44 protein-coding genes and 1 tRNA gene (2 of these 45 cut by a window edge) are annotated in these 57,671 nt (G+C 61.9%); 19 read left to right on the top strand and 26 right to left on the bottom strand.

The genetic code is table 11. The features are described 5' to 3' along the window. Both RHE_RS18410 and RHE_RS18405 read left to right on the top strand, forming a co-directional pair. Positions 1 to 1,503, top strand: partial view of a sarcosine oxidase subunit alpha gene (locus RHE_RS18410; protein WP_011426816.1) — the 3' portion only. The gene continues 1,491 nt to the left of window position 1, outside the view; the window shows 1,503 of its 2,994 coding nt (coding positions 1,492-2,994); the start codon falls outside the window, past its left edge; its stop codon occupies positions 1,501 to 1,503. After that, the gene (locus RHE_RS18405; protein WP_011426815.1) at positions 1,496 to 2,044 is read left to right on the top strand and encodes a sarcosine oxidase subunit gamma; all 549 of its coding nucleotides are present in this window, start codon (positions 1,496 to 1,498) and stop codon (positions 2,042 to 2,044) included. The genes RHE_RS18410 and RHE_RS18405 overlap by 8 nt, the downstream gene beginning before the upstream one ends. 146 nt (positions 2,045 to 2,190) lie before the next feature. On the opposite strand, the gene RHE_RS18400 is transcribed toward RHE_RS18405, so the two are convergent. The 14 genes from RHE_RS18400 to RHE_RS18335 all read right to left on the bottom strand — a co-directional run bounded on the left by RHE_RS18400 (position 2,191) and on the right by RHE_RS18335 (position 26,204). Continuing rightward, complete coding sequence (locus RHE_RS18400; protein WP_011426814.1) at positions 2,191 to 2,679, bottom strand: MaoC family dehydratase; 489 nt, start codon at positions 2,677 to 2,679, stop codon at positions 2,191 to 2,193. Between the two features lie 88 nt (positions 2,680 to 2,767). Continuing rightward, positions 2,768 to 4,744 carry a glycogen debranching protein GlgX gene (gene glgX, locus RHE_RS18395; protein ID WP_011426813.1) on the bottom strand — a complete coding sequence of 659 codons (1,977 nt, stop codon included), beginning with the start codon at positions 4,742 to 4,744 and terminating at the stop codon, positions 2,768 to 2,770. 12 nt (positions 4,745 to 4,756) lie between these two features. Further along, a complete protein-coding gene (locus tag RHE_RS18390; protein ID WP_011426812.1) occupies positions 4,757 to 6,388 on the bottom strand; it encodes an alpha-D-glucose phosphate-specific phosphoglucomutase in 1,632 nt (543 codons plus the stop codon). 6 nt (positions 6,389 to 6,394) lie between these two features. Next, positions 6,395 to 7,837 (bottom strand): glycogen synthase GlgA, encoded by a 1,443-nt coding sequence (glgA, locus tag RHE_RS18385; protein WP_042119019.1) that lies wholly within the window; start codon positions 7,835 to 7,837, stop codon positions 6,395 to 6,397. Positions 7,838 to 7,840: 3 nt separating this feature from the next. Beyond that, positions 7,841 to 9,103, bottom strand: coding sequence for a glucose-1-phosphate adenylyltransferase (gene glgC / locus RHE_RS18380; RefSeq protein WP_011426810.1), 1,263 nt, complete (start codon positions 9,101 to 9,103; stop codon positions 7,841 to 7,843). Positions 9,104 to 9,121: 18 nt separating this feature from the next. Next, positions 9,122 to 11,329, bottom strand: coding sequence for a 1,4-alpha-glucan branching protein GlgB (glgB, locus tag RHE_RS18375; RefSeq protein ID WP_011426809.1), 2,208 nt, complete (start codon positions 11,327 to 11,329; stop codon positions 9,122 to 9,124). Beyond that, positions 11,326 to 13,788: a glycogen/starch/alpha-glucan phosphorylase gene (locus RHE_RS18370; RefSeq protein ID WP_011426808.1), complete on the bottom strand. Its 2,463-nt coding sequence runs from the start codon at positions 13,786 to 13,788 to the stop codon at positions 11,326 to 11,328. The genes glgB and RHE_RS18370 overlap by 4 nt, the downstream gene beginning before the upstream one ends. A 272-nt stretch (positions 13,789 to 14,060) precedes the next feature. Beyond that, entirely contained in the window at positions 14,061 to 15,296 is a 1,236-nt protein-coding gene (locus RHE_RS18365) for a TadE/TadG family type IV pilus assembly protein (RefSeq protein WP_011426807.1), read from the bottom strand. Between the two features lie 114 nt (positions 15,297 to 15,410). Then, complete coding sequence (locus RHE_RS18360) at positions 15,411 to 16,298, bottom strand: transglutaminase family protein (RefSeq protein WP_042119017.1); 888 nt, start codon at positions 16,296 to 16,298, stop codon at positions 15,411 to 15,413. Further along, entirely contained in the window at positions 16,295 to 18,712 is a 2,418-nt protein-coding gene (locus RHE_RS18355) for a circularly permuted type 2 ATP-grasp protein (protein ID WP_011426805.1), read from the bottom strand. Before RHE_RS18355 ends, RHE_RS18360 begins: the two co-directional genes overlap by 4 nt. 39 nt (positions 18,713 to 18,751) lie before the next feature. Further along, positions 18,752 to 22,075 (bottom strand): transglutaminase family protein, encoded by a 3,324-nt coding sequence (locus RHE_RS18350; protein ID WP_011426804.1) that lies wholly within the window; start codon positions 22,073 to 22,075, stop codon positions 18,752 to 18,754. Between the two features lie 110 nt (positions 22,076 to 22,185). Beyond that, positions 22,186 to 23,568, bottom strand: coding sequence for a sensor histidine kinase (locus tag RHE_RS18345; protein WP_011426803.1), 1,383 nt, complete (start codon positions 23,566 to 23,568; stop codon positions 22,186 to 22,188). Beyond that, positions 23,565 to 24,242, bottom strand: a complete 678-nt coding sequence (locus tag RHE_RS18340; RefSeq protein ID WP_011426802.1) for a response regulator — start codon at positions 24,240 to 24,242, stop codon at positions 23,565 to 23,567. Before RHE_RS18340 ends, RHE_RS18345 begins: the two co-directional genes overlap by 4 nt. A gap of 93 nt (positions 24,243 to 24,335) precedes the next feature. After that, entirely contained in the window at positions 24,336 to 26,204 is a 1,869-nt protein-coding gene (locus RHE_RS18335; RefSeq protein ID WP_011426801.1) for an adenylate/guanylate cyclase domain-containing protein, read from the bottom strand. Positions 26,205 to 26,503: 299 nt separating this feature from the next. Here RHE_RS18335 and RHE_RS18330 point away from each other — a divergent pair, with 299 nt between their 5' ends. The 5 genes from RHE_RS18330 (at position 26,504) to RHE_RS33275 (ending at position 31,206) form a co-directional block, all read left to right on the top strand. Next, entirely contained in the window at positions 26,504 to 27,550 is a 1,047-nt protein-coding gene (locus RHE_RS18330; protein WP_042119015.1) for an ABC transporter substrate-binding protein, read from the top strand. 292 nt (positions 27,551 to 27,842) lie between these two features. Further along, a complete protein-coding gene (locus RHE_RS18325; protein WP_042119013.1) occupies positions 27,843 to 28,787 on the top strand; it encodes a Bug family tripartite tricarboxylate transporter substrate binding protein in 945 nt (314 codons plus the stop codon). Next, the gene (locus RHE_RS18320) at positions 28,784 to 29,275 is read left to right on the top strand and encodes a tripartite tricarboxylate transporter TctB family protein (protein WP_011426798.1); all 492 of its coding nucleotides are present in this window, start codon (positions 28,784 to 28,786) and stop codon (positions 29,273 to 29,275) included. The genes RHE_RS18325 and RHE_RS18320 overlap by 4 nt, the downstream gene beginning before the upstream one ends. A gap of 86 nt (positions 29,276 to 29,361) precedes the next feature. Next, positions 29,362 to 30,879 carry a tripartite tricarboxylate transporter permease gene (locus RHE_RS18315; protein WP_011426797.1) on the top strand — a complete coding sequence of 506 codons (1,518 nt, stop codon included), beginning with the start codon at positions 29,362 to 29,364 and terminating at the stop codon, positions 30,877 to 30,879. Positions 30,880 to 31,035: 156 nt separating this feature from the next. Next, on the top strand, positions 31,036 to 31,206 hold the full coding sequence (locus RHE_RS33275; RefSeq protein ID WP_020922262.1) for a hypothetical protein: 171 nt from the start codon (positions 31,036 to 31,038) through the stop codon (positions 31,204 to 31,206). 115 nt (positions 31,207 to 31,321) lie between these two features. On the opposite strand, the gene RHE_RS18310 is transcribed toward RHE_RS33275, so the two are convergent. Next, complete coding sequence (locus RHE_RS18310) at positions 31,322 to 32,413, bottom strand: DUF475 domain-containing protein (RefSeq protein ID WP_042119012.1); 1,092 nt, start codon at positions 32,411 to 32,413, stop codon at positions 31,322 to 31,324. Positions 32,414 to 32,759: 346 nt separating this feature from the next. Here RHE_RS18310 and RHE_RS18305 point away from each other — a divergent pair, with 346 nt between their 5' ends. The 3 genes from RHE_RS18305 (at position 32,760) to RHE_RS18295 (ending at position 34,087) form a co-directional block, all read left to right on the top strand. Next, complete coding sequence (locus RHE_RS18305) at positions 32,760 to 32,990, top strand: hypothetical protein (RefSeq protein WP_042119335.1); 231 nt, start codon at positions 32,760 to 32,762, stop codon at positions 32,988 to 32,990. Between the two features lie 61 nt (positions 32,991 to 33,051). Then, the gene (locus RHE_RS18300; protein WP_041678755.1) at positions 33,052 to 33,231 is read left to right on the top strand and encodes a hypothetical protein; all 180 of its coding nucleotides are present in this window, start codon (positions 33,052 to 33,054) and stop codon (positions 33,229 to 33,231) included. A gap of 148 nt (positions 33,232 to 33,379) precedes the next feature. Continuing rightward, the gene (locus tag RHE_RS18295; RefSeq protein ID WP_011426795.1) at positions 33,380 to 34,087 is read left to right on the top strand and encodes a hypothetical protein; all 708 of its coding nucleotides are present in this window, start codon (positions 33,380 to 33,382) and stop codon (positions 34,085 to 34,087) included. Positions 34,088 to 34,093: 6 nt separating this feature from the next. On the opposite strand, the gene RHE_RS18290 is transcribed toward RHE_RS18295, so the two are convergent. The 5 genes from RHE_RS18290 to cpdR1 form a co-directional block, all read right to left on the bottom strand. Beyond that, positions 34,094 to 34,588, bottom strand: coding sequence for a hypothetical protein (locus RHE_RS18290; protein ID WP_011426794.1), 495 nt, complete (start codon positions 34,586 to 34,588; stop codon positions 34,094 to 34,096). Between the two features lie 377 nt (positions 34,589 to 34,965). Next, positions 34,966 to 36,009 carry a porin gene (locus tag RHE_RS18285; protein WP_011426793.1) on the bottom strand — a complete coding sequence of 348 codons (1,044 nt, stop codon included), beginning with the start codon at positions 36,007 to 36,009 and terminating at the stop codon, positions 34,966 to 34,968. A 717-nt stretch (positions 36,010 to 36,726) separates the two neighbouring features. Further along, on the bottom strand, positions 36,727 to 37,008 hold the full coding sequence (locus tag RHE_RS18280; RefSeq protein WP_020922257.1) for a hypothetical protein: 282 nt from the start codon (positions 37,006 to 37,008) through the stop codon (positions 36,727 to 36,729). A 99-nt stretch (positions 37,009 to 37,107) separates the two neighbouring features. Next, positions 37,108 to 37,182, bottom strand: a tRNA-Val gene (locus tag RHE_RS18275). Positions 37,183 to 37,266: 84 nt separating this feature from the next. Further along, positions 37,267 to 37,629, bottom strand: a complete 363-nt coding sequence (cpdR1, locus tag RHE_RS18270) for a response regulator CpdR1 (RefSeq protein ID WP_003542883.1) — start codon at positions 37,627 to 37,629, stop codon at positions 37,267 to 37,269. 188 nt (positions 37,630 to 37,817) lie between these two features. On the opposite strand from cpdR1, the gene RHE_RS18265 reads away from it, so the two are divergent. Next, positions 37,818 to 38,699 (top strand): N-formylglutamate amidohydrolase, encoded by an 882-nt coding sequence (locus tag RHE_RS18265; protein WP_011426791.1) that lies wholly within the window; start codon positions 37,818 to 37,820, stop codon positions 38,697 to 38,699. Between the two features lie 280 nt (positions 38,700 to 38,979). Continuing rightward, on the top strand, positions 38,980 to 39,753 hold the full coding sequence (gene hisN, locus RHE_RS18255) for a histidinol-phosphatase (RefSeq protein WP_020922256.1): 774 nt from the start codon (positions 38,980 to 38,982) through the stop codon (positions 39,751 to 39,753). 70 nt (positions 39,754 to 39,823) lie between these two features. Here the strand turns inward: hisN and RHE_RS18250 are convergent, their stop codons facing one another. Then, positions 39,824 to 40,798 (bottom strand): alpha/beta fold hydrolase, encoded by a 975-nt coding sequence (locus tag RHE_RS18250; protein WP_011426789.1) that lies wholly within the window; start codon positions 40,796 to 40,798, stop codon positions 39,824 to 39,826. 400 nt (positions 40,799 to 41,198) lie between these two features. Here RHE_RS18250 and RHE_RS18245 point away from each other — a divergent pair, with 400 nt between their 5' ends. Next, entirely contained in the window at positions 41,199 to 41,669 is a 471-nt protein-coding gene (locus tag RHE_RS18245; protein WP_011426788.1) for an Hsp20 family protein, read from the top strand. Between the two features lie 76 nt (positions 41,670 to 41,745). Here the strand turns inward: RHE_RS18245 and RHE_RS18240 are convergent, their stop codons facing one another. Beyond that, positions 41,746 to 42,750 (bottom strand): bile acid:sodium symporter family protein, encoded by a 1,005-nt coding sequence (locus tag RHE_RS18240; RefSeq protein WP_011426787.1) that lies wholly within the window; start codon positions 42,748 to 42,750, stop codon positions 41,746 to 41,748. Positions 42,751 to 42,837: 87 nt separating this feature from the next. Between RHE_RS18240 and RHE_RS18235 the strand changes: the two genes are divergently transcribed. Next, positions 42,838 to 43,692, top strand: coding sequence for a LysR family transcriptional regulator (locus RHE_RS18235; protein ID WP_042119009.1), 855 nt, complete (start codon positions 42,838 to 42,840; stop codon positions 43,690 to 43,692). Between the two features lie 47 nt (positions 43,693 to 43,739). Here the strand turns inward: RHE_RS18235 and RHE_RS18230 are convergent, their stop codons facing one another. Then, positions 43,740 to 44,792: a threonine aldolase family protein gene (locus RHE_RS18230; protein ID WP_011426785.1), complete on the bottom strand. Its 1,053-nt coding sequence runs from the start codon at positions 44,790 to 44,792 to the stop codon at positions 43,740 to 43,742. A 126-nt stretch (positions 44,793 to 44,918) separates the two neighbouring features. Here RHE_RS18230 and RHE_RS33695 point away from each other — a divergent pair, with 126 nt between their 5' ends. From RHE_RS33695 to RHE_RS18215, 4 genes are all read left to right on the top strand, one after another. Beyond that, positions 44,919 to 45,362, top strand: a complete 444-nt coding sequence (locus RHE_RS33695; protein ID WP_011426784.1) for a hypothetical protein — start codon at positions 44,919 to 44,921, stop codon at positions 45,360 to 45,362. Next, positions 45,334 to 50,055 (top strand): glutamate synthase large subunit, encoded by a 4,722-nt coding sequence (gene gltB / locus RHE_RS18225; protein WP_011426783.1) that lies wholly within the window; start codon positions 45,334 to 45,336, stop codon positions 50,053 to 50,055. Before RHE_RS33695 ends, gltB begins: the two co-directional genes overlap by 29 nt. Positions 50,056 to 50,279: 224 nt before the next feature. Then, on the top strand, positions 50,280 to 51,734 hold the full coding sequence (locus RHE_RS18220; RefSeq protein ID WP_004677801.1) for a glutamate synthase subunit beta: 1,455 nt from the start codon (positions 50,280 to 50,282) through the stop codon (positions 51,732 to 51,734). A gap of 212 nt (positions 51,735 to 51,946) precedes the next feature. Further along, positions 51,947 to 52,573, top strand: a complete 627-nt coding sequence (locus tag RHE_RS18215) for a hypothetical protein (protein ID WP_011426782.1) — start codon at positions 51,947 to 51,949, stop codon at positions 52,571 to 52,573. Positions 52,574 to 52,598: 25 nt separating this feature from the next. Here RHE_RS18215 and RHE_RS18210 read toward each other — a convergent pair whose 3' ends face one another. Together RHE_RS18210 and RHE_RS18205 are read right to left on the bottom strand one after the other, a co-directional pair. Further along, on the bottom strand, positions 52,599 to 53,831 hold the full coding sequence (locus tag RHE_RS18210; RefSeq protein WP_011426781.1) for an SGNH/GDSL hydrolase family protein: 1,233 nt from the start codon (positions 53,829 to 53,831) through the stop codon (positions 52,599 to 52,601). 91 nt (positions 53,832 to 53,922) lie between these two features. After that, the gene (locus RHE_RS18205) at positions 53,923 to 55,146 is read right to left on the bottom strand and encodes a lytic murein transglycosylase (RefSeq protein ID WP_011426780.1); all 1,224 of its coding nucleotides are present in this window, start codon (positions 55,144 to 55,146) and stop codon (positions 53,923 to 53,925) included. Positions 55,147 to 55,349: 203 nt separating this feature from the next. Between RHE_RS18205 and galU the strand changes: the two genes are divergently transcribed. Further along, positions 55,350 to 56,237 (top strand): UTP--glucose-1-phosphate uridylyltransferase GalU, encoded by an 888-nt coding sequence (galU, locus tag RHE_RS18200; protein WP_011426779.1) that lies wholly within the window; start codon positions 55,350 to 55,352, stop codon positions 56,235 to 56,237. 56 nt (positions 56,238 to 56,293) lie between these two features. Here galU and RHE_RS18195 read toward each other — a convergent pair whose 3' ends face one another. Further along, a protein-coding gene (locus tag RHE_RS18195; protein ID WP_011426778.1) for an outer membrane beta-barrel protein crosses the window boundary here: on the bottom strand, positions 56,294 to 57,671 show its 3' portion. 158 nt of this gene lie beyond the right edge of the window; the window shows 1,378 of its 1,536 coding nt (coding positions 159-1,536); the start codon falls outside the window, past its right edge; its stop codon occupies positions 56,294 to 56,296.

Genomic DNA, 57,671 nt, shown 5'->3' with positions numbered 1-57,671 from the left:
TGGACGGGCGGGATGATCGGCGCTGCCGAAGGCGCCGGGCCGAAGACGAACGCCAAAGCCTTCATCGATTTCCAGCACGATGTCTGCGCCAAGGATATCCGCCTTGCCGTGCGCGAAGGCATGCACTCGATCGAGCATATCAAGCGGTTCACGACCAATGGCATGGCCTCGGACCAGGGGAAGCTTTCCAACATGCATGGCCTGGCGATTGCCGCGGAAATGCTTGGCAAGGAAATCCCGCGTGTCGGTCTCACCACCTTCCGCGCGCCCTACACGCCGGTGACCTATGGTACGTTGATCGGCCATTCGCGCGGAAAGCTGTTCGATCCGACGCGCAAGACGCCGCTGCATGGCTGGGAAGAGGCCCATGGCGCCGTTTTCGAAGACGTCGGCAACTGGAAACGCGCCTGGTTCTATCCGCGTGCCGGCGAGAACATGCATCAGGCGGTTGCGCGCGAGTGCCGCACGGCCCGCGAGTCGGCAGGGATCTTCGATGCGTCGACGCTCGGCAAGATCGAGGTTGTAGGCCCGGATGCGGCGAAATTCCTCAACCTTATCTACACCAATGCCTGGGACACGCTGAAGCCCGGCAAGGCGCGCTACGGCATCATGACGCGTGAGGACGGCTTCGTTTATGACGATGGCGTCGTCGGCCGCCTGGCGGAGGACCGTTTCCATGTGACGACGACAACAGGCGGAGCGCCGCGTGTTCTCCATCACATGGAAGATTACCTGCAGACGGAATTCCCGGATCTGAAGGTGTGGCTGACCTCGGTGACCGAACAATGGGCTGTCATCGCCGTACAGGGACCGAAGGCGCGCGAGATCGTCGAGCCTCTCGTCGAAGGGCTCGATCTTTCGAACGAGGCCTTCCCGCATATGAGCGTTGCCGAGTGCACGGTCTGCGGCGTACCGGCGCGGCTCTTCCGCGTTTCCTTCACCGGTGAAATCGGTTTCGAAATCAACGTGCCGGCCGATTACGGCCAGTCGGTGCTCGAAGCGGTCTGGGCCAATGCCGAACCGCTCGGCGCCTGCGTCTACGGTACGGAGACGATGCACGTTCTTCGCGCCGAGAAGGGCTATATCATCGTCGGCCAGGATACGGACGGGACCGTGACCCCCGACGACGCAGGCGTCGCCTGGGCCGTTTCGAAGAAGAAGAAGGACTTCGTCGGCATTCGCGGGCTGCAGCGGCCGGACCTCGTCAAGGAGGGGCGCAAGCAACTCGTCGGCCTCGTCACCAAGGACCAGAAGCTGGTGCTCGAAGAAGGCGCGCAGGTCGTCGCGAGCCCGAACGAGCCGAAGCCGATGACGATGCTCGGCCACGTCACATCGGCCTATTGGTCGGAAAATTGCGGCAGGTCGATCGCCTTCGCGCTGGTCGCCGGCGGCCGGGCGCGAATGGGCGAGACGCTTTATGTGCCGATGCCGGACCGGACAATCGCTGTCGAAGTGACGGACCTGGTGTTCTTTGACAAGGAAGGAGGCCGCATTCATGGCTGATGTCGCAATTCGCAAACCGGCGTTGGCCGGCCGTCTCGGCGGCTCCGCCACCGTGCGCCTGGCCGTCGCACCGCCCGCGAGCCGCGTGGCGCTGCGCGCGCCGGCAGGGTCGCTTAAAGCAATTTCTTTGGCTCTCGGCCTGTCTGTGCCGACCACTCCGAAAACGTCCGGCCGCGCCGGTGCGCGCTCGGCGCTCTGGATCGGGCCGGACGAGTGGCTGTTGATCGACGAAGCGGGCGGCGATCTGATGGCGGCATGTTCCAGCGCCGGCGCGCTGCATTCCGCGACAGACGTCTCCCACCGCAACGTGGCGGTTATCGTTTCCGGGCCGGGTGCGGAGGCCACGCTCGCGGCCGGCTGCCCGCAGGATCTGTCGCTGTCTTCCTTTCCGGTCGGCGCCGCCTCGCGGACCGTTTTCGGCAAGGCAGAGATCGTGCTTTTTCGCACGGAAGAGGACACGTTCCGCGTGGAGTGCTGGCGGTCGTTTTCCGATTACGTCTTCGGGCTCTTGGCCGAGGCGGCGGAAGATGCCGGGCTTTGAGGCTTTGAAGGCCGGTTGCTTAAGAACCAGATGAGATTTTCAGGGCCGCAAATGACAGTTGCGGCCCATTTCGTACCAATGTGTGGCATCCGTGATGGATGCGGGAAGCCGTCGTCAATCGAGCTGGGTAGGAAAGCGGCTCTTGCCTACGCGTCTTCTGGGCGGTCCTTCGGATCAAATTGGATGATGGTGATCCATTTTGCCATCAGCGCCGGCTTCTTCTCGTTTTCGATTTCGATCGTCACGTCATAGGTGGTCATCAGCATGCCGCCGCCGCGGAAGCGGGCGTCGCAGAGCAGGAAGCGGCCGCGCACGCGGGCGCCGCTCCTGACCGGCGTCATGAAGCGGACGCGGTCGAAACCGTAGTTGATGCCCATTGTCTGCTCGCGCACTTTCGGCAGGCAATTGTAGTTCATCGCCGACAATAGGGACAGCGTCAGGAAACCATGGGCGATGGTGCCGCCGAAGGGGCTTTCGGCTGCCGCACGCTCGGGATCGACATGAATGAACTGATGGTCGTCGGTCGCCCCCGCAAAGGCGTCGATCATTGTCTGGTCAACGGTGATCCAATCCGAAAGACCCGTTTCCATGCCGATCAATCCCCGCACGTCGGAGAGTGAAATTTCCGTGACCATGAATTCCTCGTGAGAAAAGCCGCCGGGCAAGCCTTATCGTGCATTTATGACAATTGCGACAAGGATTTGCGTGCGTGGGGGGAGGCGGTCATTTTTCTACGAAAAAGGCAACGGAGCGTGGCTTGACGGTCACGCGGGCGTCGGCCCTCTTTGCTCCCTCCGGCGTCAGTTGGCGCCAGTCCGGCTCGTTTCCCGACGGGAGCGTAAAGAGCTGGCGGCTCTCCGAGCGATTGAAAAGCACGGCAAGCCGGGTGTTCCTGCCGCGCGAGGAGCGGTCGCCGGTGGCGAGCAGCATGCCAAGCGTCGAAAGCGACGGCGTCTCCCATTCGGCAACGGTCATCGGTTCGCCGGAGAGTGAGATCCATTCGACATCGCCATTGCCGGAGAGGAAGCCTGTTTCGGAAAAAACAGTGAAGCGGCGGCGCAGTCCTGCGACGAAAGCGGTATGGGCGATAAGATCCTGATTGAGCGCCTTCCAGTCCAGCCAGGTGATCTCATTGTCCTGGCAATAGGCGTTGTTGTTGCCGCGCTGGCTGCGGCCGCCCTCGTCACCCGCCGTCAGCATGATGCTGCCGCGACTGGCAAAGAGCGTCGATATCAGCGCCATCACGTCACTGATCCGGCGCTTACGGATTGTGGGATAGAGGGTCTCACCCTCGACGCCATTGTTCCAGGAATGGTTCTCGTTGTGGCCGTCCCGATTGTGCTCGCCGTTGGCGTCATTGTGTTTGCCGGCATAGGAGACGAGGTCCATCAGCGTGAAGCCGTCATGGGCGGCGAGGAAATTGACGCTGCGTGTGCCTTTGCCATCGTTTCGAGAGAAGATGTCGGAGGAACCGGCAAGCGCCGTCGCGAGCGAGCCGGTCTTCCATTGGTCGCCACGCCAGTAGCAGCGCAGATCGTCGCGCACCCTATCGTTCCATTCGAGGAAGGGCGGCGGGAAGTTGCCGAGTTGGTAACCACCCGGGCCGATATCCCAGGGTTCGGCAATCATGATGCGGTCGGCGAGCAGATCATCGGCGAGGATCGCAGCGAGCGTCCCGCCGTCGCGCTCAAAGCCGCTTGCGGTGCGGCCCAGCACCGGGGCGAGGTCGAAGCGGAAACCATCGACACCGGCGTTGAGTACGAAATGGCGCAGGCTGTCGATGACGAGGCGCCTGACCTCGGTATGATCGCAGGCGATCGTGTTGCCGGTGCCGGTGTCGTTGACGAGTTCGCCGGGGCTGTTTTGGGCGTGGCGGTAATAATGCAAGTTGTCGAGGCCGCGCAGCGACAGCGTCGTGCCATAGCGGTCGCTCTCGCCGGTATGGTTGAAGACCAGATCGAGGATGACGGCGATGCCTTCGGCATGGAGGGCGGCAACGGTCTTGCGCAGCTCCGCCATGCCGCCGGGGACAATTCGCGGATCAAGCGCCATCAAGCCGACGGGATTGTAGCCCCAGCCGTTGGTCAGGCCGAGCGGCGGCAGGTGGCGCTCATCGATCCACGCCGAAATCGGCATCAGTTCGACGGCATCGACACCGATCCGCTTCAGATGCGCGATGACGGAGGGATGAGCAAGGGCTGCGACGGTGCCGCGTTCGGCTTCCGGCACATCGGGGTGAAGGATAGTGAAGGGCCGCACCGCCACTTCATAGATAAAACCGCCCGCTTTGAAGAGCGGCTTGTCGATTGCGGCTGGGGTATCGGTGGTGACGATCGCCTTCGGCATCAGATCCTGGCTGTCTTCTCCGTAGAGCCCGAGGCGGGGGTCGTAACGGAACGGCCGGTCGATTTCCTTGGCGTAGGGATCGATCAGCAGTTTGGACGGATCGAACCAGAGGCCGTTGTCGGGCGCATAGATGCCGTCGGCGCGATAGCCGTAGCGGGCGCCTTGCCCGAGGCCGCCGACGAAGAGGCGATGGATGTGGTTGCCATCGCGGGCCATCGGCAGGCGCGCGAATTCCCTGTTGCCGTCATCTTCGAAGAGGCAGAGTTCGATCTGCGCGGCATGATGCGACCACACGGCAAATTCGACGCCGGTCTCGAAGACGATCGCGCCCCGCGCCGAATTGCTGTCCCGCATGTTCCCCCCGGATCAGGTGATCACGGTTGGCTCATCGCGTCCCGTGCGCTCACGAATGCTGGCAATGCTCTCGGCGGCCGCAATCAGATCGGCGAGCGCTTCTTGCGTTTCGATGTTGTGACGAGTCGAATCCGGCTCGTAGCGCTCGATATAGACACGCAAGGTTGCGCCAGACGTGCCGGTGCCCGACAGGCGAAAGACGACGCGGGAGCCGCCCTCGAAGAGCACACGGATGCCCTGATGTTCGCTGACGGACTTGTCGATCGGATCATGATAGGCAAAATCGTCGGCCTCCTCGACCCTCAGGCTGCCGAAGCTCTTGCCGGGCAGGGTAGAGAGCTGGCTGCGGAGATTGTCCATCAGGTCGTTCGCCGCGCCGGTGTCCAAGCCTTCATAGTCGTGGCGCGAGTAATAGTTGCGGCCGTAGGTCTGCCAGTGCTGGGTGACGATGTCGGCGACGCTCTCGCCGCGTACGGCAAGGATGTTCAGCCACAGCAGCACAGCCCAGAGGCCATCCTTCTCACGGACATGACTGGAGCCGGTGCCGGAGCTTTCCTCACCGCAGATCGTCGCCATGCCGGCGTCGAGCAGGTTGCCGAAGAACTTCCAGCCGGTCGGCGTCTCATACATGCCGATGCCGCGTTTTTCGGCAACGCGGTCGGCCGCGCCCGATGTCGGCATCGACCGGGCGATGCCGGCGAGGCCGCCGGAATAGCCGGGGGCGAGGTTGGCATTTGCGGCAAGGATCGCCAGACTGTCGGAAGGGGTGACGAAGATGCCGCGGCCGATGATGAGGTTGCGGTCGCCGTCGCCATCGGAAGCCGCGCCGAAATCGGGCGCGTCCTCGCCCATCATCTCGTCGAAGAGTTCCTTGCAGTGAACAGGGTTCGGATCGGGATGATGGCCGCCGAAATCCGGCAGAGGCATGAAGTTGCGCACCGAACCCAGGGGCGCGCCGAGGCGATTTTCGAAGATTTCCTTGGCATAGGGGCCGGTGACGGCGCTCATGCCGTCGAAAGCGATGCGGAAGCCGAGGCTGATCAGGTTGCGAATGGCGCCGAAATCGAACAGCTCTTCCATCAGCGCGGCATAGTCCTCGACGGGGTCGATGACCGAGAGGATCATGCCGCCGGGAAGCTCGTCCTTGCCGATGCGGTCGAGATTGACGTCGGCGAAATCGGCGATCTTGTAGCTGTCGATCGTCCTGGAGCGCGCATAGATCGCGTCGGTGATCTTTTCCGGCGCCGGGCCGCCATTGTTGATATTGTATTTGATGCCGAAGTCTTCGGTCGGGCCGCCGGGATTGTGGCTGGCGGAGAGAATGATGCCGCCGAAGGCCTTGTACTTGCGAATGATGTGGGACGCGGCCGGCGTCGACAGAATGCCGCCCTTGCCGACCATGACCTTGCCGAAGCCGTTGGCGGCGGCCATCTTGATCGCTTTCTGGATGACTTCGCGATTGTAGTAACGTCCGTCGCCGCCGATGACGAGGCACTTGCCCTGATAGCCTTCCAGCGAATCGAAGATCGACTGAATGAAATTCTCCGCATAATTCGGCTGCTGGAAGACCGGAACCTTCTTGCGCAGACCCGATGTGCCGGGTTTCTGGTCCAGATAGGGCGTGGTGGGTACGGACTTGATCATTTTAGGTCACATGCCTTTCGAGACGAGGCTTGAATAGAGGGCAGCGTAGCGTTCGGCGCTCTTCTCCCAGGAGACATCCGATTTCATGCCTTGCTTTTGCAGTTGGGTCCAGAGTTTTCGGTCCGCGTAAAAATGCATCGCACGGCGGATTGCCTGTAGCATGCCCGTTTCGGTCACGGGCGAGAATTGTATGCCGGTTGCCACTTTCGCCGCAAGTGCGGCGTGATTGGCGTCGATCACGGTGTCGTTCAATCCGCCGGTGCGGGCGACGATCGGCACGCAGCCATAACGCAGGGCGTAAAGCTGGGTCAGGCCGCAGGGCTCGAAGCGCGAGGGGATGATGATCGCGTCGCAGCCGGCCTGCATCAGATGCGACATCGGCTCGTTATAGCCGATCGAAACGCCGATGCGGCCAGGATTCCGGCTGGCCGATGCCAGCAGCGCGCCTTCCAGCGCAGCCTCACCTGAACCGAGCACGACGAGCTTGCCGCCCATGGCGACGATCCGGTCGGCAACGTTGGCGACGATATCCATGCCCTTCTGCCAGGTAAGACGGCTGATGACGCAGAAAATCGGAGCATCGTCATTGTCGAGATGGAAGAACTCGGCGATCGAGCGGCGGTTTTCCTCGCGGTTCTTCAGCGTCGTCGGTCCGTAATGGGTGTGGACAACGGGATCGGTTGCCGGATTCCAGACATCGGTGTCGATGCCGTTGACGATGCCATGCAGATCATCGATGCGGGTGGCGATGACGCCTTCGAGGCCCATGCCGAATTCCGGCGTCAGGATCTCATCGGCATAGGTCGGGCTGACCGTCGTGATCGCATGTGCGGTTTGCAGGCCGCCCTTGAGAAAGCCGGTCGTGCCGTAATATTCGACGCCGTCGATGGCGAAGGCATGATCGGGCAGGCGCAGGCCGGGAAAAATCTCGGAACCGAACTGGCCCTGGAAAGCAATGTTGTGAATGGTCAGCACGCTCGGCAGTTCCGGCGTTGGATAATAGCGCATGTAGACGGACGTCAGCGCCGCCTGCCAGTCGTGGGTGTGGACCAGATCCGGCCGCCAGCCGGGCAGCAGACCGGCGCCGATCTCGGAAGCGGCAAGCGACAGGGCGGCGAAACGGCGCCAATTGTCGGGATAATCCTTGCCAAGCGGATCAAGATAGGGACCGCCCGGCCGGTCGTAATAAGCGGGCGCGTCGAGGACGAGCAGATCGAGGCCCTCGTGGTCAACCTCGAGCACGGTCGCTCGCTCACCGAGCAGGTCCGGGAATTCGAGCCTAACGACAGGGTCGCGAATGACCTTCATAACGGCGGGGTAGCCGGGCAGGAGGGTCTTGGTCTCGACCCCGAAGGCTTTCAGAGCAATGGGCAGGGCGCCGGACACATCGGCCAGGCCCCCTGTCTTGATCAGAGGGAAGACTTCGGACGAAACCGAAAGAACTTTCATAAGTCAGATATCCAGCTTGTCGATCATCGGCTGCGTGATCAGGCAGATGCCGCTTTCCGTCCGCCGGAAGCGCTTGGCGTCGAGATCGGGATCCTCGCCGACGACAAGACCCTCCGGAATGACGACGCCATGGTCGATCACCACGTTCTTGAGCTGGGCGCGCCGTCCGATCTTCACGTTCGGCAGGATGACCGCTCCCTCTAGCTTGGAAAAGGAATTGGCCCTGACGCCGGTGAAAAGCAGGCTCTTGTTGAGGCTGGCGCCTGAGATGATGCAGTCGCCCGAGACGACGGAGGACGTCGCCGATCCGCGGCGGTCGTCATCGTCATGGACGAATTTCGCCGGCGGGGTGATTTCGGCATACGTCCAGATCGGCCACGACTTGTCGTAGATATCGAGCTCCGGGACAATGGCTGTCAGATCGATATTGGCTTGCCAGTACGCGTCGATCGTGCCGACGTCGCGCCAGTAGGGCTCGTGCTCGAAATCGGAACGGACGCAGGATTTGGCGAAGCGGTGGGCGACCGCCTTTCCGTTTTTGACGATATAGGGGATGATATCCTTGCCGAAATCGCGGCTCGAGGTCGGGTCGGCGGCGTCGCGGCGCAGCGCATCGAGCAGGAACTTGGTGTGGAAGACGTAGATGCCCATCGAGGCGAGCGCGAAATCCGGCTTGTCGGGAATTCCGGGCGGGTCGGCCGGCTTTTCGATGAAAGCGAAGATCTCATCTTTTTCGTTGACATGCATGACGCCGAAGCCGGTCGCTTCCATGCGCGGCACTTCCAGGCAGCCAATCGTCACGTCCGCACCGGAATCGACATGCTGCTGGAGCATGTATTCATAGTCCATCTTGTAGACGTGGTCGCCGGCGAGAATGACCATGTATTCGACGCCGTAATCCTCGATAATATCGATGTTCTGATAAACGGCGTCGGCGGTGCCTTCATACCACTGCGTTTCGGAAACGCGCTGTGAGGCCGGCAGGATGTCGAAGCTTTCGTTTCGTTCCGGGCGGAAGAAGTTCCAGCCGCGCTGCATGTGGCGGATCAGCGAATGCGCTTTGTACTGCGTCGCGACGCCGATGCGGCGAATGCCCGAATTCAGCGCGTTCGACAGCGCGAAATCGATGATGCGGGCCTTGCCGCCGAAATAGACGGCGGGCTTGGCACGCCGGTCGGTGAGTTCCTTGAGGCGGCTCCCCCTGCCGCCGGCCAGAACATAGGCCATTGCATCACGGGCAAGTGGCTGAATACGCTTCTCTACCATTTTCTCCTCCCACCAGTCTTAATTTTCAGGTTCAAGCATGATTGTCGCCAGGGGCGGCAGCGTGATCGAGCAGGTGATGTCGCCGCCGGCATCGACGGCCTGCACGCGCCCGCCATTGCCCTTGCCGCTGCCGCCGTAAATGTCGGCATCGGTGTTCAGGATCTCCCGCCAGCGGCCTGCTGACGGCAGGCGGATCGTGTAGTTCTCGCGGTAGACGGGGGTGAAATTGGTGATGACGGCGACCGGCTTCTGGCCCGGCGCCTTGCGCAGCCAGGCAAAGACGGAATTCTGGTGGTCGTCGGCAACCAGCCATTCAAAACCCTCGCCCTCGCAGTCACGCTCATGCAGCGCCGGCTTGCTGCGATAGGTGAAGTTGAGGTCGCGCACCAGGCGCCGCATGCCCTCGTGCATGCGGTATTGCAACAGGTTCCAGTCGAGCGACTTCGCCTCGCTCCACTCGCTCCACTGGGCGAATTCCTGCCCCATGAACAACAACTTCTTACCGGGATAGCCCCACATATAAGCGTAGTAGGCGCGCAGATTGGCGAACTTCTGCCAGTCGTCGCCCGGCATCTTGGCGATCAGCGAGCCCTTTCCGTGAACGACCTCGTCGTGCGACAGCGGCAGGACGAAATTTTCTGAATAGGCGTAGAGGAGGCCGAAGGTGAGTTCATTATGGTGGTGCTTGCGGTGCACCGGGTCGCGCTTCATGTAGCTCAGCGTGTCATGCATGAAGCCCATGTTCCATTTGAAGCCGAAGCCGAGGCCGCCTTCATGCACAGGTTGCGAGACTTTCGGCCAGGAGGTCGATTCCTCGGCGATGGTCATGACGTTGGAATGCTGGCCATAGATGCGGATGTTGAGGTCCTGCAGAAAGCGGACAGCTTCGAGGTTCTCGTTGCCGCCATATTCGTTCGGGATCCATTCGCCATGCTTGCGGGAATAATCGAGATAGAGCATCGAGGCGACGGCATCGACGCGCAGGCCGTCAAGATGGAACTTCTCGGCCCAATAGAGGGCGTTGTTGACCAGATAGGAAACCACCTCGGTGCGGCCGAAGTTATAGATCGCCGTGTTCCAGTCGGGATGGAAGCCCTTGCGCGGGTCTTCGTGCTCGTAGAGCGCGGTGCCATCAAACCAGCCGAGGCCGTGTTCGTCGGTCGGGAAATGTGCCGGTACCCAGTCGAGAATGACGCCGATACCGACCTTGTGACAGCCGTTGACGAAACGGGCGAAGCCTTCCGGCTCGCCGAAGCGGGCGGTCGGCGCGTAAAGACCTGTCGTCTGGTAGCCCCAAGAGGGGTCGTAGGGATGCTCTGTAATCGGCAGGAATTCGATATGGGTGAAACCCATGTCGACGCAATAGGGGATGAGACTGGAGGCGAGCTCGTCCCAGGACAGCATGGTGCCGTCCTGCCGGCGCTGCCAGGAGCCGGCATGCACTTCATAGATCGAGATCGGCTGACGGCGCTTGTCGGTTTCGCGCCAGTGCTTCAGATGGGCCTCATCCTCCCAGACCTGCTCCAGCTCGGCAGCGGCGATCGAGGCGGTCTTCGGTCTGAGCTCGCTGCGGCGGGCGAAGGGATCAGCCTTCAGCGGCAGCAACACGCCGTCGTGGCCGCGGATCTCGAATTTGTAGGCGACGCCGAGCGGCACATCGGGAGCGAAAATTTCCCAGATGCCGCTGTCGGCGCGGAAGCGCATGACATGGCGGCGGCCGTCCCAGCCGTTGAAATCGCCGACCACGGAGACGCGCTGGGCGTTCGGCGCCCAGACCGCGAAGTGGATGCCCTGGGCGCCTTCGTGCTTGATGAGATGAGCACCCATCTTATCGAACAAGCGCAGATGCGAACCTTCGCGGGCGAAATAATCGTCCATCGGCCCGAGCACCGGCCCGAAGCTGTAGGGATCGGTGACCGCCCATTCGGCGTCGCCGCGCCGGGCGCGGTAGCGCACCGGCTGCAGTTTGGCGAGCGAAACCGGCCCGGCGAAGACGCCATCGGCATGGAGTTGCTTCAGTTCGCCGATAAAACCGCCATCGAGCGTCATGGCGGTCACTTCCTCCGCACCCGGGATGAAGCACCGGGCAACGAAAGCGTCGCCGCCTTGGTGCACCCCTAGGACGGCAAAGGGATTGGAATGCGAGCCGGCAAGGATCGCCGTGATTTCATCTGCCGAAATTTCCCAGGAAAGTGTTACTTCAGGGAGGGTTTTCGGCGTTTTCATCCGGCTCTCCAAATTTCGTCGGCATATTGCCTGATCGTGCGATCGGAGGAGAACCAGCCCATCCGTGCCGTATTGTTGATCGTCTTGGTGTACCAGTCGGACTGGTTGGTCCAGATCTGATCGACGTCGCGCTGGGCCTGGGCGTAAGCGTCGAAATCGGCAGCGACCATGAACCAGTCATGCGAATAGATGCCATCGATCAGCGCCGTGTAACGATTGCGGTCGTCAGGCGAGAAGACGCCGGAACCGATGGCTGAAAGCGCCTGGGAGAGTTCGCGGGATCCTTCGATGATGGCGCGGGGATTGTGGCCATCGCTGCGGACCTTGGCGACCTCATCGGCCCTGAGGCCGAAGATGACGATGTTATCTTCGCCGACATTGTCGCGCATTTCGACATTGGCGCCGTCGAGCGTGCCGATCGTCAGCGCTCCATTGAGACCGAACTTCATGTTGCCGGTGCCTGAGGCTTCCATGCCGGCGGTCGATATCTGCTCGGAAAGGTCGGCGGCGGGAACCATGACCTCGGCGAGCGAGACATTGTAGTTGGGCACGAAGACGACCTTCAGCAGCCCGCGCACCGCCGGATCGTTGTTGATCGTGCGGGCGACGTCGTTGATCAGCTTGATGATCAGCTTGGCATTGTAATAGCTCGGCGCCGCCTTGCCGGCGAAGAGTTTCACGCGCGGCACCCAGTCCAGCTCCGGATGCGAGCGGATCTGGTCGTAGAGGGCAACGGCTTCGATGATGTTCAGAAGCTGGCGCTTGTATTCATGGATGCGCTTGATTTGGATGTCGAACATCGCCGACGGGTCGAGCTTCACGCCCATGCGGCTGGCGACGAGATTGGAAAGGGCCACCTTGTTGGCCCGCTTCACTGCGGCGAACCTCTGCTGGAAGCTCGGATCGGAAGCATGCGCCTCGAGCGGGCGCAGCTTCTCGGTATCATCAAGGAACGCATCGCCGATCGCCTCGCGGATCAGACCGGTAAGCCCGGGATTGCACTGCTGCAGCCAGCGGCGCGGCGTGATGCCGTTGGTTTTGTTGTTGATGCGGTCGGGATAGAGCTTGTGCAGGTCGGCGAAGACCGTGACCTTCATCAGGTCGGTGTGCAGTGCCGAGACGCCGTTGATCGAGTGCGAGCCGATGAAGGCGAGATTGCCCATGCGCACGCGGCGTTCGCCGCTTTCCTCGATCAGCGAAATCGAGCGGATTTCGCTGTCGGAGAAATTCTTGCCTTTGCGGGCTTCGAGCAGGATCTTGGCATTGATCGCGTAGACGATCTGCATGTGGCGCGGCAGCAGGCGCTCGAACAGCGGAACGGGCCAACTTTCCAACGCTTCGGGCAGAAGCGTGTGGTTGGTGTAGGAAAAGGTGCGGCGGGTGATATCCCAGGCCTGATCGAAATCCATGCCGTGCACGTCGCAGAGCAGACGCACGAGCTCAGCGACCGAGACGGCCGGATGGGTGTCGTTCAGCTGGATGGCCACCTTGTCAGGCAGCGAGGTAAAGTCGTCATATTGTTGCAGGTGGCGGCGCAGAATGTCCTGCAGCGAGGCCGACGAGAAGAAGAATTCCTGGCGCAGCCGCAATTCCTGACCGGCAGGCGTAGCGTCGGCCGGATAGAGGACGCGGGTCAGGCTTTCAGCCTTGTTGCTTTCGCGCAGCGCGCCGATGTGGTCGCCGGCGTTGAAGGCATCGAGCAGGATCGGGTCGATCGGCTGCGCCGACCAGAGGCGCAGCGTATTGACGCGTTTTCCCCGCCAGCCGACGACCGGCGTGTCGAAGGCGGCGGCGATGACGCGCTCGGCCGGCTTCCAGACATAGCGCGGCTGGTCGTCATGGGTGGTGATGAATTCGACGGCGCCGCCGAAACCGATCTCATAGGCGCTCTCGCGGCGCTCGAATTCCCAGGGATTGCCGTGGGCGAGCCAGTTTTCCGGCAGTTCCACCTGCCAGCCGTCGGCCATCTGCTGGCGGAAGAGGCCATGGACGTAGCGGATGCCGTAGCCGTAGGCCGGAACATTGACCGTCGCCATGCTTTCCATGAAACAGGCGGCCAGACGGCCGAGGCCGCCATTGCCGAGGGCGGCGTCCGGCTCCAGGCCGGCGATGACGTTGACGTCGACACCGAGGGAGCTAAGCGCATCGCGCACCTCTTCCATCAGGCCCAGGTTAGAGACGGCGTCGCGCATCAGGCGGCCGATCAGGAACTCGAGAGAAAGATAATAGACGCGCTTGGCGCCGGTCGCATAGACCTCACGCGTGGAGGCCATCCACTTGTCGATGATGCGGTCGCGCACCACCAGGATCGTCGCCGTCAGCCAGTCATGCGGCTTTGCCACCTTGGCATCCTTGCCGATGCGGTAGGTCAGGCGTTCGATGATTTCTTCAGCGAGAATTTCCGGCCTTGAGCTGCGGGGAGCGGGAGAGGGGATAACCGGCTTGGAAACGGTATTCATGGTCAGATCTCGCCAATTTTAATTTTGGATCAGGGTGTTATGCCTGATTTAATCGATTTGTCGCCTGCGCTTGCGACAGTTTATGCATCGTTAGGAAGCACTTGCAACAAGGGATTTGGACAAACGAAAAATTTGCGAGACCTTCATATTCCCATCGCCAGGGGGATTGATTTCAATCACCTTTCCCGATCCGTTGGCCGGCAGCAATAACGAAAAGCCGCGCTGGTTTGTTCCAACGCGGCTTTATCTTCGGCTTTCGCAGGCAGGCGCCGTCAGTTCGTCAGACGTGTCAGCTGAGCGGAGGCCTTCGCACCGATCGCCTGAAAGGCGGCGAGGAGGTCTTCCATTTTTTCAGCCTGGAAATAATGGGAGTCGTCGGAGGCGCAATAATGCAGCAGCGCCTGCCCGCCTGCGGGTGCCATAAAGGCAATCGTATAGATTTCGATGCCCTTCGATTTCGCGTCGTCGCATGTCTTCTTTGTTGCAGTGTCGTAGGACCGGCCGCCGCTGGGATCATTGTTGTTGTCGCCGTCCGTCATGAAGACGATGTACTTCTTGGGCACTTGCCCGGTTTTCTGCTGATGGGCGGAGTTTTCGACGTCATTCCCGGCAGCGTTCTTAGCGGTCAATGACGTGTAAGCCGTGTTCATTGCGCCGCTTGAATTCGTGCCGCCATTGGCCTGAAGTGCGTTTACATAGCTGCTGACGCCGGTAATTCCCCAAGCGAGACTGCTCGGAGCATACTGGTTGATATCATAGGACACGGCGCCAGTGCGTACATATTGCGCATTGGGATCGGCGCTGTTCAACTGACTGAAGAGATTGCCGGCGGCCATCTTCAGCGCCTCAATCTTGGTATAATAATTGGTGCGGCTGCCGGTGCATTTGTCATAAACCCACTTATTGTTTTTGGTGTTGTAGTGGAGGTTGCAGTCGTAGGTGTACGATTCGGTGGGACTCTCCTCGTTGACGGTCGCCGTGTCTTCTCCCATCGATCCCGATTTATCGAGCGCGAGGAACATGGAGATCGAGCCTTGGGTCTGCGAGTGGCCGCCGATCGTCGTGCCGGATGTCGAAAGGTGCTGCGTGGTGAAGCCGACCGCCTGCATCAGCGGATTGACCGTTAGGACATAGGCCGGCGAAACCGTTACTTGGTAGGATGTCGATTTGCCCGATGTCGTTGTTTGGACATTGACGCTGGTCGTGCTCTTGATGTCGGTGCCGCTCTGCAGATAATTCGCCATCTGCCCCGCGACGAAATTGCGGGCAAAGGCTTCGGCCTCGGTGGTTTGGATCGTGCCATTCGCCAGTGCGGTGGCGGTCGCAAGCGCCGCCGAATCGGCTGCTTCCTGCAATTGCTGTTTCGAGAGCAGCATATCACCGACCTGGATCGCCATACCGGCAGCGCCGAGAAGAACCGGCGCCAAGATCGCCGTCATGATACCGAAGTTACCGCCTCGATCGCTGAACATACGACGCAGGCAGGGACGCAAAAAGGAGGTGCTCATCATGTTCACCCAACTGGAAACCCTGTGAGGTGATTTACGCACGCTGCCTCTTTACGCAGTCCTTACGGCATCAATAGAATTTTAACGAATCGGCTAATTTTTCCAGTTTTGGGATTATTTCAGCGGGATGACATCGACCGCCTGAACGGCGCGCTGGCCGCCATAGCTTTTCAATACGCCGATAACGGGGACGACATCGGAATAGTCCCGGCCATAGGCGACGACAATGTGGTCCATGCCGGCGGGGATGTCATTGGTCGGGTCGAGCTCGATCCAGCCGATCGTCTCGCCGCACCAGACCCGCACCCAGGCATGCATGGCGTCTGCCCCTTCCAGTCGTTCCTTGCCGGGGGGCGGGATGGTGCGCAGGAAACCGGAGACGTAACCGGCCGGAATGCCGAGGCTTCTCAGCGCCAGGATCATGATGTGGGTGAAATCCTGGCAGACGCCGCGTTTCAGCCTGAACGCCTCGAGCGGGGTCGTGTCCACTGTCGTCGCGTCGGAATCGTAGGTGAAATCCTTATGGATGCGGGCGCAGAGCGCATGGGCGATCTGCATGGCTGTCAGCTGGGGCGTGACGCAGCCTCGTGCATAATCGCCAATCTCGCGCGCCTGCGTCAGACGCGGGCTGTCGCCGAGGAAGTGATGCGGTGAATCCGGCGCCAGTGACCAGACGCCTGATATTTCCTCCGGCAGGTCGGCAAGCAGCGGCGAGAAATCGGCGGCAATCGGCTGGCTTTCGACCTGCACACGGGCCTGCATGCGAATGTCGAGCATCTCGTGCGGCGTTCGCAGCATGAAGGAGGTGGCGGGATGTTGAAAGAAATCGACGAAATGCGACTGCTCGTCCGGCGTCGGCGAGACGGTGATCGAGCCGGCGACCAGACGTTGCCGGTTGCTCAGCGACAGCGGCATCAGTCGCATGACGTGGCGAGAGCCGGAGGCCGGCACGTCGTAGCTGTAACTCATGCGGAGCGAGAGATCGTAAAGCACCGCCGTCACCCGAGATAGGTCTGGGCGAGCAGATCGGAGAGCTGCTCCAATTCGCGTTCGAGCCGCTGGTAGACCTCGACGCCCATGCCCTCCGGCGTCATCACCGCCAGACCGGAATGAAGCCGCATCGCCTCGCGGTAGAAGGGTGACATCTGGCCATTGATCAGGGCATTCGGCAGTTGCTCGACCTCGTGGTGGATCTCGTTCACCTGGAAGAGGACCGAACGCGGGTTGAGAGGGTCGAGCGCCAAGAGGTCAGTGACGGTCAGGCGTGCGGTGTTGACGTTATAGCGGCGGCGGTGGGTCATGACGCTGTCGCCGATCTCGAGCAGCATGTCGAGCGCGCCGTCGGGCGCTTCCGGGCCGGACATGTGGCCGAGCAGGCGGGTCATGTGCAGGCCGCGCTCGATATAGCGGCCGAGCGAGAGGAAACGCCAGCCCATGAAGCGGTACATGTTCTCGTGCACGAGGCCGGCAAAGCCGGCAAGCTTGCGCAGAAGAATGGTCATCGCATGGCTGGCGTCATCACCGGCAGTGACGGTGGCGTGAAAGCGACGGGCGGTCTTGGCGAGATCGTTAAGGGCGAGCCAACCATCCGGCGAGAAGCGGTCGCGGATATTGCTCGCCGAATAGACGGCGCTGTCGATGTTGCGCAGGAGCCTTTCGGGCACGGGCTCGGCGGTATCGATATCGACGGCCGCGAGATAGGAGGAGACGTCGGCGAGCAGCGGCTGGCTCGGATCGGCGGCTTCGGCAAAACGCGCATGCCAGGCGCGCAGGATGCGTAGCGCCCCTTCTGCGCGTTCGATGTAGCGGCCGAGCCAGAACAGGTTGTCGGCCGCCCGGCTCGGCAGGCTGCCAGGCATGTTGCGGGTGAAGCTGCCTTCGGCCGGCAGCAGCGTGTGGCGCTCGACCGGCTTGTCGCTGACGATCCAGACGTCGGCAGCTGCTCCGCCAGACTGCATGGCTATCGCCGAGACGTCGGCGCCGGAGCCGATGCGGGCAAAACCGCCGGGCATGATCTGCCAGCCGTCTGCCGTACGGGCAGCGAAAACGCGCAGCGACATCGGCCGCGGCACGAGTTTGCCGTTCACCCAGGCGGGCGTCGTCGATAGCGTGACGACTTCCTGGCCGACCAGTTTCGGACCGTCCGAATTCAGCCAATCGGCAATTGAGTCCTTGGCGGTCGCCCGCAGCGACGAGCCGAGGACGGATTCGCCGTTGTCATCGAAGAAGGGGGCACGGGAGTAGGCCGGGCCGATCACCATTTTCTCGATATTCTTGGCGACCTGCTCGCGCTCTTCTTTCTGGCCGCACCACCAGGTGGCGATCGAGGGCAGTTTCAGATCCTGGCCAAGCAGATGCCGGCAGATGGTCGGCATGAAGGCCAGGAGCGCCCGGGTCTCGAGAATGCCGGTGCCGAGCGCGTTGACGATGGTGACGCTTTCGGCGCGCAGCGCCTCCACCAGACCGGGCGTGCCGATATGCGAATTCTGGTTCAGCTCCAGCGGGTCGGCAAAGGCCGAATCGAGGCGGCGCCAGAGCACGCCGATCGGCTTCAGGCCGGCGACGGTGCGCACCATGACGCGGCCCTTGACGACGGCGAGATCCTCGCCCTCGAGCAGCATGAAGCCGAGATAGCGCGCGATGTAGGCGTGTTCGTAATAGGTCTCGTTGGCAGGGCCTGGCGTCAGGACGGCGATGCGGTCGTCGCCCGAATGTTTCATGTCCTGCAGCGCATCGCGGAAGGCGCCGAAGAAGGAGGCGAGGCGGTGGACGGGCGTTTCGGCGTAGATATCCGAGAAAGCCCGGGTCGTCGCGACGCGGTTTTCAAGCGCGAAGCCGGCGCCGGAGGGAGCCTGGGTGCGGTCTGCCAGCACCCACCAATTGCCGTCAGGTCCGCGGCCGATCTCGAAGGCGCAGAAGTGCAGATAATGGCCGGATGCCGGCCGGATGCCGGACAGCGGGCGCTGAAATTCGGGATTGGCGGCTATCAGCGCCGGCGGCAGGAATCCTTCCTCCACCAGCCGGTTCTCGCCGTAGATATCGGCAATGATCGCCTCCAGGAGGTCGGCGCGCTGGACGAGGCCCGCCGACAGCGCCTGCCATTCGCGCTCGTCGATCAGCACCGGGATATGCGAGATCGGCCAGGCGCGTTCGCCGGTGCCCTTGCTGCCATAGGCACGATAGAAGACGCCGGCGTCTCTGAGATAGCGATCGGCGCGGGCAAAGCGCTCCGCGAGATCCTTTTCCGGCATTGCGCCGAGATGCGAGAGGAAACGCTGCCAGACGGGGCGGACCACGCCTTTGTTGTCGACCATCTCGTCGGCGGTGCCGGGAAGCGGCGCATAATCGAAGGCCGCATCCTTGCCGATGCGATCGCCAGCCTCTTCCCTGCGCTCCACTGCCGGTCTCTTACCCATCAAACCCCAACTTCAACGCTCGGCCTCTACCCCCGGGCCTCAAATGCCGGCGGGCCGCCTCAGATCCAGCGTCAGCGGGAATTCCGGCGAACCCGTCTCGGCGCGCGGGATAAAACCGCCCGCCGTATGCCCCCACGGCTCGAAGCGGGCGAGCCGCCTTGCTTCCGCCTCGTTGCCGTTGACCGGGAAGGTGTCATAGGTCCGGCCGCCCGGATGGGCAACATGATAGATGCATCCGCCAATCGAACGTTTCGACCATGTATCATAAATGTCAAAAGTCAAAGGTGTGTTGATCGGCAGCACCGGATGCAGGCCGGAGGCCGGCTGCCACGCCTTGTATCGGACGCCGGCGACCGATACGCCTGACGTGCCGGTCGGCGTCAGCGGCAGGACGCGGCCGTTGCAGGTGACGGTGTAGCGCGCGGTATTGCTGGTTTCGAAGCGTACCTGCAGGCGTTCGACGGACGAGTCCACATAACGCACCGTGCCGCCGATCGCGCCTTGCTCACCCATGACATGCCAGGGTTCCAGCGCCTGGCGCAGCTCCAGCTTCGATCCTTCATATTCGACCTCGCCGCAGAAGGGGAAGCGGAATTCGAGCTGAGCCTTGAACCATTCAGGGCTGAGATCGAAGCCGTTTTGACGCAAGTCCGCCAACACATCGAGGAAGTCGGCCCAGACATAATGCGGCAGCATGAAGCGGTCGTGCAGCGAGGTTCCCCAGCGCACGAACTTGCCGTCGGCCGGATTCATCCAGAAGCGGGCGATCAGCGCACGCACCAGCAGCTGCTGGGCCAGCGACATGCGGGCATTCGGCGGCATCTCGAAGCCCCGGAATTCCACGAGACCGAGGCGACCCGTCGGGCCATCGGGCGAGAAGAGTTTGTCGATGCAGATTTCGGCGCGGTGGGTATTGCCGGTCACGTCGATCAGCAGGTTGCGGAACAGGCGATCTACGAGCCAGGGCAGCGGCGGTTGGCCGCGGCCGGGCGCGGGGATCTGCGCCAGTGCGATTTCCAGCTCGTAGAGGCTGTCGTGACGGGCTTCATCGATGCGCGGCGCCTGGCTGGTCGGGCCGATGAACAGGCCGGAGAAGAGGTAGGACAGTGAAGGATGGCGCTGCCAGTGCAGCACGAGGCTCTTCAGCAGATCCGGACGGCGCAGGAAAGGGCTGTTGTTCGGGTTGCTGCCGCCGACGACCACATGGTTGCCGCCGCCGGTGCCGGTATGGCGGCCGTCGATCATGAACTTGTCGGCGCCGAGACGGCTCTGGCGGGCCTCCTCGTAGATGGCAGTGGTGATGTCGACCGTCTCTTTCCATGTCGAGGACGGATGAATGTTGACCTCGATGACGCCGGGATCCGGGGCGACGCGGATGACGTTGATGCGTTCGTCCTGCGGCGGCGGATAACCTTCGATGTGAACGGCGAGGCCGAGGGCGGCGGCCGCTCGTTCGGTCGAGGCGATGAGATCGAGATAATCTTCGAGCGTTTCCGTCGGCGGCATGAAGACGCAGAGGCGGCCGTCGCGCGGCTCGACGGAAAGCGCAGTGCGGACGTGGCCGCCGATCTCGTTCAACGATTGGGATGCCGCCGGCTGCTGGCCGGTGAAGGGCTGGAAGTGCGCGGCCTGCAGCGGACGCCCGCTATCCTCGCCGAAATCCGGCAGTTCGGAGCGCTGCACAAAGGGATCGAGCGGGTTGATATAGGGATATTGCGACGGCGGGATATAGGCGAGCGAATTGAGCGGCAGACGATAGCCGACCGGACTGTCGCCCGGCACGAGGAAGATGCGGCCGCGCCGCGTCGACCATTTCTCGCTCGTCCAGGTACGGCCACTGGCGCGCGCATTCCAGGCCTGAACAGGCAGGACATAACCGGTCGGGCGGGTCAGTCCGCGATCGAAGACACGGGCGATACGGCTGCGCTCCTCGGCGTCCTTGAGCTTGGAATTCGCCGGATCGACATTCTCCGGCAGGTTCGCTTCCTTTGTGAGCCATTCGGCGGGATCCTCGAAGGCCGGCGCGACGTATTCCGGGGAAACGTCCAGCTCGCCGGCAATCGCCGTCAGCAGCCGGCCGGCGTCATCCTCCATGACCTCATAATTGCGGCCCTCGGTGGCGATAAGATTGTCATCGGACCAGATCGGCAGGCCGTCCTTGCGCCAGTAGAGCGAGAAGGTCCAGCGCGGCAGGCTTTCGCCCGGATACCATTTGCCCTGGCCGTAATGCAGGAAGCCGTTCGGGGCGAAGCGGGTGCGAAGCCGCCGGATGAGCGCGTCCGCCTTTTCGCGCTTGGTCGGGCCGACGGCCTCGGTATTCCATTCGGCCGATTGGAAATCGTCGATCGAGACGAAGGTCGGCTCGCCGCCCATGGTGAGGCGCACATCCTCGGCTTCGAGGATGCGATCGACCTTCTCGCCGAGTTCGTTGAGTTCGTTCCAGCTGTCATCGGAGAAGGGCTTGGTGATGCGCGGATGCTCGGCAACGCGCGAGACCTTCATATCGAAGGCGAATTCGGTTTCGGCCTCGCCGAAATAGCCGCCGGAAATCGGAGCGGCGTTGCGATAATGCGGCGTTGCTGCAAGCGGGATATGGCTTTCGCCGGTCAGGAGGCCGGAGGTCGGATCGAGGCCGACCCAGCCGGCACCGGGCAGATAGACCTCGGCCCAGGCATGCAGGTCGGTGAAATCAACTTCAGTGCCGGAGGGGCCGTCAAGCGCCTTCAGATCAGGCGTCAGCTGGATGAGGTAGCCAGAGACGAAGCGGGCGGCGAGGCCGAGATGGCGCAGGATCTGGACGAGCAGCCAGCTGGTGTCGCGGCAGGAGCCCTTGGCGATTTCCAGGGTCTCTTCCGGCGTCTGCACGCCGGCTTCCATACGGATGACATAGCCGATCTGCCGCTGCAGGCGGGCGTTCAGACCGACGATCATATCGATCGTCGGCTGGCCCGGCGACCAATCGAGCGTCGGCAGCAGCGCCTTGAGGCGCGGGCCGGCCGGTTCCGGCGTCATGTAGATCGACAGATCCTCGCGGATGGTTTCAGGATAGTCGAACGGCCACTTGGTCGCCTCCTCCTCGACGAAGAAGTCGAAGGGATTATAGACCGTCATGTCGGCGACGAGGTCGACCTCGATCTTGAACTCCGTTACCGGGTCGGGGAAGACATAGCGGGCGAGGTAGTTGCCGTAAGGGTCCTGCTGCAGGTTGACGAAGTGGTTGGAGGGCGTGACCTTCAGCGAGTGACTGAGCACCCTTGTCTTCGAATGCGAGGCCGGTTTCAACCGGATGATCTGTGGGCCGAGCCGGACCGGTTTGTCATAGATATAATGCGTCAGGTGATAGATGCTGGCTTTGATCGACATATTTCTCTTTTTATCCGGCGCGCATCGTTGTGCGGTTTGCTGTTCCCGAAGCCAGTGTGTGCAATGCAGCGAAAGAAAGCAAGGGCGGAACGCCGAAGACCCGGCGGCTTTTACGCCGCCTTGGTGAAGGTGACCGCCGCCTTCAGGCCCTTGCCGCCCGCGCCCGGCTCCAGCGTCAGGGCGGCGTTGAAAAGATTGGCGATTTCTTCGACGATCGGCAGGCCGAGGCCGGCGCCGGGCGCGCCGGAATCGTTGCCGCGCGAAAAGCGCCTGCGGACCGCCTCCAGTTTCTCGCGCGGAATGCCGGGACCATTGTCCTCGACTTCGAGACGAACCGCGTCGGCGGCTGCGATGATGCGGACGGTGACCTCAGCCCCCTTGCCGGCATAGGCGATGGCGTTGCCGGCGAGGTTGCGCAGCATCTCGCCGATCAGCAGCGGCTCGGCGCGGATCATGGCCGGACCTTCGCCCTCGAAGCCGAGATCGATGCCGGCGACGGCGGCCGCCGGGATCTGCTCGCCGGTGATTTCCTGAGCGATTGCCGCAAGGTCGATGGCGGAGGCGGTCAGCGCCTCCTTGGCCGTGGCGGCATCGATCTTCGCCATCAGCAGAAGCTGGGCGAGGATGCGTTCGGCATGTGCCACGGCCTGATCGCCCTTCATCGCCGCCGCCTGAGCTTCACCAAGCGTGCCGGCGCGGGCGGAAAGGGCAAGCTGGGTGCGGATGATTGCCAGCGGCGTGCGCAGCTGATGGCTGGCATTGCCGGTGAAATGGCGCAGCGCATCGAGGGCCGACTCCAGGCGAACCATGAAAGAGTTCACCGTGCCGACCAGCGGCTCGACCTCGCTCGGCACGGTTTGTTCGATCGGATGCAGATCGTCAGGACTGCGCTCGCCGATGGCGTCGCCGAGCTTGTAGAGTGGGCGGAGCGCCACTGTGACCGATATCCAGACGATGACCGCCGCGCCCAAGATCATAAAGGCGAGACGCAGCGCCGAGCGTACGAGAATCGCCTGCGTCAATTGCCGGCGGGCGATGGTGGTTTCCGCCACCGTCACGACGAAGGGCACGGAGCGGATGCCCGTCGAGGCCGAGCGCTCAAGGGTGGCGATGCGGATCGGCTCGCCGCGGAAGCTGTCGTCGGCAAAGGCTGCGGCATTGCCGGGCGTCTTCTTCAGGACCGGCAGGGACTGATAGCCGGTGATGAATTGACCCGGAGGGCCGTCAACGCGGTAGAAGACCCGGTCTTGCGCCGCCGAGGTCAGCATTTCAAGGGCGACATAAGGAATGTCGACCTGCAATGTCCCATCTTCGGCGACGACGACGCGTTCGGCAATTGCCAGAGCGGAGCCGGCGAGCACGCGGTCGGAGACGATATTCGAGGTCTGGACTGCCTCGCGATAGGTATCGCCGAGCGCCAGCGTGCCGATGACGGCGGTCGAGATGAACAGCCAGAAGAGCAGCCGGCGCCTGAGGGAGTAGGCGGCTTTCATGAGGCCTCGGGCAACTTGTCAAGATAGTAGCCGATGCCGCGGGCAGTCTTGACCGTCAGGCCGTGCGGCGAGAGGCGCTTTCTCAGCCGGCTGACATATTGCTCGATCGCGTTTGCGGAAATATCATCGTCGAAGGCCGTCAGCGACTGGATGATCGCCTCCTTGGCCACGACCTTGCCGGCTCGCATGAAGAGGATTTCGAGCAAGCCGAGTTCGCGGGCGGGAATATCAAGCGGCGTGTCGCCTGATGAAAAGGTGCGGGAGTTGAGGTCGAAGGAAATGCCGCCGAATCCGACGGTCGCCGAACGCAGCCCGGCCTGGCGGCGCAGCAGCACGCGTACGCGGGCCTCGAACTCGGCAATATCGAAGGGTTTGATCAGATAATCGTCAGCGCCGAGATCGAGACCCTTCACCCGTTCTTCGGGGGTGCCGCGCGCCGTCAGGATCAGGACGGCTGCCTGGTTCTGCCGGGCGCGCATGGCGCGCAGCACGTCGAGCCAGTCCATTTCGGGCAGGTTGAGGTCGAGAATGACAAGATCGAAATTTTCCGCCGCGATAACCGCATTGGCGGATGCGCCGTCATGGACAACGTCGACGGCATGCCCCGTGCCGCGCAGGATTGCCGACAGACCATCGGCCAGCGCGATATTGTCTTCTGTGAGCAGGATGCGCACGGATGTTCCCTCTGTTTTCAAAGGAGATTACAGAGGTGGCGGAGCGATGTCATAGCGATTTTCAAAATTCGGTGAATGGCTGGGGACGAGACTTCAGCTCGCGGTCCTCTCGATCCGCTCACGTTCCGTCATCGCGGCGGCGAGCAGCTTCCGGAAGCGCGGATCGTCGCGGATGTTGTCGAGGTCGGAATCATTGTTGAACCATTTGATATGGTAGACCGAGCTGTGCGGCAGCAGCTTCTCCAAGAGGTCGATCGCCTGATCGACGTCGCCGAGCACGGAATAGACGCAGGCGAGATTATACTGGGCGACAATATCGTCGGGATCGATGGCGATTGCGCGGGCGGCCCAGTCGCGTGCGCGCGCCGCATCGCCGAGATGGGCAAGTGCCAGCGCACCGCGATGGGCCGGGCCGGAATTTTCCGGATTGAGGTTCAGGGCGCGTTCGGCGCGCAGCAGACCGAGGCGCGCCCAGTTTTCCGTATCCACCGGACGGCCGAGCGAGCTGTAGGCGGCCATCAGATGGATCGGCGAAACGTAGTCGTCAGGGCGGATTTCGGCGGCGCGGGTGAAATATTGAACGGATTCGGCAAAGTTGCCGCGCATGAAGAAGAACCGGGCGTAATGGAAATTCGCCTCGAACAGGTTCGGGTCAAGGGTCAGGGCGCGCTCGAAAGCCGCCGCCGCCCGGTCATCGTAGCCGCTTTGATGCAGAGCCAAGCCGTGCGAGGCATGGGCTTCGGGAAGATCGGGATCCAGCGCGAGCGCGCGGGTGCTCATGTCGAGGATACGCCTCAGCGGCACGTCGTCGGGCGCCCAGTCGCGGATCGCAGCGTCGCAATCGGCGATGCCGGCATAGGCGCGGGCATAATCGGGATCCAGCTCGACCGCTTTGCAGAACATGCGCCTGGCGAGCTGCAGGTATGACTTCGTCCAGGTGTGTGAGAGCTGGCGGCCCCTGAGATAATAAGTATAGGCTTCGACATTGGCAGTCGGTTCGTTGGCAATCGCCTTCTTTTCCTCCGGCAGCAGCCGCACCTTCAACTGGCCGACGATCGCATGGGTAATCTCGTCCTGGATGGCGAAGATGTCGGTGAGGTCGCGGTCGTAACGCTCGGCCCAGAGATGATCGCCGTTAGCGGTGTCGATAAGCTGGCCGGAGATGCGCACGCGCTTGTCGAAGATGCGCACGCTGCCTTCGAGCACATAGCGTACGCCGAGTTCCTGGGCGAGCCGCTTCAACTTCACCGACATGCCCTTGTAGGTAAAGATCGTATTGCGCGGCACGACGTGCAGGCTGGAGATCTTCGAGAGATCGGTGATGATGTCTTCGGTGATGCCGTCGGAGAAATAGTCCTGGTCGGCGTCGCCGCTCATATTGGTGAAAGGCAGCACCGCGATGAAGCAGGTATTGCGGTTCTGCGCGACCAGCCTGGCGGAGGACGGCGGCGCCAAGGTGACGGTGTAGACCTGAACCGGCTGCCTGATGTTCTTCAGCATATGCTCGCCGATGAACTCGAAGCCGAGATTGAGGCGAGACCCGACCTGATCGCGCACCGAGGCGGAAACTGCGATGCCGCCCGGCGCGGCGATACGCTCGAGTCTGGCGGCAAGATTGACGCCGTCGCCGAAGATATCGCCATTTTCGACGACGACGTCGCCGAGATTGATGCCCATGCGGAATTCGACGCGCTCATCCTTTGGAACGTTCTCGTTGCGGGCCGACATGCTGCGCTGGATTTCGGCGGCGCAGGCGACCGCATTCACCACGCTCTGGAATTCGGCAAGAATGCCGTCGCCGGTGAGTTTGACGATCCGGCCCTTGTAATCCGAGATACGAATATCGACCAGCTCGCAGCGATGGCGGTTCAGCGCCTGCAGCGTGCCTGATTCATCGAGGCCCATCAGTCGGCTGTAGCCGACGACATCCGCAGCGAGAATAGCGCTCAGTCGTCGTTCCATGACCCCTCCCATGGATCTTCCAGAAACAACCTAGCTTTTTTAGAGTTTTTGTCGCACAGGGTCGTCGGCCGAATAGAAATTCGGTCGGTTCCGACATTGTGATGCGGCAGCGCGAACATATAACGTCACCAATCTTCATCAATACTCTAAACGGGCGAAGGATGACGCTCATCGCTAATCCTTTGTGGTGAAATGCCGGATTTCTGACCAGCAAAGTCCGATTGTTCTGCTTCGTTCGATGCTCCCTTGCTCCAGCCGGCATGGTCAGGCATTGTCGGGGCATGAGGAGAATTTTCATCTTGCTGCTGGCGTTGTCGCCGGGCTTTGCGCAGGCCGACCCAGTCTTTTATCCCGCGAAATCGGGCAAGACCGATGCGCCGGTGCTGACGGTCTATTCCTCCCTCGACGAGCCGTTGGCGCAGCCGATGATCCGGGGTTTCCAGGAGGCCAATCCCGACGTCGCGGTCAAATACGAGGACATGCTGACGGGCGAGATCTACGACCGGATCGTCAGGGAGACGGACGCCGGCAAGAAGACGGCGGATTTTGCCTTTTCGTCGGCGATGGATCTGCAGGTGAAGCTTTCCAACGACGGCTATGCGCAGGTGAGCAACCTGCCGATGAGCGCAGCCTGGCCGAAATGGGCGAACTGGCGCAATACTGCCTATGCACTGACCTTCGAGCCGGCGGTGTTCGTCTATCACAAGCCGAGCTTCGCGCATGAGCCAGTGCCGAGCTCGCGAGCGGAGTTCGTGGATTATCTGAAGCGCAAGGGCAACGCGGTCCATGGCCGGATCAGCACCTACGATATTGAGCGGTCCGGCGTCGGCTTTCTCTTCATGGCGCGCGATCAGGAGCAGTTCGGCGACATCTGGTCGGTGATCGGCGCGATGGGCGCGGCCGGCGTCAAACTTTACTCGACGAGCTCGGCGATTCTCGAACGCGTCGCCGACGGGCGCTTCGTGCTCGGCTATAATATTCTCGGTTCCTACGCCGCCGATTGGGCGTCGCGGCACCCCGATGTCGGAATCGTGCTGCCGAAGGACTATACGGTGGTGATGTCGCGGATCGGGCTGGTGCCGCAGGCGGCCGCCGAGCCGGAGCTTGGGCGCCGCTACCTTGCCTTTTTCATGTCGAAGGAAGGGCAGACGATCATGGCGCGCGAACTGCAGATCCCGGCTGTCAGTCCTGAAGTGGCGGGCGAGAATACGGCCAATACGCTGCAGGAACTGCTCGGCGCCCAACTTCGGCCGGTGCCCGTTAGTCCCGGGTTGATGGTCTATCTCGACCAGGTAAAGCGTGCGGGGCTGATCGCGCACTGGAACGAGGTTCTGCGGGCGCAGTGAAGAAGGCCAGCTTTCGGCCGGTTCATGACCTCAATATCCGTCATACCTCTGCGGGCTGCTGGCCCAATTACGGCAAAAAAGCGGCTTCTCCTCCTGGATATCTTGCCGATGTCAGCTAGATGACAGCTTGTTGTGGTGGCTTTTGGCTACTTCTTCTCCGTGGAGGCGGGGAACTGAAGTCTTGGGAGGTCTTCCGCTCGTCATTGGACAACTGTGTCCGCCGGCCGGCTATCCCTCCCGATTCACTGGAGAATAATAGGCGGTGCGCTCGACCGCCCACGGAGGACACATCGTGAAGCATACGTTCATCGCAACCATTCTCGCAGCCGCCATCGCGCTGCCGGCCCATGCGGCCGATTACACCATCATCGCGCCGGCCGCGCCTGGCGGCGGCTGGGACCAGACGGCCCGTTCGCTGCAGGCTGCGCTGCAGCAGGAGAAGATCGCCGGCAACGTACAGGTCCAGAACGTTCCCGGCGCCGGCGGCACCATCGGCCTTGCGCAGTTTGCCAGCCAGGCTGCCGGCAATCCGAATTCGCTCATTGTTGGCGGCTATGTCATGGTCGGCGCCATCCTCACCAACAAGTCGCCCGTGACGCTCAAGGACGTGACGCCGATCGCCCGCCTGACCGGCGAATATGAGGCCGTTGTCGTTCCCGCCTCGTCCGATATCAAGACCATGGCCGATCTGGTCGCTGCATTGAAGAAAGATCCGGGCTCCGTTTCCTGGGGTGGCGGCTCGGCCGGCGGCACAGACCACATCACCGCAGGCCTGATCGCCAAGGCTTCTGGCGTCGATCCGACGAAGATCAACTATGTCGCCTTCTCCGGCGGCGGTGAAGCGCTCGCAGCCATTCTCGGCAACCAGGTCACAGCCGGCGTTTCGAGCTACAGCGAGTTCGAATCGCAGGTGAAAGCAGGCATGCTGCGTCTTCTCGCCGTCTCCAGCGACAAGCGTATCGACGGCGTCGATGCGCCGACGCTGAAGGAAGCCGGCACCGATGTCAGCATCCAGAACTGGCGCATGGTCGCCGCAGCCCCCGGCCTGTCGGACGACGAGGTCGCTAAGATCACGGCCGATTTCGAGAAGCTGCACAGCTCTGCCACCTGGCAGGAAACGCTCAAGACCAAGGGGTGGGCCGACACCTATCTTTCCGGCGATGCCTTCAAAGCGCAGCTCGAAAAGGACGTCTCCGCCACTGAAGGCATTCTTAAAGAGATCGGACTTGTTCAATGAGCGAGGACAACACCTCCTCGGCAACCGAGCGCCGCCCTGATCGGGCGGCGTTCATCATTGCCGTTTTCCTCTTCGTCATCGCGGGTGTGATGGCCTGGGATGCAACGCATCTGAATACGATCGCACAGTATGCCCGCATCGGTCCGGCAACGGTTCCTGAGGTGGTGGCGTTCGGGCTTTTCTGTCTTGGCATCTGGACCGTTGCCGAAGCCTGGCGCGGCGAGTTTCCGGAACGAGACAAGCAAGAAGTGGCGCCCGTCATCTGGATCGTCGCCGGTCTTGTCTGCCAGATGCTGCTTCTGCGCGTTGCCGGCTTCTCGATTGCGACCGGTATACTGTTTGCGTTGACGGCACGCGGCTTCGGTAAACGCAGGCTCTGGATCTCGCTGCCGATCGGCATCGTTTTCAGCTTCGTCGTCTGGGCGATCTTCTCGCAGCTCCTACAGCTGACGCTGCCGGCCGGGCCGCTTGAACATCTGTTCTTCTGACCGCGCGGACGCGCTGTCAGCTCTTTTGATTTTTCGCGGCGACCGGTTGCGAAGGCACGGACGGAAGCGCCGCCTGGGACACCAAGATGAGCACATTCGAATTCCTATGGCAGGGTATCCTGGTTGCGATGCAGCCGATGAACCTGGTTTATGCGCTGGTCGGCGTGACACTCGGCACTGCCGTCGGCGTGTTGCCCGGCATCGGCCCGGCGCTCACCGTGGCGCTGCTGTTGCCGGCCACCTACAAGCTCGATCCGGGCGGCTCGCTGATCATGTTCGCCGGCATCTATTACGGCGGCATGTATGGCGGTTCGACCACGTCGATCCTGCTCAACACACCGGGTGAAAGCGCCTCGATCGTCACTGCACTCGAGGGCAACAAGATGGCGCGGGCCGGGCGCGGCGGACCGGCGCTGGCGACGGCAGCGATCGGCTCCTTCGTCGCCGGCCTCATCGCCACGCTCGGGCTCGCCTTCATCGCGCCCTATATCGTCAAGCTGGCGCTGGTCTTCGGGCCGCGCGAATATTTCGCGCTGATGGTGCTCGCCTTCGTTACCGTCTCCTCGGCCTTTGGGGATTCGGCGCTTCGAGGCCTGACCGCGCTGTTCATCGGTTTCGCACTTGCCATGGTCGGCATCGACCAGCAGACAGGGCAGGCCAGGCTTTCCTTCGGCATCCCCGACCTGCTCGACGGCGTCGAGGTGACGACGCTTGCCGTGGCGATGTTCGCGATCGGCGAAACGCTCTACATCGCAGCGCAGGGCAACCGGGTCGCGGAGCAGGTAGAGGCGGTCAAGGGTTCGCTTTGGATGAACGCACAGGACTGGTCGCGCTCCTGGAAGCCCTGGCTTCGCGGCACGCTGATCGGTTTCCCGATTGGCGCCATGCCGGCGGGCGGCGCTGAAATCGGCACGTTCCTGTCCTACTCGACCGAAAAGCGGCTAGCGAAGAACCCGGAGGAGTTTGGCCATGGCGCGATCGAAGGGGTGGCCGGTCCCGAGGCGGCGAACAATGCGTCCGCCGCCGGCACGCTGGTGCCGCTCCTGACTCTCGGCCTGCCCACGACGGCGACGGCGGCGATCATGCTCGCCGGCTTCCAGCAATACGGGTTGCAGCCCGGGCCGCTCCTATTTGCCACCAATCCGCAGCTCGTCTGGGGGCTGATCGCCAGCCTGCTCATCGCCAATGCGATGCTGCTCGTCCTGAACCTGCCGATGATCGGGCTCTGGGTGCGGCTGCTGACGATACCGAAGCCGTGGCTCTATGCCGGCATCCTGCTGTTTGCAACGCTCGGAACGATCGGCGCCAACCCTTCGGTGTTCGAGCTCGGCATGCTGCTCGCCTTCGGTCTACTCGGCTATGTGATGCGGCTCTTCGGCTATCCGATCGCGCCCGCCGTCGTCGGCCTCATCCTTGGGCCGCTGGCCGAGCAGCAGCTGCGCCGCGCGCTGGCAATCAGCCAGGGCGATGTGACGACGCTGGTAATGTCCCCGATCGCGGCAGGCCTGCTCATCGTTGCGGCGGCCGCTTTCCTGATCCCGCTGATCCTGCGCATCCGCGGTCGGGGCCAGGTTCTGTCGCAGCTGGCGGCAAACGAAGATTAAAAGAAAAAGACAAGGTTACCCCTGCCTGGAGGCGGCCATGGAAACATGCGCCGGCCTCTTCTTTTTGCATGGCTGCGGTGATTTTCCGTGCATTGTCGATGCGCCCGCGCACTGCCATCTGTGAGTGGTCAATCATAGAGTAAGAGGAACAGGACAATGTCCGCCATCCGCAATTCAGTCCAGGCCGGCTTCCTGGGACGCGCATTTGCTGCGCTGAGCGCTGCCAATGCCGTGAGTGCTGCTGTCGAAGCTGGGCGCCGTCCGCGTGCCCGCGACCTCAAGGAGCTCGGCATCGACCCGGCCTCCTTCGGTCAGGTCATCCGCTAAGTCCTTCCAGATATGCACGAATGAAACAGCCCGCAACCGGATGGTCGCGGGCTTTTTTTGTCTGAGCAGTAGCCGCAACGCTGAGGCGCGTTGCGACCTTCAATTGTCTGCCGCGTCAAGCGTGCAGTTTTTCCCGCCGGTCGGCGTGATCTTCCGCCCGCTCGCGCTTGTTGTGGCGAATCGACGACCAGAGCGACAGGCCGATCAGAGCCGCGCCGCCGAGGCCGGTGATCACTTCGGGAATGTGCATCAAGGTTTGCGCATACATGATCACCGCGAGGATCAGGATGGCGTAGAAGGCGCCATGTTCGAGATAGCGGTATTCGGCAAGCGTTCCCTTCTCCACCAGCATGATGGTCATCGAGCGCACGTACATGGCGCCGATGCCCAGGCCGATCGCAATGACGAAGAGATTCTGCGTCAAGGCGAAGGCGCCGATGACGCCGTCGAAGGAGAAACTGGCATCCAGCACCTCCAGATAGATGAAGGCGCCGAGGCCGCCCTTGGCGGCAGCGCTCATCGTCTGCTGCGACGCATCGAGCAACTCGCCGACGACCTCGACCGCGAGGAAGGTGAGCAGGCCGTAGATGGCGCAATGGACGAAGACGCTGGCTTCCTCGCCGCCGATCAGCCAGGAGAAGACAAGCATCAGCGCCAGCACGAAGGCGATCTCGATGCCCCTGATGGTGGCCGAGCGCGCCATCACCTTTTCCAGGCCCCGAAGCCAATGGATCTTCTTCTCACTGTCGAAGAAATAGCTGAGGCCGACCATCATCAGGAACGTGCCGCCGAAGGCTGCGATCGGCAGATGCGCATCGTTCATGATGCGGGCATATTCCTCGGGTTCGCGGGCGGCCAGCACCAGCGCATCCCAGGGGCCGATCCGTGCCGCGATCGCGACGATCGCCAGCGGGAAGACGATGCGCATGCCAAAGACGGCAATGATGATGCCCCAGGTGAGGAATCGTTTCTGCCAGACCGGCGTCATCTCCTTCAGCTTGTTGGCATTGACGATGGCATTGTCGAAGGAGAGCGAGATCTCCAGCACCGCAAGCACGGCACAGATGAAGAAGACGGTCGCCATGCCGCCGATCGTGCCGGTCGTCTGCCAACCAAGCACGGCGCCGAGAACCAGGCCGAGAGCCGTGACGATGAACGCCCAGCGGAAATAGCCGAGCGAGGATTTATCGGTCTGGGACTGGTTCATGGCCGCACCTCGCAGCAAAGCTTGCTGGAGAGGGTAGAAATAGTGGAAAAACGCGGCATGCCACAACGGGCATGCTGACGAGGCATGGTGAGCTTTTGCATCGATGAAAAATCCGCCGGCTGAGTTGCAGGCGGTACCGACATCACGAGAGCGCCGTAAAAACTCTCGCCAGAGGGGCCCGGCACCAATGTTCCCCGTAGCCGATGTCTGGAAGGCTGCGGGATAGGCCTTAGGTAATCTACTTCCAAAACCAGTCAAGGCCAAACGCCCTACGGAAAACCGCATAATTTCGGGAACCATCCGCCCCCCCGCTCGTTGAACCCTGGTTGAGCTGAAAAGGATGCCGATGATGCGCACTTCGACCCATATTCCCGACAAACGTACAGAGGCATCCGACCGCATGAAGCGGGCAAAGCCAAACCGCATGCAGAAGGCACAGGTGCTGCCGCCGCATCACGTCGACCTGACGTTGACCCCTGGCGTCTACCACGACATTCACGTGCCGGCACATGTGAGCGGTGCGGACCTCTCCAAGGGTGGCCCCGACATCAAAGGCCATGCGAAAACCAAGAGATAACGGCTATTCCGGAGCCCGCTTCGGCGTGCTGATGGTCGATTCGAAACAGGGTGAGAAACATATGACAATGAACTTTGTGCCCCGAGATATTGTTATTCGGCACGAAAATGAATGGCAGGCCATCCGCGAGGGGGCCGACAAGCGCATCGAGATCGGCAAACGCAAACAGCCGATCGGTTCGCCCATCAGCGGCGCGGCATCGGCCGGGAAAAACGAGCCTTCGGCCTCACGTCCGGAATAAGCGGAAGGCACTCCTGTGGGATAGGCGCCCGGCGATGCCGGGCGTTTCGCTGTCTAGCGCATCGACACGCCATCAAAGATAACGGCTCACGCCAACCTTTCGGAAAGGATTGGGCAGCGATAATCCTGGCCTCACGGGATTCGAACAGATGGCCAAGACAGCGACACGCGGCCGCCGGAAGGCGCCGGCGAGAGGAAAGAGCAGAGCGCGCAGCGGCGGCGGGTTGCTGCCCTGGGCGGTGATCGGCATTGCCGCGATCGGCGGGATCGTCGCTCACGACAATTGGAAGAGCCTTCAGCCTATGCTTGAACGGGAGTCGACGCCGATCGTACGTGAAACGGCGGAGCCGAGACCTGTCCCCAGAAAGGATGTGCCGCCGAAGCAGGTGGCGGTCGCCGCACCGACGCCGAGAGCCGCGCAGCCGCTGCCGCCGGCGGCAATCCCGACGCCGGTCATCCAGCCGGTCAAGGCGGTGCCGGCCCCGGCCTCTCCCGGGGCTCAGCAGACGGCGACGGGCGCCTTCGGCTATTGCGGGCAGGGCGCGCACATCAATTGCGTCGGCGACGGCGGCATTTTCTGGTACAAGGGCGAAAAGATCGTCATTGCCGATATGGCAAGCCCGGTGGCCGACCAGGCGCGCTGCGATGACGAACGCCGGGTGGCCTTTGCCGCGAAGCTGCGCTTGCTGGCGCTTCTGAACGCCGGCCCCTTCGTTATTGATGCGGCCGGAAAGGCCGAGCCCTCAGGCGCGCCGCGGATCGTCTCGCGCGACGGGCGCTCTTTTGGCGCGCAGCTGATCAAGGAAGGGTTGGCGCGCAAACCGGGGGCAGCCGGCGGCGCGTGGTGCGCCGCCTGACGGGAGCTATTTTTCCTTTTTCACCAGTTTGCCGCCGGTGCGGAAGCTGCCGGTGAAGGAGGAGTCCTTGCTTTCGGCGGTGCATTCGATCGCGATCGGCTTGCCGGCATAGGGATTGCCGAAGGTGCAGAAGCCGGCGACCTTGACCTGGCCGGTCATCTTGTTGCCAACGCCGGTCGTGACGAGGCTCAACGGCAGGCGAGCATTGCCGTTGGAGGCTGGCTTGATGCCGCTGCCATCGCCCTGGAAGCCGAGCGCCTTCCCATCCGAAGTGAAGATGAAGGTCACCGAACCGTTGGCCAGCGTGACGCTGGCAAGCTCGTTTTTGCAGCCCTTGGTGGCGTCGAACTTGGCGACGACCAGTCTGGCGCATTTGCCGGAAAGCGTAATGACGCCAGGAGCGCCGGGAAATGTCTCCGGCGGGGAGGCCGGCGCGGCAGAGGCTGGCAAGGCGAGGACGGCGGCAACAAAGCCGGCGGCGACAAGCGCGGATAACTTCATTTCGATCTCAAATCCCATGTCCTGGCGAGGCGAATCACCGCTTCACCTTCGATTCGCCATGGCATGGCTCTGTGTCCGAAATTTGGTTCCGAGCAGCATAAAGATTCCGCCGGCCGCCGCGCCGGGCCGCCGAAGGGTAAGGCGAACATCGGTTGGGCTTGCCGGCAAAAAGCCGCCGGACATCGGCAAGGTAGTGATGTGACGTGCGAGAGGACGCACGGCGCTCTAATGGCGGCGCTGGTCGAGCGCCTGCCGTCTTGGACGCATGTCTGGCCAAAGGGAATGGGCCCAGGCAGGGAAGTCCAGGCCCATTCTTTCCCGATCGGAGGTCAGTCAGATCAGGAATTTATAGCTGCCGGTCTGGCCAGCAGCCTTGATTAGAACGCGCGCTGCAGGCGGAAGTAGCCCGAGGTTACGTCGTCAGCATTGTCCGGATCGAGGTACTGAACCGAAACCTTTGCCGAAAGGTTGTCGACGATCTGGTAGTCGATCGTCACGCCAGCCTTCCAGGCGTCAACGTCGTCGTTGAACTCGCCAGCAGTGACGCCGTAGTTGTTGTAGTACTGAACAGCCGGGGTGATCTTCAGCTTGTCAGTCGCCTTGATGGCGTATTCAGCAGCGATCGCCCATTCAGCCTTGTTGTAGTAGGCGTTCGGGTTGGATGCATAGACGACTGCGAGGCCGAGCGTGCCCGGGCCGACGGCAACCGTACCCATGGCGCGGACGGCGCCTTCTTCGTTGTCGGTGTCGTAACCAGCCGTGATCTGGTAGCTGAAGGCACCGGCCTTGCCGCCGAGACCAACAGCAACGCCGACGTTGTTGGCGGTTTCGCCGTTGTAGAACGGGCTGTCTTCCAGTTCGTCGACGCTGATACCAGCGTAGAAGGCGTCGATTTCGTACTGATAACGGATGGAGTTATGCAGCGTGACCGGAGAACCGATATCGTCGGTTTCGCCAGAGAGGCCGTCGTCCCACCAGCTGTAGAACAGACCAGCGCGGAAGCCGGCGATGTCGAGGTACGCGGAGTCGAGCTGGGCCTTCTGGGCCGAAGCGTTGTCAGCATTGAACTGCATGACGATAACGCCGGTCAGCGGACCATATTCGGTGTCGCTCTTGGCGGTGAACTGAACCTGGCCGCGCGTGCGGGCGTCCCAGTCGGAGTCGTTGGCAACAGAACCGCCGCCGCCGGCGCCAATCGAGCTGGCGTTCGGGGCAACGTCAACCTGGAAACGGATGTAGCCGTTGATCTTGAGGCAGGTTTCCGTGCCCGGGATATAGAAGTAGCCGGTGCCGTAAGCGTCGCAGACGCGGACGTATTCAACCGGTTCCGGCTCGGCAGCAACGATTGCGTCAGCCGCCCGAGCGCCGGATACTGCTGCGAGAGCAGCAGCGGAGCCGAGAAGAAGGCTCTTGATGTTCATGGAATAACCTCCAGTTCAGATGCGAGAGGCTGAAGACCGTTGCCATCGGCAGTCCCTACGTGTCTTCAACCCGTGTGAGCGAAGCGGCATCTTTTGACCAGGTGCCTGCCTCGCCGCGGTGGTTACATGGGGGATGTTGCGCCGCAATAACGATATCGATCATGACAGCAGGCCGGTGCTGCTATGTTGCTGAAATAGCACGCATTTTGTCACAAACTCGTCATCTGTTCGTCACAAAAATGAGGTTCCAGCCGGTTCGGCAACGAGGGGCTGAGCCGCCGGTGAGGGCATGCAATTGATGCTGGCGTGAGCATATCCTTATATGCGGGTGCGCCGCGGCCGCCATCTGCATGACTCGGGTAAAACCGGACAGCCACTGTGAATCATCAGGACATGTTGCTTGCCTGTTTCACCGGTCGCTGCCGGTGAAGATGGAAGTCAGGCCACGGTGGGGTGACGGCTTGCAAGTTCGTTCGTCCAGCGCTTCGTGGTCGCAGGTGCCGTGGAAGCCGGCGAGGCGAGGGGCAGAAAAACTGCGGCGCTGCCGGTCGAGATTTGATTCCTGCCCTTGATCCAACCCGTTTGCGAGAGGCGAATGCCCCGTACGCCGGATCGGCAATAATTCAGATGGTGTTGTGACCGAATTTTGCTTGGCCACTCTCAGGAAGTGCATTCCTGTGAGGCAAAGACGGTGGTCAACCGTCCATGCCCTGCAACTCACTCCAGAATAGCTTCCTTGCGCGCCACATTGCCGCTCACATCGATGTCGCTGCCCAGCATCGCGCTGCCGGTCAGATCAACGCCGTAGTCCAGGAGGTTCTGCCGCGTCAGATGGAGCATCACCCGGCCAGCCTGCTCGACCGGCCTGCCTCGCAGGTGAGATACGACATATTCGGCAGTGACGGGGTAGCGTCCCTCAGGAAGGCTGACACCTTTTGCCAACGAAATCTTGTCGTTGGACACAACGAGAGTTTTGCGTCGTTTAATGACCTGCGCCACGCTGAGAACTCCTATTGGCAGGTTTATCGAACCTGCGGGCCACCATGTAAAAAGGCCTCTCGATTTCTCGAAAGGCCTTTGCTTTTCAGCGAATTAGGATGGTGGGCGTGACAGGGATTGAACCTGTGACCCCTACGATGTCAACGTAGTGCTCTCCCGCTGAGCTACACGCCCATCCGATGGCGGCGCATAGATCACAAAACCTTTGGAGCCGTCAATAGGCTTTTTTCAGTTTTGTGACCCGCCGGCCGGCAAGCCTTACGCGGCAAGCATTTTGTTGACCTCGTCAACGAGGTCGCGCAGGTGAAAAGGCTTGGAAAGGACCTTGGCATCCTTAGGCGCCTTCGAATCGGGGTTCAAAGCCACGGCGGCAAAACCGGTGATGAACATGACTTTCAGGTCGGGATCGAGTTCGGTGGCGCGGCGCGCCAGCTCGATGCCGTCCATCTCGGGCATGACGATATCAGTCAGCAGCAGGGAAAACGGCTCCTCGCGCAACCGGTCGTAGGCGCTGGCGCCATTATCGTAAGAAAGGACCTTGTAGCCGGCCTTTTCGAGCGCTTTCACCAGGAAACGGCGCATATCGTTGTCGTCTTCGGCGAGAAGTATCTTCTGAGTCATCAATCCAGACCGCTAATCAATAGGTTTTGGGTGGGCTGCCAGCCGTCTACACTAGTCTTTGCCCGGTAAACAACCGGTGAATTGCCTGTGCGTGATGGTCATCCCTTCTACATAGTATGGACTTGAGGGCGGGCAACTGGCAACATGGACGAAGCAATCAGTTCATGACATGGTAAAGAGGGGCGAAAGTGCCGGAAATCCGCGAATACGAGCTTTTTGAGGTCCATGAGCCCGTGTCGCAGACCATTCCTTTCGTCTACAACTCCCCCCATAGCGGCCGCATTTATCCACCGGAATTCATCGCGCAATCGAGGCTCGAAGGCATCGCGATCCGCCGTTCCGAGGACCATTACGTCGATGAGCTCTTCGGCTCTGCCGTCACTCTCGGCGCACCGCTTCTCGCCGCCAACTTTCCGCGCGCCTATCTCGACGTCAACCGCGAGCCCTACGAGCTCGATCCCAGGATGTTCGACGGGCTGCTGCCGCCCTATGCCAATGTCAATTCGCTGAGGGTCGCCGGCGGGCTCGGCACCATTCCGCGCATCGTCGCCGAGAATATGGAGATCTATGCGCGGCGCCTGCCAGTGCAGGAGGGGCTCGATCGGGTCGAAGCGGTCTACAAGCCTTACCATGCGGCGCTGCGCCGACTGATTGCCCGCACCCATGTGCAGTTCGGCTTCGGCGTGCTGATCGATTGCCATTCGATGCCCGGCAATGTGCGCGTCGCCGGCTGCACCGGACGGCCCGATTTCATTATCGGCGATCGCTACGGCACCAGCGCTTCGGCCGAACTTTCGCGCGCCGCCATCGCTATCCTTGAGGAAATGGGTTTTGCGGCGATCCGCAACAAGCCCTATGCCGGCGGGTTCATCACCGAACATTACGGCCGCCCCTCCCGCGGCCTGCATGCATTGCAGATCGAGGTGAACCGGGCGATCTATGTCGACGAGGTGACGCTGGAGAAGCGCGAGGATTTTGCCGCGGTGGCCGACGCCGTGACGGCCTTCATGCAACAGATGGCGGATTACATCGAGAAGTTCGCCGGCGACCGGGCGCTAGCCGCCGAATAAGTTCTCTATCAGTTGGCGATTTTATATGGCCGTCGTCTTTCGCAAGGGCCAAAAAAGAACCGCGCTTGTCAGCGCGGCTAAGTCTAGGGAGGAAACACCCAAGGAGGGTATTTACAGTCAGAAGACTGTAATGACGACGCTACTATTGCGTTGCACAAATGTCAAGCAATATATTGCGCTGCGATATCTTTGGGCAGTTGGTCCGAAATTGCTCGCTGCGTTTGCATTCCCGTGAAGTTTCGCTATGAAAACCCGTTCCCGCCAGCTAAATGGTGCCCCCATGCTTCCTGACCGTTCGTTCTTCAATCGTCTGGCGGAGGTCGCCCGCGCCGAGACGCTGCCGCGCTTCCGCTCCGGCCTTGATGTCACCAACAAGCTTTCCTCGGGATTCGATCCGGTAACGGAAGGCGACCGGGCGGCCGAACTCGCCATCCGGGCGCTGATCGAGGAAAACTTCCCCGATCACGGCATTCTCGGCGAGGAGCACGGCAATGTCGGGCTTGACCGGGAGCATGTTTGGGTGATCGATCCGATCGACGGAACCCGCGCCTTCATAGCGGGCGTGCCGGTCTGGGGAACGCTGATCGGCCTGCAGAAGAAGGGCCGGGCGATCATGGGCATGATCGAACAACCGTTTACCGGAGAACGCTATTTCGCCGACGAAAACGGTTCGATCTACAGCGGGCCGGAAGGCGAGCGGCGGCTGGTAACGCGCCAGTGCGAGGCGCTATCGAACGCCATCCTGTTCACGACCTCGCCGCATCTTTTCGCTGGCGAGGAGATGGAGAAATACCGGCAGATCGAAAGCCAGGTACGGCTCTTTCGCTACGGCTGCGACTGCTATGCCTATGCGCTGCTTGCTGCCGGCCATATCGATCTCGTCATCGAAAACGGCTTGAAGCCCTATGACGTCGGCGGCATCATTCCGGTTATCGAAGCGGCAGGCGGCATCATCACCACCTGGGACGGCGGGCGGCCGGAAAACGGCGGCTCGATCATCGCCGCCGGAAGCCGCGCGGTCTACGAGCAGGCAATCGCCATCCTGCAGCGTTGAACCCGGGCTTGGCAAAGCCGATGCCCCAGGTCGGAAAGGCCGATTCCGCTGGCGGCTCGGTTGATCCGGCTCAGGTGCCGAGGGCGGCGACATCATGGTTTTCCTCGGCATCGCTGCCGGGGATGAAGGCGTGGAAGGCCGCCAGCGCCGCGGCGCGATAGATATCCCGTTCCTGGAAGATCTCATGGCGGGCGCCGTTGATCGGCACCAGCTGGCCGGCGCGGAAATAGCGCGAGAGCCGCTCTTGTGCCGTGTAGGGCACGACGCCATCACGTGTCGGGGCGATGACGATGGTCGGGATGGTGATTGAGAAGAGATGGTTGGGCGAGGTGACCCGGTCCATGGTCCGGAAGGCTTCGGTCAGCCAGCGGGCCGTCGGAGGCCCGAGCGTTAGTTCCGGATGGGCCTTCATCATCGCAACATTGCGCTCGAAGCGGGTTTCGTCAGAGGTCAACGGATTGTCGCGGAAATCCGGCTCCTTCAGCTTCGAGGTCAGCGGCATGAAGCCGAGGCCGGCGGCCGTCAGCGCGCCGGCGAGGGTGCGGATGACGCGGGGCGAGGCCGACTGGCCGGTCAGGCCGATGAAGGGAGCCGATAGCACCATACGGTCGATGCGGGTGGTGAGATAGGGGGCGGCCGACAGCGCGATCAGTCCGCCGGTGGAATGGCCGAGCAGGTAGAAGGGCAGGCGGGTATCCGGCAGTACTATCTTTTCGAGGAAGGTGTCGAGGTCGCGCTCGTAATCGGCAAAGCGGCGGATATGGCCGTGATTGCGGCGCTTCAGGAGCCGCGACGAACCGCCTTGGCCACGCAGGTCGAACGTCGCGACCCAGAGGCCCTGGCCTGTCAGGTCGCGGATCGTCTCGAAATATTTTTCGATATATTCGTTGCGGCCATGGATAATGACGACCGTGCCCTTGGCGACCTGGCCACCGGAGCGGAAAACGGCGTAACGCAGCCGGTGGCCGTCATAGGTTTCGAAGAACCCTTCGGTGCGGTTTTCCGGGACGGGATTATCGGGCGTCGAATAGAGAACCTGATCCATGACTTGCCAATGCGCCGCTGCTGAATGCTTCTCTATCAGGGATACCGCATGGCGCCCGGCTTGGAAAGCGACGGAAAAAGGGCCGGCGGGAGCGTGAGGGCGCTCGCGGCCGGCCCAAGTTTAGACTGAAGAAGAAGGGACGATGCACTTCAGCCATCGGGGCCAGTGTCACCCGACATCATCATTTCTAGGCAGACATGTCTGAACGCCTTCGGAACCGGCCGTTCACGCGCGGTTCACGGCCCGTCGAGGTGATTTCGAAAAGGTCTTGAACTCCTCGAATCGCATCACCATCTCCATCCTGCGGGTGCCAAAAGGGCCCGCGCAACCGTGCCGAGACTGCCAAGATGGGGTTTCAGGGGCACTTTACCGCAACACGTCGCTTCCCTAGGAGGACATCATGCGTCACGTGGACTTCTCTCCCCTTTATCGTTCGACGGTCGGTTTCGACCGCCTCTTCACCATGCTCGACAGCCTTGCTCAGCCGGAGCAGGCGCAGACCTATCCGCCCTATAACATCGAGCGCACCGGCGAAAATACCTATCGCATCACCATGGCGGTCGCCGGTTTCGACGAGACCGAGCTTTCGATCGAAGCTCATGCCCATGTGCTGTCCGTGAAGGGTGAAAAGAACGAGGAAACCGCCGAAGGCGGCGAATTCCTCTACCGCGGCATTGCCAAGCGCGCCTTCGAGCGCCGCTTCCAGCTCGCCGATCACGTCGAGGTAACCGCCGCTTCGCTGAAGAACGGCCTGCTTCACATCGATCTTCTGCGCAACATTCCCGAGGCCATGAAGCCCCGCAAGATCACGATTGCCGCTGAGCCGGTCGAGGCTCCGAAGGCGATCGAGGCGCAGGTCATCAACGGTTAACAGCCGTCACTCAGGGACAATGGACGGCGCTCCGATCGGGGCGCCGTGTTTTTATTGCCGTTCATCTTATTGTCGTTCAGGCCGGGCTGGCGGCGTCCTTCATCTGCTGTTCCGTTACGCGCCGGGCTGCTGCTGCGGCATATTTCTGGGCGATGACGGCGCAGACCATCAGCTGGATCTGGTGGAAGAGCATCAGGGGAAGCACGATCGCACCAATCGACTGGCCGGCGAAGATGACGTTTGCCATCGGCACGCCGCTTGCCAGGCTCTTCTTCGAGCCGCAGAAGGTGATGGTGATCTCGTCAGCCTTGTCAAAGCCCAGCCAGCGGCTGCCGAACATCGTCAAAACAAGGACAAACGCCAGAAGCACGACGTCGGCGACGACGACAACGGCGATGTCGGCAATCGAGAAGGTGTGCCACAGTCCTTCGACGATCGCCGTCGAGAAGGCGAGATAGACCACCATCAGGATCGAGCCGCGGTCGACCGGCATCAGGATCTTCTTCTTGGCGCGAATCCAATCGCCGATCCAGGGCTGCAGGATCTGGCCAACGACGAAGGGGGCAAGCAGTTGCAGCAGGATCTGCTGAAGCGCATCGAAGGAGTAGCCGCCATGGCCGCCGACGGAAAAGAGCAGGCCGACCAGCAGCGGCGTCAGGAACATGCCGAAAATGTTGGAGGCCGAGGCCGAGCAGATCGCGGCTGGCACGTTGCCGCCCGCCATTGAGGTGAAGGCGATCGACGACTGCACCGTCGACGGTAGCACGCAGAGGAAGAGAATGCCGAGATAAAGCGGCCGTGGCAGGATCGTATCGGGGATGAAGCCGAGCCCGAGTCCGAGCAGCGGGAAGACGCCGAACGTCGTCAGCAGGATGATCAGATGCAGCCGCCAGTGCAGCAGACCAGCAATGACGACGTCACGGGAAAGGCGCGCGCCGTGCAGGAAAAACAGCGCCGCAATGGCAATATCGGTGGCGATGCCGAAATAGTCCGCGAAGCTGCCGCTCGCCGGAAACAAGGAGGCGAGGATGACGGTGCACGCGAGCAGGATCGTGAAGGTATCGGGCAGAAAGCGGCGCATGGGGGTCTCGCAGCAATAAGGGAGTCATTGTTTTGTCTTCCATTATGATTCAGGATGCAAGGAATAACAGTTATCGAGGATCTCGATTTGCTCGACCTCTCGCAATTGCGCAGTTTCGTCGCCATCGAACAAACGGGCAGCTTCACGCTTGCCGCGGAACGACTCGGCCTCAGCCAGTCGACGGTCAGCCAGCATATTCAGCGGCTGGAGGCAGCGCTCGGGCGCAAGCTGCTGGCGCGCGACACGCATAAGGTGCTGCTCACCGGCGACGGCGAGGCGTTGCTTTCGCATGCGCGCGCCATGCTTTCGATCGCGGGGCAGGTGCACGCGCTGTTCAAGAGCAACAGCCTGCGCGGCAGCCTGCGGCTCGGCGTGTCGGAGGATTTCGTCACCAGCCAATTGCCGGCGGTGCTTGAGGATTTCGTTCGCTCGCATCCGTCCGTCGATCTGGAACTGACGGTGGCGCTTTCAGGCGTGCTTTACGAGATGCAGGACAATGACGAGATCGACCTAGTGCTCGCCAAGCGCCGGCTCGGCGATGCGCGGGGGAAACTGGTCTACCGCGAGCCGCTCGTCTGGCTGGCGCGCGATCCTGAGCGAGTGCTCGCCTCCGGCCCATTGCCACTGATCGCTTTTCCACCGCCGAGCGTGACGCGGGCGATCGCCCTGGAAACACTTGGGCGCAATGGGGTGCCGTGGCGGATCGTCTGCACCTGCGGCAGCCTCAGCGGACTGACGGCAGCGGCGCGGGCCGGAATGGGCGTGCTGGTGCAGCCGCGCAGTATGGCTCCCTCCGGACTGAAAGAAATTGCTGCGGGAAAATTGCCGGTTCTCGAGGATGTGGAATTCGTATTGGTGCCGCGAAAGGGTGCGGATCAGGCGCTGGTCTCGGCACTCTCCGACGATATTCTGCAAAAGGTGAGGGGGCTGAGGTCGGCATGACCATCGCCGTCACGGAGGAGCCGGCTGGAAATCCTTCTGGTCGGCGATCAGGCGGTCAGGCACCTCAGGAAACCATCCACGTCGGCCACTGTCGTCGCGAAGCTGGTAACGAGGCGGATCAGGGTTTCGCTTTCGGAAACGAGTTCCGACGCTGCCGCGGGCACCGGCCATTCGTAGAATTTCGCGCCCTTTTCCTCTGCGGTTCTTGCAGCACTCCTGCTGATGACGGCAAAGACCTCATTGGAAGCGGTCGGCCAGGCGAGGCGTCCGGCACTGCTGGCCGCAATACCGGCGCGCAGCCGGTCAGCCATGGCGTTCGAATGGCGGGCGAGATCGAGCCAGAGGCCGTTTTCGAAATAGGCATCGAACTGGGCGGCGATGAAACGCGACTTGGAGAAGAGCTGGGCGGCGCGCTTGCGAATGAAGGGCATTTCGCGTGCCCGCTCCGGATCAAAAAAGATGATCGCCTCGGCGCACCAGCAGCCGTTCTTGGTGCCGCCGAAGGACAGCATGTCGACGCCGCGCTTCCAGGTCATCTCCGCCGGGGTGGCATCGAGTGCGATCAGCGCATTGGCGAAGCGGGCGCCATCCATGTGGAGCGGCAGATTGCGCTTTCTCGAGATGGCGGCGATCTCGCCGATCTCCGGCAGTGAATAGACGGTGCCGATCTCGGTCGGCTGGGTGATGGTCACAGCGCTGGCGCGGCCATGACGGAGGGCGTCCTCGGGGAAGTGGGCGATCTTTGCCGAAAGCCTGGCCGGATCGATCTTGCCGGCTTCGCCGTCGATGGCCATGAGGCGGGCGGCGCCGGAGAAGAATTCCGGCGCGCCGCATTCATCTTCGATCACATGGGCTTCCGAATGGCAGAAGGTGATCCCGCCGGGGCGCTGGACGCTCGCCAGCGCCAGGGAGTTGGCGGCCGTGCCGGTGGCGACGAAGAAAACGGAAACCTCCCGTTCGAAGATCTCGCAGAAGCGGGCCTCGACCTTTTTATCGAGATCGCCGGCTCCATAGGCCGGGGCAAAACCAGCCGATTCCGCCAGCAGGCGTTCAGCAATGAATCTGTGGGCGCCGGCCCAATTGTCGGATGCAAAGAACATAGCGCGGACCGTGGGGAGCGAAACAGGTTGGAAGGTTCGCTGCGGACATTACGTCAATCCTTTACGGGATCAAGGCTATTGCCAATAATCCATCACAAAAATTGAACTGCGCAATCAATTAATAAAATGTCCATCCTTGGCGTAATTTTATTTCGTGGTTGCGATCGATTTGGTAATCTTCCTTCGCAAAATGACGATTTTTGCCGTGGCGCACTTGCGAAGCGAAAGGCTTTCTGGCATAGAACAGATGAATTAGGACAGTGTTGCTGTCCTATTTTGGCCATTGCGGCCGAAGAAGCGCCGAAAGCCCTGGAACAGACGGGCTTTCACGCTATAGTTCTTCCGAGCGCCAAGCCCAGAACGGGCGGCGCGCGGAGGCGAATGGCAGGCGCGGAACGCGACGGTTTGCTTTCCCTAGAAGCAGATGTCTGCGGCGATCTTCACAATGCAACAGCGCTGTCATGCGCCGACCCTATCTTCGGGTTGCGGCGCATGACGAAAAGCCGCCCGCGGCCCGCGGGTTTCGACAGGAGGAAAGACGATGACGAAGACGCCATCCATGGAATTTGACCGGTTTGCCGCTGCTGACACGCGCGCGACGGCCAATATGTCCAAATCCGCCTCCGGCCTGCCGAAGAAACAGGGCCTCTACGATCCCCGCAACGAGCATGATGCCTGCGGCGTCGGCTTTGTCGCGCATATGAAGGGCGAGAAGTCGCACCAGATCGTCAAGGACGGCTTGTTCATTCTTGAGAACCTGACGCATCGCGGCGCCGTCGGCGCCGATCCGCTGATGGGTGACGGCGCCGGTATCCTGGTGCAGATCCCCGACCGCTTCTTCCGTGAGGAGATGGCCGGGCAGGGGATCACCCTGCCGCCCGCCGGCGAATATGGCGTCGGCCATATCTTCATGCCGCGCGATGAAAAGCAGATCGAGCACTTCAAGAAGGTAATCAAGGACGTCATTGAAGAGGAAGGCCAGGTCCTGATCGGCTTTCGCGACGTGCCGGTCGATAATTCCTCGCTCTCCAAGGCGCCTGATATTGCCGCGACCGAGCCGCATCACGTGCAGGTCTTCATCGGCGCCGGCGAGGATGCCGAAAACAATGATGAGTTCGAGCGCAGGCTGTTCACCCTGCGCAAGGTGATTTCCAACCGCATCTATGACGAGTTCGAAGGCGAGGAGAGCAATTTCTATCCGGTGTCGCTGTCGTCGACGACGGTGGTCTACAAGGGCATGTTCCTGGCCTATCAGGTCGGCGCCTATTATAAGGACCTATCGGACCCGCGGTTCGAAAGCGCGGTCGCCCTCGTGCACCAGCGCTTTTCGACCAACACCTTCCCCTCATGGAAGCTCGCGCACCCCTATCGGATGGTCGCCCATAACGGCGAGATCAACACGCTGCGCGGCAACGTCAACTGGATGGCGGCGCGACAGGCCTCGGTCTCTTCGCCGCTTTTCGGCGAGGACATCTCCAAGCTCTGGCCGATTTCCTACGAGGGGCAGTCGGACACGGCCTGTTTCGACAATGCGCTGGAATTCCTGGTGCGCGGCGGCTACTCGCTGGCGCATGCCGTGATGATGCTGATCCCGGAGGCCTGGGCCGGCAACCAGTCGATGGCGGCCGAACGCAAGGCCTTCTACGAATATCATGCGGCGCTGATGGAGCCGTGGGACGGGCCGGCTGCCGTTGCCTTCACCGACGGCAGGCAGATCGGCGCGACGCTCGACCGCAACGGCCTCAGGCCGGCGCGCTACCTCGTCACCGACGACGATCGCGTCATCATGGCGTCTGAGGCCGGCGTGCTGCCGGTTCCTGAAGAAAAGATCATCCAGAAGTGGCGCCTGCAGCCAGGCAAGATGCTGCTGATCGACATGGAGGAAGGCCGTATCATCTCCGATGACGAGGTGAAGTCGCAGCTTGCGACGGCGCATCCCTATCGCAGCTGGCTCGACCGCACCCAGCTCATCCTCGAAGAGCTGAAGCCGGTGGAGCCGCGGGCGCTGCGCCGCGACGTATCGTTGCTCGATCGCCAGCAGGCCTTTGGCTACACGACCGAGGACACCAAGATCCTGATGTCGCCGATGGCGACGACCGGTCAGGAAGCGATCGGTTCGATGGGCACCGATACGCCGATCTCGGCGATGTCGGAAAAGCCGAAGCTGCTCTACACCTATTTCAAGCAGAACTTCGCGCAGGTGACGAACCCGCCGATCGATCCGATCCGCGAAGAGCTCGTCATGAGCCTCGTCTCGTTCATCGGCCCGCGTCCGAACATTCTCGACCATGAGGGCATGGCGAATGCCAAGCGCCTCGAAGTGCGTCAGCCGATCCTGACCAATGGCGATCTCGAAAAGATCCGCTCGATCGGCCATACGGAAGACCGGTTCGACACCAAGACGCTCGATTTCACCTATGATATCGAGCGTGGCGCTGCCGGCATGCCCGAAATGCTCGACCGACTCTGCGAGCGCGCCGAGGCAGCCGTCAAGGGCGGCTACAACATCATCGTGCTCTCCGACCGGCAGATCGGACCCGACCGCATCGCCATTCCGGCGCTGCTGGCTACGGCCGCCGTCCATCATCATCTGATCCGCAAGGGGCTTCGCACCTCGGTCGGCCTCGTCGTCGAGACCGGTGAGCCGCGCGAAGTGCATCATTTCTGCCTGCTCGCCGGCTACGGCGCCGAGGCGATCAACCCCTATCTCGCCTTCGACACGCTGCTCGACATGCATGCCAAGGGCGAGTTCCCGAAGGAAGTGGACGCCTCGGAAGTCGTCTACCGTTACATAAAGGCGGTCGGCAAAGGCATTCTCAAGGTCATGTCGAAGATGGGCATTTCGACCTATCAGTCCTATTGCGGCGCGCAGATCTTCGATGCGATCGGCCTGTCGTCGGAACTGGTCGACAAGTATTTCTTCGGAACCGCGACGATGATCGAAGGTATCGGCCTCGAAGCAATCGCCGAAGAGACCGTCGCCCGCCACAACGCCGCCTTCGGCAAGGATCCGCTGCTTGCGACGACGCTCGATATCGGTGGCGAATACGCCTACCGGATGCGCGGCGAAAGCCATGCCTGGACGCCGGATGCGGTTGCCGCTCTTCAGCACGCCGTGCGCGGCAATGCCGAGGATCGTTACCGCGAATTCGCCGAGATGGTGAACAATTCGGCGCTACGCATGAACACGATCCGTGGGCTCTTCAAGATCAAGAGCGCCGAGGCGCTCGGCCGCAAGCCGGTATCGATCGACGAGGTCGAGCCGGCCGCCGATATCGTCAGGCGGTTCTCGACGGGGGCAATGTCCTTCGGCTCGATCTCCCGCGAGGCGCATACGACGCTGGCGATCGCCATGAATCGGATCGGCGGCAAGTCGAACACCGGCGAAGGCGGCGAGGAATCCGACCGCTATATGCCGCTTTCCGATGGTTCGATGAACCCGGAACGTTCGGCGATCAAGCAGATCGCCTCGGGCCGCTTCGGCGTCACGACCGAATATCTGGTCAACGCCGATGTGCTGCAGATCAAGGTGGCGCAGGGCGCCAAGCCCGGCGAAGGCGGCCAGCTGCCCGGTCACAAGGTCGATGCGACAGTCGCCAAGACCCGTCACTCGACGCCGGGTGTCGGCCTGATCTCGCCGCCGCCGCACCACGACATCTACTCGATCGAGGATCTGGCGCAGTTGATCTACGATCTGAAGAACGTCAACCCGACCTCCGACGTCTCGGTCAAGCTCGTCTCCGAAGTCGGCGTCGGCACGGTTGCCGCGGGCGTTGCCAAGGCGCGCGCCGATCATATCACCGTCGCAGGCTTCGACGGCGGCACGGGTGCGTCGCCGCTGACCTCGCTCAAGCATGCCGGCAGCCCCTGGGAAATCGGTCTTGCCGAAACCCAGCAGACGCTGGTGCTGAACGGCCTGCGTTCGCGCGTTGCGCTGCAGGTGGACGGCGGCCTGAAGACCGGCCGCGACGTTATCATCGGAGCGCTCCTCGGCGCCGACGAATTCGGCTTCGCCACCGCGCCGCTGATCGCAGCCGGCTGCATCATGATGCGCAAGTGCCATCTGAACACCTGTCCGGTCGGTGTGGCGACACAGGATCCGGTGCTGCGCAAGCGCTTCAAGGGCACGCCGGAGCACGTCATCAACTACTTCTTCTTCGTTGCCAACGAAGTGCGCGAAATCCTCGCCTCGCTCGGCTTTACCCGGCTTGACGAGATCATCGGCGCTTCGGAACTCCTGGAGAAGGACGAGATGCTGGCGCATTGGAAGGCCAAGGGTCTCGACTTCAGCCGCATCTTCCACAAGGTCGATGCCGCCAAGGAGGAAACCTTCTGGACGAGCCGGCAGCAGCACCCGATCGATGACATTCTCGACCGCGTGCTGATCGAGCAGGCGCAGCCGGCGCTGACGGACAAGACGCCCGTCGCCTTCGAGGTTGACATCAAGAACGTCGACCGCTCGGCCGGCGCGATGCTGTCCGGCGAGGTCGCCAAGCGTTACCGGCATCGCGGGCTGAAGGAAGATACGATCAACGTGACGCTTCGCGGCACGGCAGGCCAGAGCTTCGGTGCCTTCCTGGCGCGCGGGGTCACCTTCAACCTGATCGGCGACGGCAACGACTATGTCGGCAAGGGACTCTCGGGCGGCAAGATCATCATCCGGCCGCCGGAAAACTCGCAGATCGTCGCCGAAGACTCGATCATCGTCGGCAATACCGTGCTTTACGGAGCGACCGAGGGCGAGTGCTATTTCCGCGGCGTGGCGGGCGAACGTTTCGCCGTCCGCAACTCGGGTGCGATCGCCATCGTCGAGGGCGTGGGCGACCATGGCTGCGAATATATGACCGGCGGTGTCGTCGTCGTACTCGGCGCCACCGGCCGTAACTTCGCGGCGGGCATGTCGGGCGGCGTTGCCTATGTGCTCGATGAAGCCGGCGATTTTGCCAGCCGCTGTAACATGGCGATGGTCGAACTGGAGCCGGTGCCGGAAGAAGACGACATGCTGGAGAAGCTGCATCATCACGGCGGCGATCTCATGCACAAGGGACGGGTCGACGTCTCGGGTGACATGACCCGCCATGACGAGGAGCGTCTCTACCAGCTGATCTCCAACCATCTGCACTATACGGGCTCCACCCGCGCCAAGCAGATCCTCGATCACTGGGCCGACTACCGTCCGAAGTTCCGCAAGGTCATGCCGGTCGAATACCGCCGTGCGCTCGAGGAAATGGAGCGCAGCCGGATGGGCATTGCCGCGGAGTGATTTGCGCCGGGACATCGGCCGCCAGTGAACGCAGATGGCCGATGTCGGAAACGTCTCGATGACCCGTGACGATCACGCCGGCGGCAAGAAGCCGTCGAGATCGCCCGGAAGTTCCAGGGGATATGTTCCATGACGGTCAAGAGAAGCAACCCGCCCGGAATACCGGGACTGACGACAGACAATTGGCCGCGGATTAGGCGGTCATGAGGGTAAGGGACGAAGAGATGGGTAAGGTAACAGGGTTTCTGGAAATCGACCGGCAGGTGGCCAAGTATCAGCCGGCGTCGGATCGTATCCGCCATTTCCGCGAATTCACGATCCCGATGTCGGATCCGGAAGTGCAGAAACAGGCTGCGCGCTGCATGGACTGTGGCATCCCCTATTGCCACGGCCCCACCGGCTGCCCGGTGCACAACCAGATTCCCGACTGGAACGACCTCGTCTATAACAACAACTGGGAAGCGGCGATCCAGAACCTGCATTCGACCAACAACTTCCCGGAGTTCACCGGCCGCGTCTGCCCCGCCCCCTGCGAGGAAGCCTGCACTTTGAATCTCGAAGATGCGCCGGTTGCCATCAAGACGGTCGAGCAGGCGATTGCCGACAAGGCCTATGAGCTCGGCTTCATCCGGCCGCAGCCGGCCACCGTCCATACCGGCAAGAAGGTCGCCGTCATCGGTTCGGGTCCCGCCGGCATGGCGGCCGCCCAGCAGCTCGGCCGCGCCGGCCACGAGGTGCATGTCTATGAACGTGAGACCAAGCCGGGCGGCTTGCTGCGCTACGGCATTCCCGACTTCAAGATGGAGAAGAACTTCATCGATCGCCGCGTCGAGCAGATGAAGGGCGAGGGCGTCACCTTCCATTGCGGCGTCAATGTCGGTGTCGACGTCAAGGTTGAGCAGCTGCTTGCCGATCATGACGCCGTCCTTTACTGCGGCGGCTCCGAGACGCCGCGTGAGGCCGGCATTCCGGGTATTGACCTTGCCGGCGTGCATGATGCCATGCCCTATCTGGTCCAGCAGAACCGCCGCGTCGGGCGCGAGAACATTGACAGCGTCGGCTGGCCGTCGGATCCAATTCTTGCTGGCGCCAAACATGTCGTCGTTGTCGGCGGCGGCGATACGGCGTCGGACTGTGTCGGCACGGCGTTCCGCCAGGGTGCCGTCAAAGTCACCCAGCTCGACATCCGGCCGCAGCCGCCGGAGAAGGAAGACAAGCTCGCCGTCTGGCCCTTCTGGGCGACGAAGATGCGCACGTCCTCCTCGCAGGCCGAGGGTGCCGTCCGCGAGTTCCAGGTGGCGACGCTCGAATTCATCGGCGAAGACGGCGTGCTGACCGGCGTCAAGTGCTGCGAGGTCGACGAGCGCCGGCGGCCGGTCGCCGGCACGGAATTCGTCATTCGCGCCGATCTCGCCTTCATCGCCATCGGTTTCCGCGGCCCGTTCACAACAAGCGTGCTGAAGGAACTCGAAGGCAAGCTGACGCTCAACACCGACAAGCGCGGCTCGACCAATGTCGTCGCCAACGACCGCGACTACAAGACCTCGGTCGACAAGCTCTGGACGGCGGGCGATGTGCGCCGCGGCCAGTCGCTGGTGGTCTGGGCGATCCGAGAAGGCCGACAGGCGGCGCGCGCCATTGACGAGGCGTTGATGGGCTCGACCGTCCTGCCGAACTGATCGCGCCTCATATCGGCCGACGAAGATACGAACTCCGCCTTTCCGGCGGAGTTTTTGATTGTGCGCGGCGCGTCCGCGGGATCTCTTCTGCCGGTGCGACCGCTTGACGCGCCGGGGTGCGAGGCAAGCTTGAAGCAATGCCGGAGGGTGAGGCTTATGCCTGCCGCGGGCTCAGGAGGAGCCGTCGCGAATGATAGACAAGGATTATTCAATTGGTTTCTGCACTCGATAATACCAGGATGGTTTCGACCCAATATGCCTTGAAGAATCTTCGTAGCTCCGATGAAAGCTCAGAGGATACGCAGAGTTCGTCGGCGGCAAGCATTCTGTGCAGCTACGGACTCGATTCGAGCTCCGCGTCGCTGCTTTCCAATCAGGCGCTGTCGGGGCTGCTCGACACGCTTTCGTCCAAGGACGACACCCCCGACGAGACCGACACGACTGACGACAGCGCCGATGTGACCAGCGCCTCCTTCATGTCGATTCTGAAGCGGCAGTTGCAGGAAGCGGCCACGGCCGAAGGCGAAAGCGGCAAGGCCCATGACGTGCTGGCTGCGCTCGAAGCAGGCACGCTCACCATCTCCGATCCGACGCAGGGCGTGTCGATCCCCGCCTGGGACGTCGACGATCCGGATGAGGCCGATACGGAAAGCAAGGCCGGCGAGGCGATCAATGTCAGCGGCTGGAGCGATTTCCTCGATGCGCATCTGGAGCGCGGTTCCGACGGCGCCTTTGTCAAGGAGAACGGCAGCTATGTCGACCAGACGAACAACAGCAATGCCTTCTTCGGGCTGATCGGTTCGAACTATTATTATCTGAGCTGGCCACAGGCAGCTTAAAAAAGCCGCCTCGCATAGCCCTTTTTCATTTCACCGAGACCTCGGCCGGCGTTTTGGCCGCCGGCATGTGGTAGTCGTCGACGCGACCGACAGGTGCCGGCGTCATCTCGCCTTGCTCAACCAGGAGATCGCGCGGCGATTTCGTCAGCGTCACCGGTGGCGGTCTTGCGCCAAGCAGCTCGGCGCCGCCGTCGAGATTGGGATCGGAGAGGCTGATCGGCACGGTGTGCTCGACCGGATTGGTGGGAAGGCCGAGACCCGGCAAATTGCTTTCATCAAGGCGCACCAGATCAGGGCTTGCCTGGGTGCCAAGAATCCGGCGGGCCGGCTTTTCCACATAGAAGGCAAGCTTGCGTCGGCCGGCCTGCGTAAGGTTGATGCCGTCGGAAGTGCGCAGGCGCACCTGCTGCCCGTTCACGTCGGAACCGGTGACGATGAAGGTGCCGTTTTCGTCGACGAAACCATCCCAGATATCGACGAATTCGCCGCCGATACTCTCGACCTGGTTGCGATAGAGCTGGTTCATCTGGACAGCATCGGCGGTCATCTGATCGGATTCGAAGGCGGGAAGACCGACCCAGAGCAGCGGTATCTTGCGGCTCGTGACTTCCTTGCCGAAAAAAAGGACACGGCGGCGATATTCGGCAAACCAGCCGTCGGTGCGAAACTTCTCCTTCGCGCTGTCGGTCACCATCTGCTGGCGGTCATTGGCGCCGATCATGACGACGACCATTGCAGGCTTCAGCTCGTCGATCATTTTCGGCAATTGTTCCGGCCAGTCGTAATAGTCGTCGCGGACAAGGCCTGAGGAAATGTTGCCGCGGGCTTCGACGACGACGCCCGGTGAAGTTTCGAAGGCGGCGGTAAGCCCGTCGCCGAGGCCGCTGGCAAGGAAATCGCCGACGATCAGGATTTTCCGGGCGTCGCCAAGCTTCTGCACGACCGGCTCTTCCTGCACGGGCGGCCGCACAGGCGATGCGGTGCGGGTATTGATCACGGCTTTCTGCGCCGGCAGGCGCTTGCGCTGCTGGCGTCTCGGCTGCTCGACATCAGGCACCTGCGGCTCGTCGTCGAGATAGCGCCGGCCCAGGAAGAAATCGAGGATCGAGCGACGCTGGTAACGCTGCTCCTGGGCTTCGGCGACACGCACGGGCGCAAGCGCGCCGAGGCATAGCGCAGCCGTCGCCAAGGCGAGCGCGAGCCAGCTGATTGGGGTTCGATCAGTTTTCGTCATAGGCAGTTCCGCATCTGCCGGCATCTTGCACGCAGGGCAGGCCAGCGTCCACTCCGCATGTTATTTAGGTCACGGTTCTGCCGCTTCCAATCAGATTATTGTCCGGTGTCCGTGCCTAGCGGCGAAGTGCGTTCAAAAGCGGCAGCGAAGGCTCGCCGTCCGGCTGCATGCCGATGCGCTCTTGCACGGCAGAAATCGCCGCTTTCGAACCCGAGCCGAAATTGCCGTCAACCTCGCCATTATAATAGCCGAGCGTCTTGAGACGGGTCTGCAGCTCGAATTTCTCGGTGATGTCGAGCGCGCCGTCGGGACGCGGCCAGCGCTGCTGCATGCCGCCATAGCCGGCGATCTGGTCGGCCAGCAGGCCGACGGCAAGCGCATAGCTGTCCGAGGCATTGTAGTTCTTGATGGTGAAGAAGTTTGCCGTCATCAGAAAGCCGGGGCCGCCGGCTCCGGCCGGCATTTTCAGCACGGCTTTGGTACCGCCGTCGCGGAAGGCCTTGCCATTCGGCCGTTTCAGGCCGAGCTCCGCCCATTGGGCGAGCGTATGGGTCCTGCCGGCCTGCTTGGCGGATGCGGCGGGAACGACGACCTCGTAGCCCCAGGTCTTGCCTGTATCCCAGCCGTTCTTCATTAGCAGATTGGCTGAGGTCGCCAGCGCGTCCGGCACCGAATTCCAGATATCGCGATGACCGTTGCCGTCGGCGTCGACAGCGTAGAGCAGGTAGCTTGTCGGGATGAACTGAGTGTGGCCCATGGCACCCGCCCAGGAGCCGGTCATCTGACGTGCCGGCACATCGCCGTTCTGCAGGATTTTCAGCGCGGCAACCAGCTGCTTCTTGGCGAATTTGGCCCGGCTCGGATCGGCATAGGCAAGAGTTGCCAGTGCGCGCGGCACATAATGCAGCCGGTCGTCCTTGTCCAGAATCGCGCCATAATTCGATTCCATCGACCAGATCGCGAGCAGAATCGTCTTGTCGACGCCGAAGCGCTGCTCGATCGCATTGAGCGTCCGCGCATGCTTGACGGCCATTTCGCGGCCGATCCTGACGGTGTAGGGATTAACGCGGGAATCAATGTAATCCCAGATCTTCGAGGTGAATTCCGGTTGATAGGCCGCCTTTTCGAGCACGGTCGGGTCGGGTTCGCTCACACCGGAAAAGGCCTTTTGATAGGTTGCCTTACTGATGCCACTCTCAGCGGCTGTTTGGTAAAAGTCCGCGATCCATTTCTGGAACCGGGAATCGGCTTTCGCGTTGTCAGGGGCCAGCCCTACCTGGGCGGCGACAACGAGGGCTAGAGCAAGACCACGAAGGGAGTTTTTGTGATTCTGGATCATCGACAGTCGTATCCGTCATCTTCAGTTTTCGGTGCAGCAGGGGCATCATGTCCGCCCAGACCCGAGACTACAGGAACGGAGTCAACAAATTCTTTACCATGGCGGCCCGCGGCGGTCACCATTGCAAAACAGTAGCAATTCTATACTAGTCAGACGTGAACGGCTTTATTTAAAAGGCGATTTAGTCAAAGCAGGAGGCCTGTGTGGCGCATCACAATAAAGTTCGTAAGGCAGTTTTTCCGGTGGCAGGGTTGGGAACGCGTTTCCTGCCGGCAACGAAGGCTGTTCCGAAGGAAATGTTGACCGTTGTCGACAAGCCTATCATTCAATATGTCGTCGATGAGGCGCTGGAAGCCGGAATCGAGCATCTGGTCTTCGTCACCGGACGCAACAAGCACATTATCGAAGACTATTTCGACATTCATTTCGAGCTGGAACAGACGCTGCGCGAGCGTGCCAAGGAGGCGGAAATCACCCTTCTTGCCGAGCAACTGCCGAAGGCCGGCACGGTAAGCTTCACCCGTCAGCAGGAGCCGCTCGGCCTCGGTCACGCCGTCTGGTGCGCCCGCGAGATCGTCGGCGACGAACCTTTCGCGCTGCTGCTGCCCGATATGATCATGAAGGGCGACAAGGGCTGCATGAAGGGGATGATCGACCTCTACGCCCAGAGCGGCGGCAATATCATCGCCGTCGAGGAATGTGCCCCCGATCAGGCTCATAAATACGGCATCGTCGGCGTGGGCGAAGCGATCGGGGAAGGCTTCCGCATCACCGGCATGGTGGAAAAGCCTGCCAAGGGAACAGCGCCCTCGAATTTCTTCATCAACGGCCGCTACATCCTGCAGCCGGAGATCTTCAGGATCCTCGAAACCCAGGAGCGCGGCGCCGGCAACGAAATCCAGCTCACCGACGGCATGCTGAAGCTGCTGAAGGAACAGGATTTCGCCGGCTACCACTTCCGTGGCACGACCTACGACTGCGGCGCCAAGGATGGCTTCATCCTGGCCAACGTCGCCTACGCCCTCGAACGCGCCGATATCCGTCCGTCGGTCGAAGGCGGCTTCAAGGAACTGCTTGCCGGCCTGAATTAAGGTTTGCCAAAGCTATGGATGATCGAGCGCCGCGCCTCCCACCGGAGGCGCGGCGTTTAGCGTTTCAGCTTCAGGCCGACGCCGGCGCGCCATTGCTGCGAGCCATCGCCGTCCTTGCGCGTCGTCAGCTCGTAGCCGAGCGTGCTGGTGAGATCGAGATAGCGGTTGATGTTCCAGGTCAGGCCGGTCGCCGCAGTATAGACGAGCTCGTCGTTGATGGTGCTGTCGGTAGGATAATCGCGCCATATGACGCCGCCGATCATGGTTCCGACCAGATTGTCGCGCAGCTGGTGGGTGACCGTCGTCGTCAGCGCATGCGAGACGTAGCCGCTCTCGCCGGCGGTGGTCGAGGGCTGGATGCTCGTCTGCAGGTCGAGATTGACGTCGGTGCCGCGGATCGGCGACCAAAGCAGGCTCGCATCGAGCGTGGCCGTATCGATCGAGGCGAGCCGGCTGTCCTCGAAATCCGCCCTTTCGTAGCCGACGCCGACTTCACCCTTCAGCTTTTCGCCGAGGTCGACCTCGACGCCGGCCTTGGCGCCATAGCTATGGCCTGAGCGCTCGTAACCGGCGGAATCGCGCGTCTCGTCATAGATCGTACGGCCGATCGTGGCCTCAATGAAGGGGATGAGCGCGGGCGACAGTTCGTAGCCGACGCGACCGCGCAACGTACCGGTCGTCTGATTGCGATCGCTCAACGCCACGGTCGTGCCGTTCGCAAGCGTGGCGTCGGAATAGATCGAACGGTTCAGTGCCAGCGCCGTCGTGCCGCGCAGGATGCCGAAATCGCGCTGGACGGAGGCGCCGGCGGTGAACTCCTGCACATCGGACTGCTGTGCGGCATCGGCGATGGCGTCGGGATCGTCCGTATCCTCGCGGTAGAAATTGTAGCCGGTCGTGAGGTGCGCCACCGTGTCGTCGGCAAGGTCCAGCCGGAGATCGCCGTTCACCTTGAAAGACGGCTGCTCCTCGCCTTCGCCGCTGATATTCCTCTGCCAGGCGCCTTCCAACGTGACGGTCAGCTGGTGTCGTCCCCAGTCGGAGGTGAGCGTCGCGGCTGCGTCCGTTTCGAGGAAAGCGCGCCGCTGCCTGGTATTGCCGTCCTTGGTGGTCTCGGTGTTGATGCTTTGGGTCACGCTCGGACGGAGCACGAAGGTGCCGATCGGAATGCCGGGTGTTTCTGCCGTCGAGGCACTTTCGCCAGCCCTGCGGACCGGCGGCGTCTCGTCGATCCGCGCTTCACGGGTGTTCAGTCGGCGCATGTCCTCATCGAGGATGGAGCCGGTAATGTCGTCACTGGATTGCGCGTCCGGTATGGCGGACCTCTGCCGGGCATCGTCCGGGCTTCCCGCGTCACCCGTTGCCACAGGAACGGTAGAAACGTCGATTTCGTCATCGAAACCGGCGGCTGCGGCATTGTTCGTGGTGCGGTTA

The sequence above is a fragment of the Rhizobium etli CFN 42 genome (genome assembly GCF_000092045.1).
Taxonomy (GTDB): Bacteria; Pseudomonadota; Alphaproteobacteria; order Rhizobiales; family Rhizobiaceae; genus Rhizobium; species Rhizobium etli.
This window is presented reverse-complemented; position numbering and strand designations above follow the sequence as displayed.

Bases quoted from the DNA above. Each gene is read 5' to 3' on its own strand.
- RHE_RS18405 (WP_011426815.1), top strand. From the start codon at position 1,496: ATGGCTGATGTCGCAATTCGCAAACCGGCGTTGGCCGGCCGTCTCGGC.
- RHE_RS18400 (WP_011426814.1), bottom strand. From the start codon at position 2,679: ATGGTCACGGAAATTTCACTCTCCGACGTGCGGGGATTGATCGGCATG.
- glgX (WP_011426813.1), bottom strand. From the start codon at position 4,744: ATGCGGGACAGCAATTCGGCGCGGGGCGCGATCGTCTTCGAGACCGGC.
- RHE_RS18390 (WP_011426812.1), bottom strand. From the start codon at position 6,388: ATGATCAAGTCCGTACCCACCACGCCCTATCTGGACCAGAAACCCGGC.
- glgA (WP_042119019.1), bottom strand. From the start codon at position 7,837: ATGAAAGTTCTTTCGGTTTCGTCCGAAGTCTTCCCTCTGATCAAGACA.
- glgC (WP_011426810.1), bottom strand. From the start codon at position 9,103: ATGGTAGAGAAGCGTATTCAGCCACTTGCCCGTGATGCAATGGCCTAT.
- glgB (WP_011426809.1), bottom strand. From the start codon at position 11,329: ATGAAAACGCCGAAAACCCTCCCTGAAGTAACACTTTCCTGGGAAATT.
- RHE_RS18370 (WP_011426808.1), bottom strand. From the start codon at position 13,788: ATGAATACCGTTTCCAAGCCGGTTATCCCCTCTCCCGCTCCCCGCAGC.
- RHE_RS18365 (WP_011426807.1), bottom strand. From the start codon at position 15,296: ATGAGCACCTCCTTTTTGCGTCCCTGCCTGCGTCGTATGTTCAGCGAT.
- RHE_RS18355 (WP_011426805.1), bottom strand. From the start codon at position 18,712: ATGGGTAAGAGACCGGCAGTGGAGCGCAGGGAAGAGGCTGGCGATCGC.
- RHE_RS18350 (WP_011426804.1), bottom strand. From the start codon at position 22,075: ATGTCGATCAAAGCCAGCATCTATCACCTGACGCATTATATCTATGAC.
- RHE_RS18345 (WP_011426803.1), bottom strand. From the start codon at position 23,568: ATGAAAGCCGCCTACTCCCTCAGGCGCCGGCTGCTCTTCTGGCTGTTC.
- RHE_RS18335 (WP_011426801.1), bottom strand. From the start codon at position 26,204: ATGGAACGACGACTGAGCGCTATTCTCGCTGCGGATGTCGTCGGCTAC.
- RHE_RS18320 (WP_011426798.1), top strand. From the start codon at position 28,784: ATGAGCGAGGACAACACCTCCTCGGCAACCGAGCGCCGCCCTGATCGG.
- RHE_RS18315 (WP_011426797.1), top strand. From the start codon at position 29,362: ATGAGCACATTCGAATTCCTATGGCAGGGTATCCTGGTTGCGATGCAG.
- RHE_RS33275 (WP_020922262.1), top strand. From the start codon at position 31,036: ATGTCCGCCATCCGCAATTCAGTCCAGGCCGGCTTCCTGGGACGCGCA.
- RHE_RS18310 (WP_042119012.1), bottom strand. From the start codon at position 32,413: ATGAACCAGTCCCAGACCGATAAATCCTCGCTCGGCTATTTCCGCTGG.
- RHE_RS18305 (WP_042119335.1), top strand. From the start codon at position 32,760: ATGATGCGCACTTCGACCCATATTCCCGACAAACGTACAGAGGCATCC.
- RHE_RS18300 (WP_041678755.1), top strand. From the start codon at position 33,052: ATGACAATGAACTTTGTGCCCCGAGATATTGTTATTCGGCACGAAAAT.
- RHE_RS18295 (WP_011426795.1), top strand. From the start codon at position 33,380: ATGGCCAAGACAGCGACACGCGGCCGCCGGAAGGCGCCGGCGAGAGGA.
- RHE_RS18290 (WP_011426794.1), bottom strand. From the start codon at position 34,588: ATGAAGTTATCCGCGCTTGTCGCCGCCGGCTTTGTTGCCGCCGTCCTC.
- RHE_RS18285 (WP_011426793.1), bottom strand. From the start codon at position 36,009: ATGAACATCAAGAGCCTTCTTCTCGGCTCCGCTGCTGCTCTCGCAGCA.
- cpdR1 (WP_003542883.1), bottom strand. From the start codon at position 37,629: ATGACTCAGAAGATACTTCTCGCCGAAGACGACAACGATATGCGCCGT.
- hisN (WP_020922256.1), top strand. From the start codon at position 38,980: ATGCTTCCTGACCGTTCGTTCTTCAATCGTCTGGCGGAGGTCGCCCGC.
- RHE_RS18250 (WP_011426789.1), bottom strand. From the start codon at position 40,798: ATGGATCAGGTTCTCTATTCGACGCCCGATAATCCCGTCCCGGAAAAC.
- RHE_RS18245 (WP_011426788.1), top strand. From the start codon at position 41,199: ATGCGTCACGTGGACTTCTCTCCCCTTTATCGTTCGACGGTCGGTTTC.
- RHE_RS18240 (WP_011426787.1), bottom strand. From the start codon at position 42,750: ATGCGCCGCTTTCTGCCCGATACCTTCACGATCCTGCTCGCGTGCACC.
- RHE_RS18230 (WP_011426785.1), bottom strand. From the start codon at position 44,792: ATGTTCTTTGCATCCGACAATTGGGCCGGCGCCCACAGATTCATTGCT.
- RHE_RS33695 (WP_011426784.1), top strand. From the start codon at position 44,919: ATGTCCATCCTTGGCGTAATTTTATTTCGTGGTTGCGATCGATTTGGT.
- gltB (WP_011426783.1), top strand. From the start codon at position 45,334: ATGACGAAGACGCCATCCATGGAATTTGACCGGTTTGCCGCTGCTGAC.
- RHE_RS18220 (WP_004677801.1), top strand. From the start codon at position 50,280: ATGGGTAAGGTAACAGGGTTTCTGGAAATCGACCGGCAGGTGGCCAAG.
- RHE_RS18210 (WP_011426781.1), bottom strand. From the start codon at position 53,831: ATGCCGGCAGATGCGGAACTGCCTATGACGAAAACTGATCGAACCCCA.
- RHE_RS18205 (WP_011426780.1), bottom strand. From the start codon at position 55,146: ATGATCCAGAATCACAAAAACTCCCTTCGTGGTCTTGCTCTAGCCCTC.